General features: G+C 60.7%; 47 protein-coding genes and 1 pseudogene (1 of these 48 running past the window's edge). 35 read left to right on the plus strand and 13 right to left on the minus strand.

Going from position 1 to position 57,671, the window contains the following annotated elements; genetic code table 11:
- Window positions 1-346, plus strand: a pseudogene (locus AC6CHO_RS16195) (HNH endonuclease); the annotation flags it as partial.
- A gap of 97 nt (window positions 347-443) precedes the next feature.
- Here AC6CHO_RS16195 and AC6CHO_RS16200 read toward each other — a convergent pair.
- Entirely contained in the window at window positions 444-1,325 is an 882-nt protein-coding gene (locus AC6CHO_RS16200; RefSeq protein WP_444661844.1) for an SPFH domain-containing protein, read from the minus strand.
- Window positions 1,326-1,458: 133 nt separating this feature from the next.
- Between AC6CHO_RS16200 and AC6CHO_RS16205 the strand changes: the two genes are divergently transcribed.
- Window positions 1,459-2,448 (plus strand): aldo/keto reductase, encoded by a 990-nt coding sequence (locus AC6CHO_RS16205; RefSeq protein WP_498216481.1) that lies wholly within the window; start codon window positions 1,459-1,461, stop codon window positions 2,446-2,448.
- Between the two features lie 22 nt (window positions 2,449-2,470).
- Here AC6CHO_RS16205 and nirB read toward each other — a convergent pair whose 3' ends face one another.
- Window positions 2,471-5,074: a nitrite reductase large subunit NirB gene (gene nirB, locus AC6CHO_RS16210; protein WP_498216483.1), complete on the minus strand. Its 2,604-nt coding sequence runs from the start codon at window positions 5,072-5,074 to the stop codon at window positions 2,471-2,473.
- A 359-nt stretch (window positions 5,075-5,433) separates the two neighbouring features.
- Between nirB and nirD the strand changes: the two genes are divergently transcribed.
- Complete coding sequence (nirD, locus tag AC6CHO_RS16215; RefSeq protein WP_498216485.1) at window positions 5,434-5,811, plus strand: nitrite reductase small subunit NirD; 378 nt, start codon at window positions 5,434-5,436, stop codon at window positions 5,809-5,811.
- Window positions 5,812-6,000: 189 nt separating this feature from the next.
- On the opposite strand, the gene AC6CHO_RS16220 is transcribed toward nirD, so the two are convergent.
- Genes AC6CHO_RS16220 through AC6CHO_RS16230 form a run of 3 tightly spaced genes read right to left on the minus strand, consistent with a single transcriptional unit; the run spans window position 6,001 to window position 10,962 of the window.
- Window positions 6,001-7,467 (minus strand): FAD-dependent oxidoreductase, encoded by a 1,467-nt coding sequence (locus AC6CHO_RS16220; RefSeq protein WP_498216487.1) that lies wholly within the window; start codon window positions 7,465-7,467, stop codon window positions 6,001-6,003.
- Entirely contained in the window at window positions 7,464-9,578 is a 2,115-nt protein-coding gene (locus AC6CHO_RS16225) for a molybdopterin oxidoreductase family protein (RefSeq protein WP_498216488.1), read from the minus strand. The genes AC6CHO_RS16220 and AC6CHO_RS16225 overlap by 4 nt, the downstream gene beginning before the upstream one ends.
- A gap of 1 nt (window position 9,579) precedes the next feature.
- On the minus strand, window positions 9,580-10,962 hold the full coding sequence (locus AC6CHO_RS16230; protein WP_498216490.1) for an MFS transporter: 1,383 nt from the start codon (window positions 10,960-10,962) through the stop codon (window positions 9,580-9,582).
- A 367-nt stretch (window positions 10,963-11,329) separates the two neighbouring features.
- Between AC6CHO_RS16230 and AC6CHO_RS16235 the strand changes: the two genes are divergently transcribed.
- The 6 genes from AC6CHO_RS16235 to AC6CHO_RS16260 all read left to right on the plus strand — a co-directional run bounded on the left by AC6CHO_RS16235 (window position 11,330) and on the right by AC6CHO_RS16260 (window position 19,084).
- Window positions 11,330-11,815, plus strand: coding sequence for a nucleoside deaminase (locus AC6CHO_RS16235; RefSeq protein ID WP_498216492.1), 486 nt, complete (start codon window positions 11,330-11,332; stop codon window positions 11,813-11,815).
- A gap of 9 nt (window positions 11,816-11,824) precedes the next feature.
- Window positions 11,825-13,309: an NCS2 family permease gene (locus tag AC6CHO_RS16240; RefSeq protein WP_498216493.1), complete on the plus strand. Its 1,485-nt coding sequence runs from the start codon at window positions 11,825-11,827 to the stop codon at window positions 13,307-13,309.
- A 178-nt stretch (window positions 13,310-13,487) separates the two neighbouring features.
- Window positions 13,488-14,984, plus strand: a complete 1,497-nt coding sequence (locus AC6CHO_RS16245) for a xanthine dehydrogenase small subunit (protein WP_498216495.1) — start codon at window positions 13,488-13,490, stop codon at window positions 14,982-14,984.
- Window positions 14,981-17,308 carry a xanthine dehydrogenase molybdopterin binding subunit gene (gene xdhB, locus AC6CHO_RS16250; protein ID WP_498216497.1) on the plus strand — a complete coding sequence of 776 codons (2,328 nt, stop codon included), beginning with the start codon at window positions 14,981-14,983 and terminating at the stop codon, window positions 17,306-17,308. Before AC6CHO_RS16245 ends, xdhB begins: the two co-directional genes overlap by 4 nt.
- 2 nt (window positions 17,309-17,310) lie before the next feature.
- Window positions 17,311-18,138, plus strand: a complete 828-nt coding sequence (gene xdhC / locus AC6CHO_RS16255) for a xanthine dehydrogenase accessory protein XdhC (RefSeq protein ID WP_498216499.1) — start codon at window positions 17,311-17,313, stop codon at window positions 18,136-18,138.
- A gap of 745 nt (window positions 18,139-18,883) precedes the next feature.
- Complete coding sequence (locus AC6CHO_RS16260) at window positions 18,884-19,084, plus strand: hypothetical protein (protein ID WP_498216501.1); 201 nt, start codon at window positions 18,884-18,886, stop codon at window positions 19,082-19,084.
- A gap of 195 nt (window positions 19,085-19,279) precedes the next feature.
- On the opposite strand, the gene AC6CHO_RS16265 is transcribed toward AC6CHO_RS16260, so the two are convergent.
- On the minus strand, window positions 19,280-20,533 hold the full coding sequence (locus tag AC6CHO_RS16265) for an MFS transporter (protein WP_498216502.1): 1,254 nt from the start codon (window positions 20,531-20,533) through the stop codon (window positions 19,280-19,282).
- Window positions 20,534-20,687: 154 nt separating this feature from the next.
- Here AC6CHO_RS16265 and AC6CHO_RS16270 point away from each other — a divergent pair, with 154 nt between their 5' ends.
- A complete protein-coding gene (locus tag AC6CHO_RS16270; protein ID WP_498216563.1) occupies window positions 20,688-21,518 on the plus strand; it encodes a helix-turn-helix transcriptional regulator in 831 nt (276 codons plus the stop codon).
- Here the strand turns inward: AC6CHO_RS16270 and mmuM are convergent.
- Window positions 21,515-22,471 (minus strand): homocysteine S-methyltransferase, encoded by a 957-nt coding sequence (mmuM, locus tag AC6CHO_RS16275; RefSeq protein ID WP_498216504.1) that lies wholly within the window; start codon window positions 22,469-22,471, stop codon window positions 21,515-21,517. The genes AC6CHO_RS16270 and mmuM overlap by 4 nt on opposite strands.
- A 129-nt stretch (window positions 22,472-22,600) precedes the next feature.
- Here mmuM and AC6CHO_RS16280 point away from each other — a divergent pair, with 129 nt between their 5' ends.
- The 6 genes from AC6CHO_RS16280 to AC6CHO_RS16305 all read left to right on the plus strand — a co-directional run bounded on the left by AC6CHO_RS16280 (window position 22,601) and on the right by AC6CHO_RS16305 (window position 28,579).
- Window positions 22,601-24,037 (plus strand): amino acid permease, encoded by a 1,437-nt coding sequence (locus tag AC6CHO_RS16280; RefSeq protein ID WP_498216505.1) that lies wholly within the window; start codon window positions 22,601-22,603, stop codon window positions 24,035-24,037.
- Between the two features lie 91 nt (window positions 24,038-24,128).
- Window positions 24,129-24,830 carry a hypothetical protein gene (locus AC6CHO_RS16285; RefSeq protein ID WP_498216564.1) on the plus strand — a complete coding sequence of 234 codons (702 nt, stop codon included), beginning with the start codon at window positions 24,129-24,131 and terminating at the stop codon, window positions 24,828-24,830.
- A gap of 177 nt (window positions 24,831-25,007) precedes the next feature.
- The gene (locus AC6CHO_RS16290; protein WP_498216507.1) at window positions 25,008-25,382 is read left to right on the plus strand and encodes a MerR family transcriptional regulator; all 375 of its coding nucleotides are present in this window, start codon (window positions 25,008-25,010) and stop codon (window positions 25,380-25,382) included.
- A 64-nt stretch (window positions 25,383-25,446) separates the two neighbouring features.
- Window positions 25,447-26,646 (plus strand): MFS transporter, encoded by a 1,200-nt coding sequence (locus AC6CHO_RS16295; RefSeq protein WP_498216508.1) that lies wholly within the window; start codon window positions 25,447-25,449, stop codon window positions 26,644-26,646.
- 98 nt (window positions 26,647-26,744) lie between these two features.
- Window positions 26,745-28,079 (plus strand): NtaA/DmoA family FMN-dependent monooxygenase, encoded by a 1,335-nt coding sequence (locus AC6CHO_RS16300; RefSeq protein WP_498216510.1) that lies wholly within the window; start codon window positions 26,745-26,747, stop codon window positions 28,077-28,079.
- Window positions 28,076-28,579 (plus strand): flavin reductase family protein, encoded by a 504-nt coding sequence (locus tag AC6CHO_RS16305; RefSeq protein WP_498216512.1) that lies wholly within the window; start codon window positions 28,076-28,078, stop codon window positions 28,577-28,579. The genes AC6CHO_RS16300 and AC6CHO_RS16305 overlap by 4 nt, the downstream gene beginning before the upstream one ends.
- Here AC6CHO_RS16305 and AC6CHO_RS16310 read toward each other — a convergent pair.
- On the minus strand, window positions 28,576-29,892 hold the full coding sequence (locus tag AC6CHO_RS16310) for a helix-turn-helix transcriptional regulator (RefSeq protein ID WP_498216513.1): 1,317 nt from the start codon (window positions 29,890-29,892) through the stop codon (window positions 28,576-28,578). The two genes, AC6CHO_RS16305 and AC6CHO_RS16310, sit on opposite strands and share 4 nt — an antisense overlap.
- A gap of 161 nt (window positions 29,893-30,053) precedes the next feature.
- Here AC6CHO_RS16310 and hxlB point away from each other — a divergent pair, with 161 nt between their 5' ends.
- Both hxlB and hxlA read left to right on the plus strand, forming a co-directional pair.
- Entirely contained in the window at window positions 30,054-30,650 is a 597-nt protein-coding gene (hxlB, locus tag AC6CHO_RS16315) for a 6-phospho-3-hexuloisomerase (protein ID WP_498216515.1), read from the plus strand.
- A 61-nt stretch (window positions 30,651-30,711) separates the two neighbouring features.
- Complete coding sequence (hxlA, locus tag AC6CHO_RS16320) at window positions 30,712-31,344, plus strand: 3-hexulose-6-phosphate synthase (protein ID WP_060702711.1); 633 nt, start codon at window positions 30,712-30,714, stop codon at window positions 31,342-31,344.
- Between the two features lie 73 nt (window positions 31,345-31,417).
- Here hxlA and AC6CHO_RS16325 read toward each other — a convergent pair whose 3' ends face one another.
- Both AC6CHO_RS16325 and AC6CHO_RS16330 read right to left on the minus strand, forming a co-directional pair.
- Window positions 31,418-35,872 carry a type VII secretion EssC family protein gene (locus AC6CHO_RS16325; protein WP_498216516.1) on the minus strand — a complete coding sequence of 1,485 codons (4,455 nt, stop codon included), beginning with the start codon at window positions 35,870-35,872 and terminating at the stop codon, window positions 31,418-31,420.
- Complete coding sequence (locus AC6CHO_RS16330) at window positions 35,869-36,912, minus strand: RDD family protein (protein ID WP_498216517.1); 1,044 nt, start codon at window positions 36,910-36,912, stop codon at window positions 35,869-35,871. The genes AC6CHO_RS16325 and AC6CHO_RS16330 overlap by 4 nt, the downstream gene beginning before the upstream one ends.
- A 146-nt stretch (window positions 36,913-37,058) precedes the next feature.
- On the opposite strand from AC6CHO_RS16330, the gene AC6CHO_RS16335 reads away from it, so the two are divergent.
- The 7 genes from AC6CHO_RS16335 (at window position 37,059) to AC6CHO_RS16365 (ending at window position 41,773) form a co-directional block, all read left to right on the plus strand.
- On the plus strand, window positions 37,059-37,346 hold the full coding sequence (locus tag AC6CHO_RS16335; protein ID WP_060702708.1) for a WXG100 family type VII secretion target: 288 nt from the start codon (window positions 37,059-37,061) through the stop codon (window positions 37,344-37,346).
- A gap of 134 nt (window positions 37,347-37,480) precedes the next feature.
- The gene (locus AC6CHO_RS16340) at window positions 37,481-37,801 is read left to right on the plus strand and encodes a hypothetical protein (RefSeq protein ID WP_060702707.1); all 321 of its coding nucleotides are present in this window, start codon (window positions 37,481-37,483) and stop codon (window positions 37,799-37,801) included.
- Between the two features lie 19 nt (window positions 37,802-37,820).
- Complete coding sequence (locus AC6CHO_RS16345; RefSeq protein ID WP_498216519.1) at window positions 37,821-39,206, plus strand: hypothetical protein; 1,386 nt, start codon at window positions 37,821-37,823, stop codon at window positions 39,204-39,206.
- Between the two features lie 64 nt (window positions 39,207-39,270).
- Window positions 39,271-39,897, plus strand: a complete 627-nt coding sequence (locus tag AC6CHO_RS16350; protein WP_498216520.1) for a hypothetical protein — start codon at window positions 39,271-39,273, stop codon at window positions 39,895-39,897.
- Window positions 39,879-40,496, plus strand: a complete 618-nt coding sequence (locus AC6CHO_RS16355) for a hypothetical protein (RefSeq protein ID WP_498216522.1) — start codon at window positions 39,879-39,881, stop codon at window positions 40,494-40,496. Before AC6CHO_RS16350 ends, AC6CHO_RS16355 begins: the two co-directional genes overlap by 19 nt.
- Window positions 40,497-40,534: 38 nt before the next feature.
- The gene (locus tag AC6CHO_RS16360; RefSeq protein ID WP_498216524.1) at window positions 40,535-41,113 is read left to right on the plus strand and encodes a hypothetical protein; all 579 of its coding nucleotides are present in this window, start codon (window positions 40,535-40,537) and stop codon (window positions 41,111-41,113) included.
- Between the two features lie 252 nt (window positions 41,114-41,365).
- A complete protein-coding gene (locus AC6CHO_RS16365) occupies window positions 41,366-41,773 on the plus strand; it encodes a hypothetical protein (protein ID WP_498216526.1) in 408 nt (135 codons plus the stop codon).
- Between the two features lie 341 nt (window positions 41,774-42,114).
- Here AC6CHO_RS16365 and purB read toward each other — a convergent pair whose 3' ends face one another.
- Window positions 42,115-43,524: an adenylosuccinate lyase gene (gene purB / locus AC6CHO_RS16370; protein WP_498216528.1), complete on the minus strand. Its 1,410-nt coding sequence runs from the start codon at window positions 43,522-43,524 to the stop codon at window positions 42,115-42,117.
- Between the two features lie 139 nt (window positions 43,525-43,663).
- Here purB and AC6CHO_RS16375 point away from each other — a divergent pair, with 139 nt between their 5' ends.
- Window positions 43,664-43,936 carry a hypothetical protein gene (locus AC6CHO_RS16375; protein WP_146276423.1) on the plus strand — a complete coding sequence of 91 codons (273 nt, stop codon included), beginning with the start codon at window positions 43,664-43,666 and terminating at the stop codon, window positions 43,934-43,936.
- 2 nt (window positions 43,937-43,938) lie between these two features.
- Window positions 43,939-45,294 (plus strand): hypothetical protein, encoded by a 1,356-nt coding sequence (locus AC6CHO_RS16380; RefSeq protein WP_498216530.1) that lies wholly within the window; start codon window positions 43,939-43,941, stop codon window positions 45,292-45,294.
- 80 nt (window positions 45,295-45,374) lie between these two features.
- Here AC6CHO_RS16380 and AC6CHO_RS16385 read toward each other — a convergent pair whose 3' ends face one another.
- Window positions 45,375-45,761, minus strand: a complete 387-nt coding sequence (locus tag AC6CHO_RS16385) for a phage holin family protein (RefSeq protein WP_060702699.1) — start codon at window positions 45,759-45,761, stop codon at window positions 45,375-45,377.
- An 81-nt stretch (window positions 45,762-45,842) separates the two neighbouring features.
- On the opposite strand from AC6CHO_RS16385, the gene AC6CHO_RS16390 reads away from it, so the two are divergent.
- The 8 genes from AC6CHO_RS16390 to AC6CHO_RS16425 all read left to right on the plus strand — a co-directional run bounded on the left by AC6CHO_RS16390 (window position 45,843) and on the right by AC6CHO_RS16425 (window position 56,274).
- Window positions 45,843-46,958: a histidinol-phosphate transaminase gene (locus AC6CHO_RS16390; RefSeq protein ID WP_498216532.1), complete on the plus strand. Its 1,116-nt coding sequence runs from the start codon at window positions 45,843-45,845 to the stop codon at window positions 46,956-46,958.
- A 121-nt stretch (window positions 46,959-47,079) separates the two neighbouring features.
- Window positions 47,080-48,222, plus strand: a complete 1,143-nt coding sequence (pdhA, locus tag AC6CHO_RS16395) for a pyruvate dehydrogenase (acetyl-transferring) E1 component subunit alpha (protein WP_195181012.1) — start codon at window positions 47,080-47,082, stop codon at window positions 48,220-48,222.
- Window positions 48,223-49,200 (plus strand): alpha-ketoacid dehydrogenase subunit beta, encoded by a 978-nt coding sequence (locus AC6CHO_RS16400; protein WP_498216534.1) that lies wholly within the window; start codon window positions 48,223-48,225, stop codon window positions 49,198-49,200.
- Between the two features lie 21 nt (window positions 49,201-49,221).
- Window positions 49,222-50,637 carry a dihydrolipoamide acetyltransferase family protein gene (locus tag AC6CHO_RS16405; RefSeq protein ID WP_498216536.1) on the plus strand — a complete coding sequence of 472 codons (1,416 nt, stop codon included), beginning with the start codon at window positions 49,222-49,224 and terminating at the stop codon, window positions 50,635-50,637.
- A 134-nt stretch (window positions 50,638-50,771) separates the two neighbouring features.
- Window positions 50,772-51,212, plus strand: coding sequence for a carboxymuconolactone decarboxylase family protein (locus AC6CHO_RS16410; RefSeq protein ID WP_498216538.1), 441 nt, complete (start codon window positions 50,772-50,774; stop codon window positions 51,210-51,212).
- 29 nt (window positions 51,213-51,241) lie between these two features.
- Entirely contained in the window at window positions 51,242-52,138 is an 897-nt protein-coding gene (locus AC6CHO_RS16415; RefSeq protein WP_498216540.1) for a sigma factor-like helix-turn-helix DNA-binding protein, read from the plus strand.
- A 57-nt stretch (window positions 52,139-52,195) separates the two neighbouring features.
- A complete protein-coding gene (locus AC6CHO_RS16420; protein WP_498216542.1) occupies window positions 52,196-53,698 on the plus strand; it encodes a hypothetical protein in 1,503 nt (500 codons plus the stop codon).
- On the plus strand, window positions 53,698-56,274 hold the full coding sequence (locus AC6CHO_RS16425) for a hypothetical protein (protein ID WP_498216544.1): 2,577 nt from the start codon (window positions 53,698-53,700) through the stop codon (window positions 56,272-56,274). Before AC6CHO_RS16420 ends, AC6CHO_RS16425 begins: the two co-directional genes overlap by 1 nt.
- Before the next feature lie 31 nt (window positions 56,275-56,305).
- On the opposite strand, the gene AC6CHO_RS16430 is transcribed toward AC6CHO_RS16425, so the two are convergent.
- Window positions 56,306-57,671, minus strand: partial view of a S9 family peptidase gene (locus AC6CHO_RS16430; protein WP_498216546.1) — the 3' portion only. 701 nt of this gene lie beyond the right edge of the window; only the last 1,366 of its 2,067 coding nucleotides appear in the window; the start codon falls outside the window, past its right edge; it ends in the stop codon at window positions 56,306-56,308.

The raw sequence follows: 57,671 nt of genomic DNA on the forward strand, positions 1-57,671 counted from the left end.
GTTCTGCGACGGGATGATCGAGGAAATCGACCACGTCACCCAGGCCTGCCTCGGAGGGCCTACCTGCGTGGTCAACGCCGATGGGCGGTGCAAGTTCTGCAACCAGGCGAAGGAAACCCCCGGATGGCAGGAATTCGTCATCTCCTGCGGGCCGCACCGGATGAAAATCTGCACCAGCATGGGACCGACGTATCATTCCACCGCGCCCCCGGCGACAGGTTTCGCGCATCAGCCCTACCCGCAGTGCATGAGCGAAGCTGACTGGGTGCGCTCCTTCGAGGACTGGCTCAACCAGCCGCCTGGCACCGGGAGTGGTCCGCCGGATATCGGGGATATCCCTGCCTGAAGGCGGGCAGCTGCCCGTACGGGGAGCGAAGCGTGAGCTGGAGACAGCAATCGCCCCAGTCCAAATGAACTAGGGCGATTTGTGCCTGGCGGTAAAGCTACTTGTTGTTCTTGTCGCCAGTCATGGTAATTGGCTGAACTCCAGAATTCGGGAAACATCCAATTGGGCTCTGGTTTGATTCCGCCACAATGTCCAAGCACTTGGACGTCAACGTTTCCGGCGTCAGGGAACGTTCCAGGATCTTGTTGGCTTCCGCTTCAGCGGTGCTGGTCTGCTTGCGCTGTTCAGCCACGCGCGTCTTGGCCGCTTCGGCTTGAAGCTCATTGATGCGATTCTGCGTCGGTTCATCAAAGTTGATGATTGGCAGTGTGACAGAACGGATTTCGATCTGGGTTTTCACCTTGCCCTGCATCTTTTCCTGCACTGCCTTGGCCAGCCCCTCCAGATCTTGGCCGCCCTTCGATGGCTCGGTGTAGGCCAAAGGGTCATAGGTAGCCATGACTTCATTCAACGTGGCACGGAAATTTCGATCCACCAGGTTCGACTGGATGCCCTCGAAGGTTCGGTAGTCCAGGAACACGTCCATGGCATCATCGGTCTTCAGCTGCCACTGGATCGAAGCGTCAACATTGGCACGGCCGTTGTTTCCCAAGCGAACCGGAATGCCGCTGTCGCCAGAATAGACGTCGTTCTGCACGGAGCCATCCAGTTTCTCTACCTTTTCCCATGGCCATTTCAGGTGGAAGCCGTTGCTCACCACGGATGTCGGCTTGCCCAGCGCGACTTTCACGCCAACGGTGCGGGGCTGGACGATGGTGGTGGACATGATGCCAAGAACGACCAGCGAGACGGCAAAAACGCCAATGCCGGTGGCACGCGTTGCGGAACGGTTCTTGTTCTCAGGTTTCATCGTTTTGCCGGCCAGCATGATGACCAGGCCGATGAGCGCGCAGAACAGCGCAAAAATGGTGGGAAACATGATCTCCTCGATGTTGTGATGACAGTGAATATTCTATCGAATGGATCATAAGGGATTTGGTTGAAACGCCGATTGGGCAGGAACGTCTCGTCTTCCATGCGTGAAATGGAGGTGACGCACTACACTCGAAACCATGCAACAACGAGAACTTGGACGTACGCAACGCAATGTTTCTGTCATCGGTTTGGGAACCTGGCAACTTGGCGCCGACTGGGGGTCGGTAGAAGAGTTAGATGCCTTGGCCGTGCTCGATGCAGCCTATGAATCGGGCGTGAACTTCTTCGATACCGCCGACGTGTATGGAGATGGCCGCAGCGAACAACTGATCGGCACATGGCTGAAGAATAATCCTGATGCCAACATCACCGTAGCCACCAAGATGGGGCGCCGCGTTGACCAGCTGCCGGAAAACTACAATCTCGGCGCATTCCGCGCATGGAATGACCGGTCGCGCGCCAATCTCGGGGTGGATACGCTGGATCTGGTTCAGCTCCATTGCCCGCCAACCCCGGTGTACACCACCGAGGCCACCTACGATGCGCTGGATGCCATGGTGGACGAAGGGCGCATGGCCAATTACGGCGTCTCGGTGGAAACCGCAGAGGAAGCATTGGCAGCCATTGCCCGGCCAAATATTGCCACCGTGCAGATCATCATCAATGCCTTCCGGCACAAGCCGCTGGAACTCGTTCTTCCAGCAGCGCGCAAGGCGGGCGTTGGAATCATTGCGCGCGTCCCGCTGGCCAGCGGTCTGCTGGCCAACCGCTACAACCTGCAAACCGAGTTCGCAAAGGACGACCACCGCAATTACAACCGCGACGGCTCTGCGTTCGACGTGGGGGAGACCTTCTCCGGTGTCGACTACGCAACCGGAGTCCAGGCCGCCGGGCAGTTTGCGCAGTTTGCCTCTGCAGAAGCTCCCGGTGCCACCAGCGCGCAGGTAGCGCTGGCTTGGCTGGCCGCGCAAGAGGGAATCAGCACCATCATTCCTGGCGCGCGCAACCCGGAACAGGCGCGAGCCAACGCGGCGGCCGGGTCGCTGGAGATCAGCGAGGGCTTCAAGAAGTCCGTGCGCGATCTCTATGATTCCTCGCTGCGCGCACAAATCCACCCGCGCTGGTAGTAGCGCGGGTGGATCAGGCCGACTAGTGCTGCGGCGCTCCGACCGGGATGCTGGCACCTAGTGCCACCGGCTCGGCGGGGCGCCGCTGGCCGCGTTCGGACACATACTCCAGGGCAGTATCCGGTTCGGCAGTGTTCACGAAGGAGCGGAAGCGCTTGAGCTTGACCGGGTCAGCCAAGGTGGCAGCCCATTCATCCTCGTAGTTGGCCACGTGGGATTCCATGGCTGATTCCAGCGCTTCGGCCAAGCCCAGTGAATCCTCCACGACCACCTGCTTGGCATGATCCAGGCCGCCCTCCAGATCCTGCAGCCAGTGCGCGGTGCGCTGGAGTTTGTCCGCGGTGCGGATGTAGTACATCAGGTAGCGGTCGATGTACTTGAACAGCGTCTCATCGTCCAGTCCGCCAGCCAGCAGCTGGGCATGGGCCGGGTTGGCGCCGCCGTTGCCGCCGACATAGAGGTTCCAGCCTTCGGAGGTGGCGATCACGCCAATGTCCTTGGCGCGGGCCTCAGCGCATTCGCGGGCACACCCCGAAACGCCCATCTTGAGCTTGTGCGGTGCACGCAGGCCGCGGTAGCGCAGCTCCATCTCGATGCCCAGGGCGGTGGAATCGAGCACGCCGTAACGGCACCACGAGGAACCGACGCAGGTTTTTACATTGCGCAGCGACTTGCCGTAGGCCTGGCCCGATTCGAATCCGGCGTCCACCAGTTCACGCCAGATATCCGGCAGCTGCTCCAGCCGGGCGCCGAACATGTCGATGCGCAGGCCACCGGTGAGCTTAGTGTACAGTCCGTACTTCTGGGCCACGGCGGCGATCACGCCAAGCTTCTCCGGGGTGATTTCGCCACCTGGAATACGCGGAACCACCGAGTAGGTGCCGTCCTTCTGCATATTGGCCAGCACGCGGTCGTTGGTGTCCTGGGCTCCGGCCAGCCCGGCATCCATCGGGTGGACCGCGGTCTGCGAGGAGAGGATGTTGGCGATCACCGGCTTGCAGATATCGCAGCCCGATCCGGTGCCAAAACGCTCCATGACCTCGCTGTAGGTGTGCAGGTCGGCCACTTGGATGGCTTCGTAGAGCTCGGGGCGGGAGAAGGAGATGTGCTCGCACAGGGCGGTGGAAACTTCGGCCCCGTCCTTTTTCATCTGGGATTCCATCAGCTTCTTGAGCATCGGCACGCAGGAACCGCACTGGGTTCCGGCGCGGGTGCAGCTCTTGAGGCCCGAAACTGTGGTGACCGGGTCCTTGCCCTCGCAGCTGCCGCAACCCGAAACAGCATCGCGGATGGAACCGGCGGAGACATTGTTGCAAGAGCACAGCACCGCGTCATCGGGCAATTCGCTCTCTGGCGCTTCGCCGCCCAGTGCGCTGAGATAGGCGCCGGGCTCGCCGGGAAGCTCGCGGCCGAGCATCGGGCGCAGCGACTGATAGGGGGTGGCGTCGCCGACAAAGATGCCGCCGAGCAGGATCTTCGCGTCGGCGGAGACCACCAGCTTCTGGTACAGGCCGCGGGGCGCGTCGGCGTAGACCACTTCCAGGGCGCCGTCGGTGCGGGCAAAGGCATCACCGAAGCTGGCCACGTCCACGCCGGAGAGCTTGAGCTTGGTGGCGGTATCGAAACCGGCGAATTCAGCCTCTCCGCCGGCGAGCTGTTCGGCGACGATCTCGGCCATGGTGTTCGCCGGGGCGACCAGGCCAATGCACAGGCCCTCGAAGTTCGCGACCTCGCCCACGGCCCAGATGTGCTCGATGTCGGTGGCGCACTTCGCGTTGATGACCACGCCGCCGCGCGGGCCCATGGAGAAGCGGGCAGCTTCGCTGCCCGAGTCTTCCAGGGCCTGGTTGTAGTTGCGGATCAGCTCATCGCGCGGGCGCACGCCGATGGAAACCACGACCATGTCGGCCTCGATCACCCGATCGTCGGCCATCAGCACGCCGGTGACGGTTGAGCCCTCGGCGAGCACTTCCTTGGGGAAAACTCCGCCGTGCACGGTGAAGCCGGTCTGCTCGATCAACCGGCCCATGGCCTGTCCTGCTCCCTCGTCCAGCTGGGTGCCCATCAGCCATTTCCCGCCGTCGATCACCACAGCCTGCGCGCCCAGCGCCTGGGCGCCGGCTGCTGCTTCCAGACCGAGCAGGCCGCCACCGATGGTGGCAACCACCGGGGTGCGGCCCAGGGTGGTTTTCAGTTCCTCGACCTTCTCGGCGATGGACCAGACATCTTCCAGGGTGCGGTAGACGAAGGTGTGCTCGTTGCCCGGGATGGGCAGCGTGGCGGCGTTGGAGCCGGTGGCAAGCACCAGTTCGTCGTAGTCGAAGCTGCGTCCATCGGCGGTAGTGACGGTGCGCTGTTCGCTGTTGATGCGTACGGCCTGGGCGCCGGTTTCCAGGGTGACGTGCTCGGCTTCCCAGAGGGTTGCATCGCCCAGGGTCAGGTCCACGTCGCGATCAGTCAATGCCTTGGACAGGGCGACGCGATCGTAGGGCAGGTGGGCTTCTTCGGTCAGTACCGTGATGTGAAGGTTCTGCGGCGCGCGGCTGGCCAGCGATTCGGTGAATCGGTGTGCTGCGGGACCGCCGCCGATGACCAGGACGCGGCGTTCGGTGTGTGTAGTACCCATGTTCAGATTCGACTTTCGCTGGGAAACGGGGAGTTTCAGGCTGTTGACACCACTGTAGGAAGCCGTTTTTGCCGTGCAATTTCCCTTGTGTTTCGGCCGATGTAAATCTCTTCCCCAGCCTTGCAGCGGGCGGTTAGAGCAATGAAACATGGTGGACTTATTGCCCGCGGGAAGCTGGTGCCCGCGCTGCTGCGGGGGCGGAAAATTGCCGGAAATTCCGGTGCATATGCGGTCTCACGCTCGTTGGGTTTGCTGTTAGCCAGGGTTTACCGTCTAGCAATCGCTCACGGCCCTGGGCGAAACACGCGGATCCTAAGCTCGGTATATCAGCGAACACCAACCACCAAAGGAACCTGTTCATGAGCACGCAATTCGCCGAAGAGGCCCTCGAAGATACCCTGAGTTTTGCGCCGGTATGCCGTAGCGAAGAACTTGAGCCAGGCTGGGGCGAAGCCCTGCTGCTCGAAGGCGCCCAGCTGGCGCTGTTCCGCACCGACGCCGACACCTTTTATGCCACCTCGCATCACTGCCCAACCAGCAGCGCCAAGGTGATGGCCCGCGGCATCCTGGGTGACACCGTGGTGGAGGGCCAAGCGGTGGCCACCGTGGCCTGCCCGCTGCACAAGGAGGTCTACCGGCTGGATACCGGTGCCTGCCTGAACGCCGATTCGCCGGCGTTGCCAGTGCACAAGATGATGGAAGTTGAAGGCCAGCTGTGGATGGAGCAGATTAAATGAGCAGCGCAGAAAGCAGCGCAGAATACGACGTCAAGGTAGAACACAGCGCCTGGCAGGGCTGGTTCGAAGTCCACGATCAGGGCGGGATGCTTGCAGCCTGAGACCAGCACCAATCAACTGCATCACCAGCAACTGAATCACATGAAACAACGCAGGGACGAGATATCTCGTCCCTGCGTTGTCTAGTGCCTAGGCCAGGGCGGGAGCCTTGTTCAGCAGTTCCTCGATCTTGGACTTGCAGCTACCGCAGCCGGTGCCGGCGCGGCAGGATTCGCCGACCTGCGCCACGGTGGTGCAGCCTTCGGCCACCGAATGCGCGACCTGGCCGTAGGTGGCGCCGGAGCAGCGGCACAGCTGATCGTCATCGCTCGGGATCGCCGAGCTGGGATCCACGGCCGGATCGTCCAGGCGCAAGAGCGTGGAACGATCCTGCGGCAACGCGCTGCCGCGCTCGTAGGCGAGGACCAGCTCCGCGCTGGATTGCGGCAGGCCGATGGACAGGAAACCGGTGACCGCGCCATCGAGGGTGACCACCTTCAGATAGCGGCCGGCGGAGGGGTCTGCAAAAACAGTGGCCTGCAGTTCCGGGTTGTCCCAGAAGCCGGCGCTGATATCGCCGGCGGCGGCCACCTCGATCCCCTGGCCCTTGAGCATCAGCACATCGGAGGCGGAAAAATCGGGGGCCGGGATTTCGGCCTCGGAGGTCAGGTGCTGGGCCAGCCAGCTGGCCTGGGCCCAGCCCGGGGCGAGCAGGCCGACCGGGGGCGCTCCGTCCACTTCGGCGCAATCGCCCAGGGCGTAGATGCGCTGTTCGGTATCTGCGCACAGGTAGCTATTGGTGCGGATGCCGCGGCCCACGGCCAGCCCGCAGCCCTCGGCCAGTTCGGTGCGGGCGCGCACGCCGGTGGATATCAGCAGTGCGCCACCGGGAATTTCGCCGTGGGTGGAGGTGGCCAGGGCGGTGAAGCCGTGCTCGTCCTTGACGACGCCGGTGGCCTTGACCTCGGAGATCACCTCAACACCGGCCTGGAGAAGGCAGCGGGTGAGCAGCGCGCCGCCGTCGGAATCCACCACGCGGCCCAGCGGAGCAGGACCGTGGTGCACGAGCGTGGGGTGGCCGCCAGCTGCGGCAATGGCCAGGGCCGCTTCGATGCCCAGGATGCCGCCACCGAGGATCAGGATCCGCCGGCCATCGGCCAGCGACTGCTGCAATTGCTGCGCATCGTCCACCGTGCGCAGGGCAAAAACGCGCTCGGGGAGCGCGGTGTCGGCGTGCGGATCGAAGTTCAGGCCGTTCAGGCTCGGGATCATGGCGCGGGCGCCGGTGGCAAAAACCAGCCGGTCGTAGTGCACCGCTTCCTTGCCGCGAATCAGCACCCGGCGCCGGGCGCGGTCCACGCCGGTGGCCTGCGCGCCAAGCACGAGCCGGACCCCGGCGTCGGCCAGGCGCTGTTCGTCGACCATGAGCAGGTGCTCGAACTGCGCGGCGCCGATGGCCAGTTCGGCCAGCAGCACGCGGTTGTAGGCCAGGTGCTCTTCGGCGCTGATCACGGTCAGCTGGCAGCGGCCGGCGGCCACCGCGGGCAGCAGGCCCTCGACCAGCGAGGCGGCTACCGGGCCGAATCCGATGATGGCAATCTGTTCGGGATGCTTCAATTTTCCCCCTTGATCGGGTTCAGGCTCACCTGGGCATGCTTGAATTCGGGCATCGAGCTGAGCGGATCCACCCGCGGGTCGGTCAGCAGGTTGGCGGTGCCGGTGCCCGGGAAGTGGAAGGGCAGGAACACGGTGTCCAGGCGCATATCTGTGCTCAGCTTGGCGCGGGCGATCGTGGTGCCGCGCTGGTTGGAAACCTCGACCCGCTGGCCGTCGCTGATCTGGTGGGCCAGCGCCGTGCTCGGGTGGATTTCCAGTGCCGCTTCCGGGGCCGTGGCGGCCAGCTCATCCACCCGGCGGGTCTGCGCGCCGGACTGGTAGTGCTCCAGCAACCGGCCGGTGACCAGCGAAATCTGCTGGGCCGGCAAGGTGGCCGGTGCGTGGACGGCAACGATTTTCGCCTTGCCGTCGGGGTGGGCGAAGTTTTCGAGGAAGAGCCGCGGGGTGCCATTGCGGGTCCCGGGCTCGGTGCTGATCGCGCTGCCTTCGGGGCAGGGCCAGTAGATGGCGGCACCCTGGTCAACGTCCTGCCAGTTCACCCCGGAGTAGTCGGCGATCCCGCCGGCCGAGGCGCGCTTGAGCTCCGCGAAGACCTCGGCGGCGCGGGGGGAGAAGGTGCCCGGGGCATCGAGCCGATCGGCCAGCTGGGAGAGGATCCACAATTCGCTTTTGGCCTGGCCGGGTGCTGCCACCGCGGCGCGCCGGCGCAGGATCCGGCCTTCCAGATTGGTCATGGTCCCTTCCTCCTCGGCCCACTGCAAGACCGGGAGAACCAGGTCCGCTTCGGCGGCGGTTTCGGAGAGGAAAAAATCGCAGACCACCAGGAAGTCCAGGCGGCGCAGCGCGCTGAAAATCTGGGTGGCATCCGGCGCGGAAATCACCGGATTGGCGCCGTGGACCATGAGCATGCGCGGCCCGCCCTCGGTGCCCAGGGCGTGGAGCAGCTCCATGGCGGGGATACCGGGGCCGGGAATGATGCCAGGATCCACGCCCCAGACTTTGGCGACGTGCGCGCGGTGTGCGGGGTCGGCGATCTTGCGGTAGCCGGGCAGCTGGTCGCATTTTTGGCCGTGCTCGCGCCCGCCCTGGCCATTGCCCTGGCCGGTGATGGTGCCATAGCCTCCGGCCAGGGTGCCGGGCAGGCCCAAAAGCAGGGCGAGGTTGATGGCGGCGGTGACGGTATCGGTGCCGTTGGCGTGCTGTTCGATGCCGCGGCCGGTGAGGATGTAGACCGGGTGGCCGCCGTTTTTCGCCGCGCGGGCCGCGGCGGCCAGCGCGCGGGCGGTGCGGCGGATCGCCTCGGCGGGCACGCCGGTGACTTTTGCGGTGCGCTCTGGCCACCAGGCGGCTACCGAGGAACGCAGCGCTTCAAGTCCGGTGGTGCGCGCTTGGAGGTAGCCGGTGTCGGCCAGGGATTCGGCGAGCACCACATGGGCCAGCCCGAGCAGCAGCTGCAGATCGGTGGCCGGGGTGGGCTGCAGGTGCCAGCCGGCCCCCTCGGCGCTGAGCTTGGCGGTGGCCGAGCGGCGCGGGTCAACTACGATCAGCCCGCCGCGTTCCCGCACGGTTTCCAGGTGCCGGACAAAGGGCGGCATGGTGTCAGCGACGTTGGAGCCGAGCATCAGGATCATCGAGGCGGTATCCAGGTCGGCCAGCGGGAAGGGCAGGCCGCGATCCAGCCCGAAGGCCCTGTTGCTGCTGGCCGCTGCCGAGGACATGCAAAAACGCCCGTTGTAGTCGATCCGCGAGGTGCCCAGGGCCAGCCGGGCGAACTTGCCCAGCTGGTAGGCCTTTTCGTTGGTCAGCGAGCCGGAGCCGAACATCGCGACCGCATCGGCCCCGGACTCGGCACGGATGCTGCGGGCCTTCTCGGCCACCAGATCCAGCGCGTCATCCCAGCTGACCGGGGCAAAACTGCCGTCGGCTTGGCGCAGCATCGGGGAGGCCAGGCGCTGCGGGTGCTCGAGGAGCTTGGCGGCGCTGAAGCCCTTGCGGCACAGGGCCCCGCCGTTGGTTTCGAAGTCCCGGCCGCTCAGGGTGGTTCCCGAGCTGGCCGGTTGAAGGGTGATGCCGCACTGCAGGGCGCAGTAGGGACAGTGGGTGGCGGTCATTCTAGACTCCATGCTGGGCGAATCGGGTCCCGGAGCGTGCGTAGTTGTACCAGGTCATCAGCATCAGTGCGAGGTAGGCGCCGATGAACACGATGAAGGCCGGGGTGTAGGATCCCGCGCCGGACATGGACAAGCCCAATGCCTGCGGGATCAGGAAGCCGCCGTAGGCGCCGATCGCGGAGATCAGCCCCAGGGCCGCGGCGGACTTGCGTGATGCTTCGGCCCCCTGCGAGCCCACGCCCAGGGCGAAGACCGCCGGGATCATGCGGTAGGTGGAACCATTGCCGATGCCGGTGGCCGCGAACAGCAGCAGGAACAGCAGCAGGAAGAGCCAGAAGCTGGCCAGCGGCAGGGTCAGGACCACCAGTGCGGTGATCAGCGCCATGGTGGCCAGGGCGAGCACGGTGATTCTTGCGCCGCCGTGGCGATCGGCCATCTTGCCGCCGTAGGGGCGGGAGAGCGAGCCGACCAGGGGGCCGAGGAAGGCCAGCGTGATGGTGGCGGTGCCCAGCGGCAGGTGGGAGAAGGAAGGGAACGTGTCAACGATCAGCTTGGGGAAGACCGCGGCGAATCCGATGAAGGAGCCGAAGGTTCCCACGTACAGGCAGGCGATGATCCACAGGTGCTTTTCGCGCAGGCAGGCGATCGCCCCGCGGACATCGGACTTGGCCGAAGACAGGTTGTGCATGTAGCGCCATGCGCCCCAGGCCGAAACCAGGATCAATGGGATCCAGATGATCCCGGCCAGCGGCAGCTGCAGGGCGCCGGCGGCGAAGACCGTGATGGCGATCGGAACCAGCAGCTGGGCCACCGCGGCGCCGAGGTTTCCGCCGGCAGCGTTCAGCCCCAGGGCCCAGCCCTTGCGGGAGGCCGGGTAGAAGTGGGTGATGTTGGCCATCGAGGATGCGAAGTTGCCGCCGCCAAATCCGGTCAAGGCCGCAAGCAGCAGCATCACGCCGAAGGGGGTGCTGGTGCTGGACAGCGCCAGCGAGAGGCCGGCGGCCGGGATGAGCAGGAGCAGGGCCGAGACGATGGTCCAGTTGCGTCCGCCGAAGCGGGCGACCATGAAGGTGTAGGGGATGCGCAGGGTGGCGCCGACCAGGCTTGGCATGGAGATCAGCCAGAAGAGCTGGGAGGTGCTGTAGCTGAAGCCAGCGGCCGGGAGGTAGACGACCACGATGGCAAAAAGCTGCCAGACGCTGAAGCCGAGGAATTCGGCGAAGATCGACCATTTGAGGTTGCGCCCGGCGGTGTCTTGCCCGACGCTGTTCCAGAACTTCGGGTCCTCGGGGGTCCAGTTGTTGATCCAGCGTCCGGGGCTGATATCCAGGGAGGATGCGGTGTCGGTGCGCAGTTGCGCTGCTGGGTCTACTTGTGAGCTCACGGCATTTGTTCCCTTCGCAGATGACTGATGCTTAGAGCATGGCAAAGCGGTATTTCGCGAAGGTGCAGTGGTTGTTGCACCGAAGGGAATTTAAACTCACGGGCTCCGTTTCGGTGCCGATAGAGGTTTGTAATCCGTTGGAAACCGGGAAAATACCGCATATTCATAATGCGAAAAAACAATCTCAAAAATATATTGCGTGGTCTGGATCACGCTGATAATCTCATACGTGTCTATGGCGGGCACCCATCCAAGGGTCGCTATCTACCGGGCGTGCAACTGATCAATTCAGCAGCCGAGTACGGCCGGGTCATGGCGGGCAACCGGATGATGCGCCGTGCTTGTCTAAAGCATGAGGAGACACGCGATGAGCGTTAATACCACTGGCCAAGACTATCTTTCGATGGCCATCGAGATTGCCACCCAGAATGTCCACAACGCCGGAGGCCCCTTTGGCGCCATCGTCGTCACCCCGGATGGGCAGATCTTCGAGGGGGTCAACCGGGTCACCGCAAGCAACGACCCCTCGGCCCACGCCGAAGTCGTCGCCATCCGCACCGCCGCCGCGGCCTTGGAAAACTTCGATCTGTCCGGCTGCGTGCTCTACACCAGCTGCGAACCGTGCCCCATGTGCCTGGCCACCTCGCTCTGGGCCCGCATCTCCAAGGTCTGCTACGCCGCCGACCGCCACGATGCCGCCAAGGCGGGGTTCGACGACGCGGTGTTCTACGAATACTTCGAAGCGGATTCCGACCGGGCACTGATGCCGGTGCAGCACTTCCACAACGACGCGGTCGAACATCTCAAGCCTTTTGCGGCCTGGGACGCCCTGGAAACCCGTACCGACTACTAGGCGCCGGCCATGACAACGCTCAGCGAACAGCACGACGTTGCCAACTCCGCGCCATCACCGGGCGGAGCAAGGAAACTGCTGGACTCCCTGTTCAGCATCAGTCAGCGCGGGTCCACCCTGGGCCGCGAGGTGCGCGGCGGACTGGTCACCTTCTTCACGATGGCCTATATCGTCATTCTGAACCCGCTGATCATCGGCGGCTTCGGCACCGGCGCGGCACCGGTTGACGTGGCCGGCCATTGGCTGCCCGCCGCCCAGGTCGGGGCGATGACCTCGCTGACCGCGGCGGTGATGACCATCCTCTTCGGCCTCATCGCCAACCTTCCCTTCGCCCTGGCCGCAGGACTGGGAATGAACTCCTTCCTGGCCGTCTCGGTGGTCCAGGAAGTCACCTGGCCCGAGGCCATGGGCTTGGTGGTGATCAACGGCGTGCTGATCGTGCTCTTTGGCATGAGCGGCATCCGCACCGCCATCTTCCGCGCCATCCCGAAGGACCTGAAGGCCGCCATCACGGTGGGCATCGGCCTGTTCATCACCTTCATCGGCTTTGTGGACTCCGGCTTTGTGACCCGCACCCCGGCCGGCCCGCCGGTGCAGCTGGGGGAGAGCGGATCGATCGTTTCGATACCGACCATGATCTTCGTGGTGGGCTTGCTGATCATGGGCGCGCTGGTGGCCCGCGGGGTCCAAGGCGGGATCCTGATCGGCATTGTCGCCTCCACGGTGCTGGCGGTGATCGCCGAGCAGGTGTTCAAGATCGGGCCGGGCGGCGAGTCGAACCCGCACGGCTGGCACCTGAACATGCCGGTGCTGCAGGGACAGATCGTGTCGCTGCCGGATTTGTCGCTGGCCGGGGATTTTGACCTGTTCGGCTCGTTCAGCAGGATCGGGGTGCTGGCGGCCACCATGCTGGTCTTCACCCTGGTCTTCACGAACTTCTTCGACGCCATGGGCACCATGACCGGGCTGGCCAAAAATGCCGGGCTGGCCAGCAAGGACGGAACTTTCCCGCGGCTGAAGGCGGCCTTTGTGATCGAGGGCCTGGGGGCCGTGGCCGGCGGTGCCGGATCCAGCTCCTCCAACACCGTCTATGTGGATTCGGCGGCGGGCATCGGCGAAGGCGCGCGCACCGGGCTGGCTTCGGTCATCACCGGCCTGCTGTTCCTGGGCTCGATGTTCTTCACCCCGCTGACCTCGGTGGTGCCGATGGAAGTGGCCGCGGCGGCCCTGGTACTGGTGGGCACCATGATGTGCTCGCAGATCCGCGAGATCAATTTCAAGCGGTTCTCCTCGGCCATGCCCGCTTTCCTCACCCTGATCACCATGCCGTTGACCTATTCGATCGCCAACGGCATCGGCGCGGGCTTCATCGCCTGGGTTGTGGTCAATACCGCGGCCGGACGCCACAAGAAGGTGCATCCGCTGATGTGGATCGTGGCCTTGGGCTTCCTGGTCTACTTCGCCAGGGGACCGCTGACGCTCCTGCTGGGTTGATGTGATCGGGGTTATATTTGAGTTCCACAAGGGTTTGAAGGAGAAACTTCCCATGGCTGAAAGCATCGCCTGGTCCAGGGGACAGATCGCGCACGGACACTAGGCGCGGTCTCTCCCGCACAGTATCCCAATCATTCATGGTGCACCCGGAAATCAGGGTGCAGGAGGTGTCAACGGCATGAGTGCCGAAAATTCCCTGAAAACCGGTTGCCGAATCACAGTCAACAGCAACGAGCTGGACTTTGCCGGTCCGCCGCATTCCAACGCGCTGGACTTTCTGCGCAACCAGGGCCTGGTGGGCAGCAAGGAAGGCTGCGCCGAAGGCGAGTGCGGGGCCTGCGCAATTCTGCTGGCCCGCACCGATGCCCAGGGCAGCCGCTGGACCTCGGTCAACGCCTGCCTGGTTCCCGCCGCTGCGCTCGATGGGCAGGAGGTGATCACCGCCGAAGGGCTGGGCACGGTGGACCAGCTGCATTCGGTCCAGCAGGAGATGGCCGATCGCGGTGGCTCGCAATGCGGGTATTGCACCCCGGGCTTCATCTGCTCCATGGCCGCCGAGTACTACCGGCCGGAGCGCTCGGCCCAGGGCGCGACCGGGGATCCGGCACAGCACGAGTGCGGGCCGAACGGTTTTGACCTGCACGCGCTGTCCGGCAACCTGTGCCGCTGCACCGGCTATCGCCCGATTCGCGATGCCGCCTACGCGCTGGGCGAGCCCGAAGCCGGCGATCCGCTGGCCGCACGGCAGGAAGGCAGCGCCCCGGCGCCGGTGGCCACCGACCTTTTTGCCGCCGATACTCCCAGCGGGCAGCTCGGGCGCTTCCGCCGGCCGGCCACACTGGCCGAAACCCTGCAGATCCTGGCCGATGAGCCGGCGGCCACCGTGGTGGCCGGCAGCACCGACTGGGGTGTCGAGGTCAATATCAAAGGCGCTCGCGCTCGCAGTGTCCTGGCCATCGACCGGCTCGAGGAATTGCGCCAGATCCGTTGGGAGAAGGACTACTTGGAGCTCGGCGCGGGCTTGTCGCTCAGCGAGCTGGAACGGAACCTCGCCGGAAAGGTGCCGCTGCTGGGCCAGCTTTTCGGGCAGTTTGCCTCACGGCTGATCCGGAACTCCGCCACCCTGGGCGGAAACCTTGGCACCGGGTCGCCGATCGGCGATACCCCGCCGGCGCTGCTGGCCCTGGACGCGCAATTGGTCCTGGCCAGCGCCCAAGGCCAACGCGTGGTGGACTTGTCGCAGTATTTCACCGGGTACCGGCAGACCATCCGGGCTGCCGGGGAGCTGATTACCGCGGTGCGCATCCCCTTGCCGCTGGCTGCCCTTATCAGCTTCCAGAAGATTTCCAAGCGGCGCTTTGACGATATTTCCTCGGTGGCCGTGGGCTATGCAGTGGATGTGGAAGACGGCGTGATCAGCGCGGCGCGCATCGGCCTGGGCGGCGTGGCGGCGACGCCGCTGCGGGCACGGGCCACCGAGGCCATGCTGGAAGGCAAGCCGTGGACTATCGAGACCATTCGCGAGGCGGCGGCCGTGATGGCCGGTGAAGGAACCCCCGTGGATGACCACCGAGCCAGCGCCAAGTACCGCACCGCCATGCTTGCTTCCTCCCTTGAGCGCTTCTACGCGCAGCAACTAGCGGTGCCAGCTCAAAGCAAGGAGGTGCAGCCATGAGCCAGCTGTCCCAACGTCCCGAAGCAGCCATTGCCGGCCAGCGCCACCGCCACGAATCGGCGGCCGCGCATGTCACCGGCACCGCGCTATACACCGAGGATCTGGCCCACCGGCTGGCCGGAGTGCTGCACGCCTATCCGGTGCAATCCACTCTCGCCCACGCAAGAATCCTGGGCCTCGATGCCAGTGGAGCGCTAGTGATTCCCGGCGTGGTGCAGGTGATCACCGCGGCCGATATTCCCGGGGTCAACGACCAGGGCGCCAAGCATGACGAACCGCTGCTTCCGGAGGACGAGGTCATGTTCTACGGCCAGCCGGTGGCGTGGGTGCTCGGCGAAGATCTTGAGGCAGCCAAGGCCGGAGCTAGGGCGGTTTCGGTGGATTATGAGCCGTTGGAATCCTTGATCACGGTGCAGGATGCCATCAAGGTAAGCAGCTTCCACGGCATCCAGCCGGTCATCCAGAAAGGCGACTGGGAAGCAGGCTTCGAGCAGGCCACCCACGTCTTCGAGGGCGACTTCGACTTTGCCGGGCAGGAGCACTTCTACCTGGAAACGCAGAACTCGCTGGCGCTGATCGATGAGAACGGGCAGCTTCTGATCCACTGCTCCACACAGCATCCCACCGAAACCCAGGACATCGTTTCGCATGTGCTTGGCGTGCCGGCTCATGAAATCTCGGTGCAGGTATTGCGCATGGGCGGCGGTTTTGGCGGCAAGGAAATGCAGCCCCACGGCTATGCGGCCATAGCGGCCCTGGGCGCCAAGCTGACCGGGCATCCGGTGCGCGTGCGCCTGGATCGCACCCTGGACATGACGATGACCGGCAAGCGCCACGGCTTTTATGCCACCTGGAAGATCGGCTTCGACGCACAGGGCCGGATCCTTGCCCTGGACGCCCAGCTGACCGCAGATGGCGGTTGGAGCCTGGATTTGTCCGAGCCGGTGCTGACCCGGGCCATGTGCCATATCGATAATTCCTACTGGATTCCCAACATCCGGGTGTCCGGCCGCGTGGCCAAATGCCATAAGACATCGCAGACCGCGTTCCGCGGATTTGGCGGGCCACAGGGCATGCTGGTGATCGAAGATATCCTCGGCCGGGTTGCTCCGCAATTGGGCATCAATGCCAGTCAATTGCGCCGGCTCAACTTCTACACCGAAGGCCAGGACACCCCGTACTACCAGCCGGTGCGCCATCCGGAACGGATCGAAGCTGCCTGGCAGCAGGTGCTCGACGGGGCCGACGTGGCCCGGCGCGAAGCGGAGATCGCCGAGTTCAACGCCACTAGCCGCTACAGCAAGCGGGCGCTGGCGATTACTCCGGTGAAGTTCGGAATCTCCTTCAACCTCACCGCCTTCAACCAGGGCGGCGCACTGGTGCTGGTGTACAAGGACGGCTCGGTGCTGGTCAACCACGGCGGCACCGAAATGGGCCAGGGCCTGCATACCAAGATGCTGCAGGTGGCCGCGACCAGCCTGGGCGTCCCGCTCTCGAGTGTGCGCATTGCCCCCACGCGAACCGACAAGGTGCCCAATACCTCGGCGACCGCGGCAAGTTCGGGCAGTGATCTGAATGGTGGCGCGGTCAAGGATGCATGCGAGCAGATCCAGGGCAGGTTGGCCCAGGTTGCCGCCGGAAAACTGGGGGTCCCCGCCGCGGATATCCGTTTTGCCCACGGCAAGATCACCGGGCTGGGAAAGACCGAAGTGCTTGAGTTCAACGACGTGGTGCGCGAAGCCTACATGCAGCGCATCCAATTGTCGGCGGCCGGGTACTACCGGACCGAGGGGCTGCATTGGGATTTGTCGCGCATGACCGGCAGCCCGTTCAAGTACTTTGCCTATGGGGTGGCCGCCAGCGAGGTGGAGGTCAGCAGTTTTGACGGCTCCTATGTGCTGCGCCGGGTGGACATCGTCCATGATGTGGGCGACTCGCTCTCGCCGCTGATTGACCTGGGACAGATCGAAGGCGGTTTTGTCCAGGGCACCGGCTGGCTGACCTTGGAGGACCTGCGGTGGGATACCTCCGATGGCCCGGGACGAGGACGCGTGGCCACCCAGGCGGCCAGCACCTACAAGATCCCGAGCTTCTCCGAGATGCCCGAAGTCTTCAACGTGGCCTTGTTGGACAAGGCCCACGAAGAGGGCGCGGTGTACGGATCAAAGGCGGTAGGAGAGCCGCCGTTGATGCTGGCGTTCTCAGTCCGCGAGGCCTTGCGCCAGGCAGTCGCAGCTTTTGGCCCGGCAGGTTCATCAGTCCAGTTGGCATCGCCGGCAACGCCGGAAGCGGTGTTCTGGGCTATCGACTCGGTGCGTGGGTAATCATGGAATCGTGGATTGACGCCGTCAGCGCACTGCGCAGCCAGCGGCGTGCCGCGGTGCTGCTGACCGTCACCGCGGTGCGCGGGCATGCTCCACGTGAAGCCGGTGCCAAGATGGTGATTTCCGAGCATGAAACCTTTGGGACGGTGGGCGGTGGCAACCTGGAAATGGCTGCCATCACCCGTGCCCGCCAGCTGATCGGCCAGGGGAGCACCGCCCCGGAAACCATGGAGTTGCGGCTTAATGACAAGGCACCGGCCACCTATGGCCGGCAGTGCTGTGGCGGGGAGGTCAAGCTCTTGCTTGAACCGTTGCCGGTCCCGGAAACGGTGGCTATTTTTGGGTTGGGGCATGTGGGCATGGAATTGGCCCGCATCCTCTCCCGCCACCCCATCGACTTGTATCTCACCGATTCGCGCCCCGAAGCCATCGAGGCTGCGGCGCTCTTGCAACCCAGCGTCGCTACGATCCAAGCCCAGGTCGCGGTCATGGGCGAGCAGGTGCTCGGCACCCTTCCCGAAGGCAGCCACGTGCTGATCATGACCCATGATCACGCCGAGGATTTCCACCTGAGCGACGCGGCGCTGCGCCACCGGTCGCTGGGCACCATCGGGTTGATCGGCTCCAAGGCCAAGTGGGCCCGCTTCCGCAAGAACCTAGGCGAGAGTGGTCACGAGCCAGAACAGATTTCTCGGATCCAATGCCCGATCGGAATTCCGGAAATTACCGGCAAACAGCCTGCAGAAATTGCCGTGAGTGTTGCTGCGCAATTGTTGCAGCTGCTTTCTGCGCAAAATAGGCATTCCGTCCGTGAACAGATTGTAAGTTAGGGGTGTGTTCTTAGTGTGTTAGAGGCATTGTTGGACCATTTCGACACTAACCCGAAATCAAGCACACGTGCGCACCGCTCGCATGGATATCCATCAGGTTTTGCGTGCATTGAACGATTCGCTGGGACCGACTCTGGTAGCAGCTCTCGCCCGCATGAAGGATCGAAAACAACCGTCGCGCTGGGCCAATCCCGATGGTCCGGTTCCAGGTCCACAAAGTCAGCAACGTCTGATCTTGGCGCATTCTGAATGGATTAGAGTGAGCGCTCAAGAAGGGGAGCACGTAGCCCGGTCCTTTTCATTGGTGGCAATCCAGTACTTGGTGAAGATACACCGATTACCGCAATCCGTGAGGATCGTGGTGGTGAACTAGGTGGTGCCGTCGATGTGTTTCTTGAAGTTTCCGGAAGTTGGTAGACAGCGGGATTTGTCAGATAACCGGTTTGAAGCTCATTCAGGCTACCTGGCAGATAGCCTCTAGAATTCAACACAATGATTTTCCGTCGAGTTCAGCACCGCGTCGTGTCGACGGAGAAGACCGAACTCGCTGAAACCGGTTCGATATACCGGGAGAAAAGGTCTACTTCTCAGATCGGGCGTTGTGCGCTTATCAAGAGGTTTTGTCTCTGTTCAAAAGAGACATCTTGGGTCTATTGACCCGATATCCAAAGACGCCCATTCGCTGGGTCTGACTCTCGACGAATTCTACGAACCGGTTGGATCCGAGTGGGATGAGCAGGACTTCATGAACTTCGGTACTTTGCGGAGAAAGTGGCGCGATGCGCGCAGACTGGATATCGTGTTACTTCCCCAAAACGGATGGCGGGTCGACATTGAAGATGCTGAAAGTATCTCAGATCTTGAGGGGTTTATTCCCGGGGCACTGGCAGCTTTCGGCATTTCCACTCTAGATACTCGCAACTGCGATCTCAAGATCGACTGGTAACCACTGCCATGGCTAAGCATGTTGTAGACGCAGAACTGTTCGATGGGAGCTTTCCTTTAGGCGTCGTATTTGGTCCGCGACATGGCTCCGGCACGAACTTTGCCCTATGGAAGCGAGCCACGGTTGATCGTCCCCTTGACCTTTCTTGCGCTATTCCGTCGGAGGTTGATGTTTTCGCCTCACGGACAATCAGCTTCAGGGACCCGGATTTAGAAACCGCCGCTCGACTCTTTGGACAGACCGTCTTTTAAAGCAATGACCCCTAGCCTGAGAGAAGTTGGCGCTTTTGGCGGCATCCGATTCGGTCTTCGGTGCTTTGGATTGTGTCGCTGCCACCAGATAGACCACTACACCGATGACGGTCATCCCTGCAGCGCCAAGATTCACGGCGGTGAAGCTGCCGGTGGTATCCAAGACCCAGCCGCCAAGAAGCGACCCCATCATAATTCCCGCTCCCAACGCGGCAGTATTTGCTGTGCCAACCAACGGGGAACTTGGCCCAGCAAAGCGCAATACGAAGGTCTGCAACGGGGTGAGCAGTCCGAACCCGCAGGCGCCAAGTAAGAACAACGCCGGAATCACAATAGCCTTGGAGGATGCACCGAAGGCCAGGACCACCAGTACCGCCGTGAGCATCAGCAGCAGAACCAGCGTGGTGCGTACCAAGGCACGGTCAGCGGCTTTACCAGAGAGCGTATTGCCCACCACCAGTCCGGTACCGTAGATACCCAGCAGCCAGATGACCTGTCCCTGATCAAATCCAGAAACCTTGGTCAGCATCGGCTCTATGAAGGTGAATGAAGCGAACAGCCCGCCGAACCCCACCGCCGTAGCACTCAATGCGACCCACAGGCGAGGATTATCAAAGGGACGCAAGCTCTGGCGATAATTGGCTGGTTGGAAATTGTGCTCGTCCGCTAGCAATATCATCAAACCAACAAAGCTGATCAGGGCGATGGCCGTGACCACTAAGAATGCCGCACGCCAACCGAAGTTCTGACCGATGAGTGTTCCCAACGGCATGCCTAGGAGCATGGCCAAGGTCAGGCCGGTGAAGACCAGTCCGATGGCTCGCGCCTGCTTTTTTGCAGGAACCAAACCACTTGCTGCCACCGAGGCGACACCAAAAAATGCCGTATGCGACCAGGCAGTGGCAAAGCGACTGCCAAGCAGGAAGCCGAAGTTTGGGCTCAGCGAGGCGAGCAGATTGCCTACTGTGAAGATGGCCATCAAAATCAGCAGGACGCGTTTTGTTGGCAGGCGAAGTAGCGCCAGTGCGAGTATCGGTCCACACATCTGACCGAAGGCGTAGGCGGTGGTCACCACACCGGCTTGAGGCACTGAGATGCCAAATTCGTCTGCTAGCGAGGAGAGCAACCCATTGGTCAAAAATTCGGTGGTGCCGATGGCAAAGGAGCCAAGAGCTAGAGCGAGCAAAGCCAAAGGCATGAGAAGACGAGCCCTTTCAAAATTAAGTATCTGATTTCCATACTGTTCGCTTTGTTGTTGGCCAACCAGACACGTGTTCTTCGTAGTACTAGCAGGGTTACCCTGACCTTGGTTGGATACCAGAGGCGAGAGCTAGAATGGCCGCGTGGCGCACATGAATGAACTTGGCACTTTTCTCCAACATCGACGATCCGCTGTTTCTCCGGCAGCACACGGTATTTCTGTGCGCTCAGGGCGCCGAGTGGCGGGATTGCGTCGAGAAGAAATTGCTCATCTGGCTGGTGTGAGCGTTGCGTACTACACACGTCTGGAGCAGGGGACCAGTACCAACGCTTCAGAGCAGGTCATGGACGCTCTGGCTAGAGTCTTGATGCTCAACGAGGATGAGCATGCGCACCTGTTGGATTTGAACCGTGCCCGTCCCACAGCCAAGTTACGTCGGCCTAAAGCCGAAAGTGCGCCGACGGGGATGCTGGATCTACTCGCCGCGATGCCTCAGGTTCCCGCATTGTTATTGGGACGTCGCAACGACATTCTGGCGTGGAATCCGCTCGGTCACCGACTGCTTGGCAGTCACTTGGATTTTGACGCACCACTTGATCCGGGGTCGCGCCCTTCAACCACGCGGATGTTATTTCTTGACCCAGCCACTCGTGCCCAAGGATCAGATTGGGAACACTACGCGGGAACCCACGTAGCCTTTTTGCGGATGCTCAGTGGCAGATATCCCGAAGACCGAGAATTAGCTGAGCTCATTGGTGAACTGATGATGCGAAGCAGTGAATTCGCAGAGTTTTGGGCCAGCGCTAAAGTGCGAGAATGCACCTATGGGCAACGCACGGTAAATCACTGGCAGGTAGGAACGATCGAGCTGACCTATCAGGTGCTCAGCCAACCAGCGTTCCCCGACTACCGGATTGAGTTTTATACGACCGAAGCCGACAGCCTAAGCCGGGCCGCCCTCGAACGGCTCGCTGAACTTTAGCTACGTACTGCTTCCTGCCGCACTCGTGAGATCTGCTCCGGGCTAACCTGGCAGCAACCACCGATCAGGCGCGCGCCGGCAGCGATTAGTTCAGGAACGGCACCAGGAAGGTCATTACCGGCGTTGCCTGGGATCCAGGCCCGAGCTTCGCGATCCCAGATCTCACCACTGTTCGGGTACGCAGACAGCGGCATGTCAGTTTCTTCGCCCAAGATTTTCAGAGCGGCCACGGCCACTGATACCGGGCAGCAATTCACGCCAACCCCAGCCCAAACGCCGGAAGTCTGAACAAAACGTGCAACATCCCGCAAATCTGTGCCATCACCAAGTACAACCTGTTGGCCGTCTTCGCCAAGACGAACGTTGACGCTCAGTAGGGCGGGAAGCTCTAGTTCCTGAGCCAAGACGGTCAGCGCCTGAACTTCGGTCAGGCTAGGTACGGTTTCAAAAATGATCAGGTCTGCGCCGGCGTCCGCCAAGATCTGCACGCGCTCGCGGTGCCAAGCAACGAGCTCGGTTGAATCCAAATCGTAGGCACCATCGTATTCGGTGCCAGCACCCGGTCCCGCACCGTAAGGGCCAACCGATGCCGCTACCCAGCGGGCAGGGGTTTGAGCCGTGGCATCTGCACTGGCAGCTTCCCGAGCAAGACGCACGCTGGTGCGCAACATCTGTTCCATCTGGTCTGCGGAGCCGACGCGGGAGAGGCCATCAAAGCTGACTTGGTAGGAACAGGTGGTCGCAACCTGCGCCCCGGCGGCGAAAAAGTCTTGGTGCGCGGCGCGAACCTCATCGGGGCGGTCCATGAGGATTTGTGCAGACCATAGCTCGCCGGTGACGTCGTTACCGCGATCAGCGAGGTGGGTTCCGAGCCCGCCATCAAGAATGATCGCAGTGGAGTCTATAGCGCGTAGAGCGTCACGGAAATTGCTGGGGCTAGTGGTGGTATGCACTTCTAGAGGGTACACCGGGTCCTTGCACATGACCCAGAATAACGCCGTGTGACCGTACATGACACGTGCTCCTGAACCCGGGTACTTTTCCCGATATTCTGAAGCGCATTGTTTTCCCCAAGGAGTCAAATGACGAGCAGTAGCAACCGCGTCGAAGAGACCGAAATAGCCGAGTCCGGATTGCGTCGGACCATGACTTCCCGCCACCTGGTAATGATTGCCCTAGGCGGTGTGATCGGTTCAGGCCTGTTCGTTTCTTCTGGTTACACGATTTCTCAGGCGGGACCGTTGGGCGCTGTCTTGGCCTACGCCGTAGGCGCCCTAGTGGCCTACATGGTGATGAGCGGATTGGGCGAACTCTCCGCCAAACACTCGGTGGCCGGCGGTTTCCACGCTCATGCCATTCGTGATCTGGGTCCTGCATGGGGTTTTGCGACGGCGTGGCTGTACTGGTTGTGCTGGGCAGTGGCGCTTGCTAGCGAGTTCACGGCAGCCGGACTACTGATGCAACGATGGTTCCCGTCGGTATCGGTCTGGGTGTTCTCACTGATATTTGCAGCGCTACTTTTCGTCCTGAACGCGATTTCCTCGCGGGTCTTTGGTGAAACCGAATTCTGGTTTGCGCTGATCAAGGTGGCCGCGGTGTTGTTGGTGATTATTGTCGGTGCCGCCACCATCTTTGGCATCAATCCTGCCAGTGATGCCGGGGTTATCGGGCTGTCCAACTTTAGAACTGAAGATGGTCTGTTCCCGACCGGGATTACCGGTGTTCTGGTCACCATCCTTTCGGTGTTTTACGCATTTAGTGGCACCGAGCTGATCGGTGTTGCTGCCGGTGAGGCTAAGAACCCAGAACTGAGTATTCCTCGGGCCATTCGTACCGCGGTGGTTCGCCTGACCGTGTTCTTCATTGGCGCCATCGTGGTGATTGCTGCGATTATTCCGTTCGCTGAAGCCGGAGCAGATGAGAGCCCGTTCGTCACCGTTCTGGACGCCGCTGGCTTACCGGCCGGTGCGGATCTGATGAACTTCGTGATCATTACCGCGCTGCTATCGGCTGGTAATTCTGGACTGTATTCCTGTGCTCGAATGCTGCACTCCATGGGTGTGGCTGGCCAGGCCCCGAGGGTACTGTCCAAGACCAATAGCCGAGGCATTCCGATGCTGGCCTTGTGCTTGTCGATGCTTGGCGGTTTGGTCTCGCTGTTCTCCAGCTTCATCGCAGCGGAAACACTGTTCCTGGCACTGGTCTCTGTTGCCGGTTTTGCTGTGGTGGCAGTGTGGATCGTTATTTGTGCGTCTCATCTCTCCTTCCGACGCCACTATGTCGCGGTGCATGGAAGCACGGATTCCCTGCCTTACCGGGCACCGCTATTCCCGATCCTGCCAATCATTGCTTTGGCGCTGTTGACGGCTTCATTAGTCGGTGTCGCCTTTGACCCGGTGCAACGTCCGGCCTTGTGGTTTGGCATTCCATTCACCTTCGCTTGCTTGGGGTATTACCGTTGGCGTCATGGTGCTGGGGTCTTTTCCCCGCAGCGTGAATCGCAAAACATCAGCAGCTAAGGAACTTAGAGTGGGTGCGCCTCGTTGAATTAGGTAGACACCGGTGCGCACTGTGCCGTTACGATCAATTCGAGGAGTGATAGTCGTGTCCATGTTCAACAAGCTGATCCGCAAGGGCAAAGCGATGGCCGGCGAGTACGTTCGTGAGCAACTGAACCAGCGCCCCTCTAATGGGCAACGGCGCAGTGGCTACGGAAACCAGAACAACTCTACCCAGAACTATTCGAACCAGAACTATTCGAACGCTAGGGTCTCGCGTGAGGACCAAGCGGCGATAGAGAAATACAAGTACATGCTACGCACCGCTCCACCGCAGGATATGGAACGAGCTCACGCGGAAGCGTTCTCGCGTTTAACTCCAGCACAGCGCGCACTACTGCAAGCTGAGCTCTTCGAGCAGCTACCGGCAACCGAGCGCCCGGTCAGCGATCAGCCTCAGGACCTGGCCCGGGCTGCAACCCGCGCTGAGGTTTCCCGTCCGGGGTTCATGGAGAAGATTCTGAGATCCGGTTCAGGCTCGGGCCGAAACCGGATGGCTGGTGGTTTAGCAGCTGGCGCCGGTGGTTTGGGGGTCGGCCTTCTCGGCGGTGTAGCCGGTGCATTCATTGGCACCGCAATTGCCGGTCCACTACTTGAAGGATTCTCCGGCATCGGTGAAGAATTCGGTTCGATCGCCGACGGGTTTGGCGATAGTGTCTCAGGCGTCGGAGATCAGATCTCCGCAGCTGGCGAGAGTGGTTTTGGTGACTTCCTCGGTGGATCCGGCGGGGACTTCGGCGACTTCGAATTCTAATTAGGTCAACAACAAAATGCTGGTAATCACGCACAAAGCGTGACTGCCAGCATTTTTCGTGGGGAATACTGCGCAACGAGAGTCAGATGTATCGAGTGGGAGGATCGAGATGACAAGTGGCGCTATGGTGAACCTTTCCAGTAGTGTTAAGGTTCGAACTTTGGAAAAGGGGGAGCTGTGCGCATCGGAGAACTGTCAGAACGATCAGGTGTGCCTACGCGGATGCTCCGGTACTACGAAGAGCAAGGTCTGTTAACCCCAAGCAGGCAAGATAATGGTTATCGGTATTACGGGGAACCTCATGTTGAACGCGTGGAAAAGATCCGCGGCCTCATTGAAGCGGGTATTCCCACTCGCATTATCAGCGACATCCTGCCTTGTCTGGATAGGCAACGGGAAATTGTTGTTGTTGATCCCGACCCAGGGTTACGCGAAGTGCTTCTAAGGGAGCGCGATCGTATGACTAAACAAATTGAGATCCTGACCCAAAACCGAGATTCCATCACTCGTTATGTTCAAGCCATGGACAGCACGGAAATCCTCGCCAGTTAAGCGGGTCACAGTTGGCAAAAATCGCTTGACCTTCTCATAAGTGTGAAGGTTGGAAGATTGGTCTATGAATTCTTCATTGACCAATCTAACTGCGACGCAAGACAAGTCGAAGCTACCGCTAGGAAGCTTGCTCGCGCTAGCAGGCGCCGGTTTCCTTACCGCAATGCTTGAAACGCTACCAGCAGGAATCCTGCCAACTCTCAGCGCGGACCTTGGCGTAAGCGAAGCTGCTGCCGGGCAAACAATCACCGTATACGCTATCGGTTCGATCGCCGGAGCCATTCCCATTATTAGTGCCACCATGGGCTGGCCACGCAAGCGGCTGCTAGTCCTGGCACTATCGGGCTTTGTGATCACCAGCTTGCTGGTGGCAGTCTCACCGTTTTACGTATTCACTTTGGTAGTACGCTTCCTCACCGGCATCAGTGCCGGAGTCTTGTGGGGTAGCTTGGCGGCCTATGCTGGCCGGCTTGTAACTCCCCAACAGCGTGGTCGCGGCGTCACCATCGCCATGGCTGGAACACCAATTGCCTTGGCCCTAGGCACACCGGCCGGAGTGAGCTGCGCAAATGCCATCGGCTGGCGACTGACTTTTGTGCTGATGGCGGTACTCAGCGCGGCCGTGCTCGCCTGGGTGTTAGCGATCGTTCCGAACTTCCCGGGCCAAGAAAAGGCTCTGCGCACTTCTGCGCTCAAAACTTTTGCCTTGCCTGGGATGGCTCCGATCATCATCACTTCGGTTCTCTACATTACCGCCCACATTTTGATCTACACCTACGTGGCTGCATTCCTGGCACCACTAGGTATGTCCAGTAGTGTCGGCATGGCTCTGCTGGTTTTTGGACTTGCCGCGTTGGTCGGGCTGTGGGTCACCGGGCTAATGATCGATCGTCACCTTCGTCGACTGATGATCGGCAGTGTGTTGCTCTTTGCCTTGAGCATGCTGGTGCTGGCAACCCTGTCGCAAACCCCGGTACTGGTGTTTGTAGCCGTCGCAGCGTGGGGCATCGCTTTTGGCGGATCGGGCAGCATTCAGCAAACGGCACTGACCAACGCAGCGAGTAGTGCCGTGGATACGGCGCAAGCCGTCCTGGTTACCGGATGGAATCTTGGGATTGCCGCCGGTGGTGTACTCGGCGGAATCGCGCTATCTGGCGGCGGACCCTCCGCCCTACCATGGGTCACTCTGGTGCTGATCGTACCGGTATTTGTTGTGGTCGTCGTGGCTCGGCGTCACGCATTCCCCGCCTCAAACATCAAGTAACCACACAAAGTTTCGCGTTGCTGCTCGGGCGTTTGGTGGCCGGGCCGCAACGGAACTGAAATTCACAGGGTCTGAACGAGCCCGGAGCAGGAAACACAATGACTAAGCCACAGATGCTTTTGGGCATGACACTGAGTAACGGATACGGAACACAGGGCACCGCTTGGCGGGCGCCCGGTGTGGATCCGAATAACTACATCAGCTTTGACGCTCATGTTCGTTATGCCCAGGCCGCCGAACGCGGGAAGTTCGCTTTTCTCTTTCTTCCGGACTTCCTAGGACTGCAGACAGATGTGGAACGCGATGCGCCGGCGATCACCTTAGAACCTATGTTGACGCTAGCTGCGATTGCCCGCGAGACCCAGCGGATCGGGCTGGTCGCCACCGGGTCGACAACCTTTAATGAGCCCTATAATCTGGCTCGCCTTTACAAGACGCTGGACGTGATGAGCCACGGCCGCGCTGGGTGGAATGCTGTCACCACCAGCGACCCCGTGTCCGCCGCCAACTTTGGCCAAAATGTGGCACCACGTCCGCAACGCTATGAACGTGCCCACGAAACCATTCAAATTGTTCAAGGTCTTTGGGGCAGCTGGGGTCAAGATGCCTGGATCAAGGACACCGTCACCGGTCGCTTTGCAGATGCATCGAAGATCCAGCCAATCAATATGCGGGGGAAGCAGGTAGCTTCCCGCGGACCCCTGGCTATCCCGCCTTCGGAACAAGGCCAACCGGTTGTTTTCTCTGCCGGTGGCGGGCAGAACGGAATTAAACTCGCAGGGCTTTACGCTCACGCTGTCATAGGTGCCACGTACACGATCGACGATGCTCGTCGGCAGCGCAATGCTTATCGAGATGCGGCAGCCAGAGCGGGGCGCAACCCAGATGAGATTAAGTTCTTTGCCGGGGTGCAACCGGCGATCGGCCCAACTAAGCGTGCCGCCTTGGATCGGCGTGTAGCGCTCGGCGATCTCACCACACCCTCACGCGTTCCTTATCTGGGTAGCATGCTGGGGCTGGAACTGGACGTGAGCCAAATTGACGAACCACTGCGTCCAGGACAGCTCGCCGTCGCGCAGGCTAGCGGATTTGATCCGCGTTCACAGAAAGCTTTGGAGGTTGCCCGCGAGGGTTGGACCATCAGGGACATTCTTGCTCACGGCGTCATCGACTATCATCCAACCCCGGTGGGTCCGGCCTCGGTGACTGCTGATCACATGCAGGAATGGTTTGAGGCTGGTGCTTGCGACGGTTTCTGGATCAACATTGATGTTCATGAAGACGGCATCGATACCTTTGTTGACGAGGTAGTTCCGTTACTCCAAGATCGCGGCCTGTATCACCATGATTATGAGGGTTCCACTCTCAGAGAGCACTTGGGAGCTCCAGCGCAATATGGGCTCGATCCTCGACCCAACGGTGCCAATGAATGAGCGCGACATCAAATTTTGATGAGATAGGTTTTCGTAGGGCGCTCGGTCGATACGCGTCCGGCATTACGGTGATTAGTTCCCTGGACGCAAGCGGCCCCATCGGTTTTACCTGTCAGTCCTTTTATAGCGTTTCCATTGACCCACCACTAATTTCCTTCAGCGTAATGAAGAGTTCTAGTAGCTATCCAAAAATTCGTGACACCGGCAAGTTCTCAGTGAATATCTTGTCCGAGGAGCAGAAGTGGGTGGCCAATCAATTTGCGCGCAGTGGCCATGATAAATTCGCGAATGTTCCATGGAAAGCTACGACCCAAAACAATCCGGTGATTCAGGGAACGCTTGGTTGGCTCGACTGCAGTATCTGGGCTGAGCACGACGCGGGAGACCACGTGATTGTCATCGGTCAGGTCCACGAGATCCACAGTGAGCAAACCGGTTCTCAAGCGCCACTGATTTATTTTGAGGCTCAGTACCGAACGCTAAATCCCAGTGCGAGCTAGGGTGAAACCACGATGCCCGCGTTGTGCGCTAGGGTGGCGGCCTCAACGCGGGAGCGCACTCCTAGTTTCTTGAACACATTGCGCGTATGGAACTTCACCGTGTTCTCACTGATACCCAAGCTTGTCGCAATCGCGCGGTTCGATTGACCTGCAGCCAATAGTTGCAGAACCTCGAATTCTCGGGCAGCTAGCTTCCACTGTGCCAGATCGGCTGGCGTTTGCTCAGGAGCATCGAGCGGGAGCGCGATTGATACATCGGTGCCCCAATCGGGGATGGCTTCCAGTTGCATCTTTCCTGCGAGGGCTTGCACCTGACGGTTGAGTCGCGCAAGGGTGGCGGACGCGTGGTCTAAGGCACCGCGTCCGTCATCACGCACGTTAATCAGTAAGTTTTCACCATCGCAGTCCCACTGGGCGCGGATCCTGGTGATCTGTTTTTGCTCCATCATCTCTAGCGCTAACCCGCGCATAATTGAGCGTGCCGCGTGCGCGACTTCGCCAGGCAGAGCCCTGCCATTGGCCGGTGGCTCAACAAACTGCAATTCAACGCCGCCCGATTCGCTCAACGGACGTAAGTCCTCGCGCAAACGGGTGAAAGCACTGCCTACTGGTTCCTCGACCAAACCATTAACGCGGTCATCAAGTGAGCGCAATCCAACCAGGGTTTTGGCCGCCAAATCGGTAGTTTTGTCTCGTGCCAACGCATCAGTGATCGCAGTGCTGCGAAGGGTCGCCAACATCAATTCCAAACTGGTTGAATACTGGTCCACCAATTCGGTAGTGACCCGAGTGCGTTCGGTAGACATGGCTCGAGATTCACGAAGGTAGGAGGGGGAAGCGTCGGCAACTTTCTCGCGGATTCGAGCTGCCGTTAGATTCCAAAGGTAGCCGAGCAGATCACGGTCATTACCGGGATCGACCAAATCTGGCGTCAGGACTGGATTAATGAGTACCAGGATGGCATTGCTCGGTGGATACCGTAAAGCAAGAATTTCGCGCTGCTCACCGCCAATTATGAACCGATCTTGCCACCGATTCTGCTGTCGGTTTGAGCTGCGTATCTGATCTAATTCATCGATGGTCACCCGTGAGGTGATGGCTTCGGGACCCGACTTCTTTTGCGGCCTTCCTGTACATTCCTCGGTGAAAATCAGCAGCGCGGAACAACGTAGCGACGGAAGTAATGCGGCGTGTAGACGTTCCGCAATTTCCAGTAGCGGCGCGCTCGATAGCTGGGCGATGGAATCTAGTAGCGTCCAGACTCGTTCCGGGGCGATCTGTTCGCCGGAATCGGCTTTAGAAGATGGGGCCATAGCTTCGAGTGTAGGTCAAGCAATCCGAAACCCCCTACCCGTATGGGTAGGCAAAGACCGTCAAAAAATGGAGTATTGCCCACCCCTAGTTTTGGCGAAGATGGAATAGAAGCAGTCGGGTTTTTAAGCGATACCCGAGTCAGATAATCGAGGGGAGCGCCATGAACACTACGCAAACCACTTCACGGCGGCAGATTAGCGAAGCAAATATCTTAGCCGCACAAGAGTTGATTCAACGTGAGATCACCGAGGTCCTAGAAGCGGTAGATCAGGCTCAAGTGGCGGAGGTTGCACGGCTGGTTCGCACAGGGCAACGTGTCTTTGTCACCGGTGCTGGACGTAGCGGATTAGCACTAAGCATGGCAGCAATGCGGTTGATGCATCTAGGAATGAGTGTGCACGTGGTGGGCGATACCACCAGGCCAGCTATCACGGCATCTGACATCTTGCTGGTGGCTTCCGGTTCGGGAACTACTGCAGGGGTAGTACGCAATGCGCAGAGCGCGGCGCAGCTAGGCGCAACTATCGCAGCGGTAACTACTGACTCGCTGTCACCTTTGGCACTGTTGGCCAACGCGGTGATTGAAGTACCCGCAGCGCGCAAGACCGATCATGGTTCGGCAGTGTCAGCTCAGTACTCCGGAAGTCTGTTTGAGCAGGCTCTATTCCTAGTGACCGAGTCTTTGTTCCACAGCCTGTGGGACACTGTCGAGGCATCTTCAGAAGAACTCTGGTTGCGGCACGCAAATCTCGAATAGTCATCCACTACTGCTTCAGAACCCAAAATTTTTGACCTAAAACCGATTGAAAGGCACCACCATGAAAATTCAAGTTGCCATCGACTTGCTGACCACGCAGGACGCCTTGGAGCTGGCTGCCAAGGTTGCACCCTACGTCGATATCATCGAGCTGGGGACGCCGCTGATCAAGGCCGAGGGCCTCTCGGCGATCGCCGCGATCAAGAGCGCCCACCCGGACAAGATCGTCTTTGCCGATATGAAGACCATGGACGCCGGCGAGCTGGAAGCGGACATTGCCTTCGCTGCCGGAGCCGACTTGGTCTCCGTGCTGGGCAGTGCCGATGACTCCACCGTGGCAGGTGCGGTGAAAGCAGCGAAGGAACGCAACAAGGGAATTGTTGTCGACCTGATCGGCATCCCGGACAAGGCCAAGCGGGCCAGGGAAGTCATTGCCCTGGGGGCGCAATTCGTGGAGTTCCACGCTGGGCTCGATGAGCAGGCGCAGCCTGGCTACGACCTTAACGGCCTGCTCAACGCCGGAATCGTTGCCGAAGTCCCATTCTCTGTGGCTGGCGGGGTCAGCATCAAGACGATTGGCGATGTCCAGAAGGCCGGGGCACAGGTGGCGGTAGCTGGCGGAGCCATTTACAGTGCCGCGGATCCTGCTTTCGCAGCGCGCGAACTGCGCGAAGCCTTGGTCCAAGCCGCATAAGGGGCATTTGCCAAAAGAAAAGGTGGATTCGCATGGTTGCGAATCCACCTTTCTTTGCGCCCAGGCCGCTGGCCTACTGCTCCACGAGCGGCAGATGGACCAGCGTCCGCTGGCCGTTTTGGACCATGAAGCCTCGGCCCGGCGGGAACTCGTGGCGCTTGACCCGCGGGAAGGGCACCTTGAACAGCGAGTCCCCGTCGTAGGCGTCGGGCTTGAGCGCGATGCCGTGCCGGCTGGACTTCAGTTCGCCGAGCAAGCCGAAGCTGGAGGAGAACTGGTTGATGTCGCCGTCGGCCACCAGGAAATGGTCGGAGCGGTTGATGGCCTTGAGCAGCTCCTTGAGCGGACGCTCGGCATCCGAGTCGCCGAACTCGCTGAAGTTCTCGATCACAAAGACCATCTTGCCGGGCATGGACTCATCGGCGACCATGTCCACCATGTCCTTGGCGAACTGGCGGGCTTCCGCCGGGCCCGAAGCCGTGCCGTTCCACATCCGCCAGGTGCGCAGCTCGGCGCGCCGCCCGCCGATGTGGAAGAACTGGGTGGCCGGGTTGGCCCGCTCCAGGGCGGTGACCATGGCGCGCAGCGCGGTGGTCTTGCCGCTCTGCGGAGGGCCGGCGATGACAAAGGATCCGATCGGCTCGAAACCGCACGGGCCCAGTGTCGCATCCGAGAGGCCGATGACCGGTTGCCCCTGGAACGAGTCCGGAAGCAGTTCGGCGGAGAACTCCTGGGGCAGGGCTTCGACGCCGGCGGCCTGCGGGGCCCCGGAAGCGCGCAGCTCCTGCGCCCAGCTGGTGGTCAAAGCCGTTTGCTCGGCCACGTTGGCGGTGCCGCCGAGCACGGCGATCTGCGCCTCGTGGCCCTTGACGATGGCGCGTCCCGGGACGCTGCGTTCGCTGAGCACATCCTTGGCCACCCCCAGCACGTTGTAGGCCTGCTCGTCGGCCATGCGCAGCACCACGCGCTGGGTGATGTTCGCGCTGATCGCGGTGGGGACCGCGCCGAAGCGGTCTGCGGTGGTGACCACGTGTACGCCCAGCGGGCGGCCTTCGCCCACGATCCGCATGAACACCTGGTAGAACTCGCCGCGGCCGTGTCCCAGTTCCCAGTCGCTGCGGAACTGGCCGAAGCCGTCGATCAGCAGGAAGATGCGCGGCTCGGAAATGTTGCCGGTGACCTGGCGGTATTCGCTCAAGTTCGCGGCGTTCGCAGCCGCATAGCGGGCCGAGCGCTCATCGAGGTGCTCGGAGAGGATGCGGAAGACGCGCTGGATGCGCTCCACGTCATCGCCGCCGATCACCGCGCCGACCTGTGGCAGCGGATCCAGCGAGCGCAACGAGCTGGTGCCGAATTCCAGGGCGTACACCGCGGCGGTGCCGGCCGAAGGGTTGGCGCCGGCCGCGAGCGCGATGCTGCGCAGGGCCGCGGACTTGCCGGCGCCGGAGGTGCCGTAGATCAGCAGGTGGCCGTCGGTATCCGGTTCGAACCAGGCGGTCTGCTGGGCCTGGTGCTCGGGGATGTCGGCCAGGGCCAGCGGGATCTTGCTGTCCGAATCCGGGGCCAGCTCGCGCAGGTCCACGGTGGCCGCCAGGTCATCGAGCCATGGCCGACGCGGGGCCGGAATGCCGGCGCCATGGGAGGCGGCGATGAAGCTGGAGACCAGGCGCTTCTGGTCGTTCGGCCCGCTATTCTCCTCGATATGCTCGCTTGCGGATTCGGGCTGCTCCCAGACGCGGGCACCACCAAAGCGCAGGTCCTCCACTCGCACCTCGGCGGTTTCGGGCTCATCGGTGGTCCAGCCGCCGGCATAGCCGGACTGGAAGGGAACCAGCCGGCCGGGACCGGTCTTGGCGATGCCGCGTCCGGGCAGCGAGGGGTCGAAGCCCGCGGCGATCGGGTCTTCCACCACGTCGTTGGAGTCCGCGGCGTCGGCCATGCGCAGGGCCACGCGCAGGTTGGTGTTGGCGCGCAGGTTGTCCTTGATGACACCAGCCGGGCGCTGGGTGGCCAGGATCAGGTGGATGCCCAGGGAACGGCCGCGCTGGGCGATGTCCACTACGCCGTCCACGAACTCGGGCACCTCGCCGGCCAGGGCGGCGAACTCGTCCACCACCAGCACCAGGGCCGGCGGGGTTTCCGGGTCCTGGCGCTTTTCCAGTTCCAGAAGGTCCTTGGCCTTCTTGCGGTGGAAGAGCTTCTCGCGGTGGTGCAGCTCGGCGCGCAGGCTCATCAGTGCGCGGCGGACCAGGTGCGGGGAGAGGTCGGTGACCAGCCCGACGCAGTGCGGCAGCTCCACGCAGTCGGCGAAGGCCGAACCGCCCTTGTAGTCCACGAACAGGAAGGTGACCCGGTCCGGGCTGTACTCGGCGGCCATGGCCAGCACCCAGGCCTGCAGGAACTCGGACTTGCCCGAGCCGGTGGTTCCGCCCACCAGGGCGTGCGGCCCCTGGGTCCGCAGATCCAGGCTCATCGCATCCGGGGTGCCCTGGCCGATGTAGGCGCGCAGCGTTCCGGCGCGCTTGAGCCGCGGCCGGGAACCGGCGGCGTCGCGGTCGATCACCGAGTTGTTCTGCTTCCAGCGCTCGAGCACCGCCTCGGGGGACTCGGCCAGCTCGGTGCCCAGAACCCGCAGCAGGGACACCGAGTCGGGGATATCCGAGGAGTCGGGGATCAGCGAGCTGGAGTCCACGACCGGAGCCAGCCGGCGGGCGAAGTGCTCGGCATGCTCGCGCGAGACTCCTTCCACGGTGACCCGTCCCGCTTCCTCGCCGGCCCGGACCCACCCGACCCGTGCAGCGTCCAATCCATCGGTGACATCGAGGAATGTGCGGCAGGCCGCGGGCAGGGATTCGACGGTGGGGGCCACAAAAATCGTGTAGATGCCCACGGCCGGGCCGCGCTCGATAATCTGCGAGAGCCGGGCGCGGTCCACCGGGGCGTCATTGCTGACAAAGAGCACCAGCGAGAGGTCCTTGGCTGGCGGAACCTTGGAATTCTGCTCGCCGACCTCCTTGCCCATTTCCATCGAGGAATCATTGGTGGCCAGCGGGCCCAGGCGGTAGGAGGAGGGGTCGTTGCGCCGGGCGATCAGCTCTTCGAGGGCGTTGAGCAGCACCGTGCCCGAGGGCTGGGTGTCGGCCATCGCGATATTGGCCAGCGGGGAGCGCGGGCCGGTGGTGTGCGGCAGCCACTTGAACCATTCCAGGTCCTCGGTCCAGGCCGGGTCGATGATCGCCGCGGTGCACAGGTCATTGGGCGCATGCAGGCCGAAGAGCTGCACGGCCAGGGCGCGCAGGGCATCGGCGGCCTCGATGCGCGGCCCGGCGATGCCGATGGCCCCGGCGGCGGGCAGCAGCTCGATGATCGGGACATCGTCGATCATCCGGTATTTCTCGGTGAGCTGCTCCACGCGTTCCACATAATCCTGCAGCCCGGACCGGTCGGAGAGCTCGGCGACGGTGGTGCGGCTGCGCGCGGAGCCGGAGCCCAGTCTCAGGGAGAGGTAATTCCAATGCTCGGGGCGCCGGGTCCACAGCAGCGGGCCGAGCGACTCGGCCTGCTCGAACACCGTGGCGGTGGCCGGGGCCTCGCTGCGCCGGTGCGCCCGCTCGGCTTCCTCCCCGTCCAGCAGGGCATCTTCGAGCTGCTCGAATTGCCGCTCGAAGGTCTCGATCTCCAGCCGCAGCTTGTTGTTGTTCTGGGTGCGCTGGCCGATCAGGTTGCCCAGCATCATCAGCGGGGAAATCAGGACCACGATCAGCGACAGCACGCGCTGGGTCAGCGAGAAGATGGTCAGGCCCATGATCATCGGCGCGAAGATCATCGGCCAGGGGAAGAGCTTGGGACTGGCTTCCTGCGGAATCGCGGGGCGGGGCAGCTCCTGGCCCGGATGGCGGATTTCCACGCGGGGGGAGCGGTTGAAGATGATCGAGCCGCCCTTTTCGTGCACCGGGGACTGCCCGGTGGTATGCCGGGGCAGCAGCTCGAAGTACACATCGGTGGCGCCGAGGGTAATGAGCTGCCCGGGGATCACGGCCACCCGCTGCACCAGCCCGCCATCGACCAGGATGCCATTGGCGGAGTTCAGATCCACGAGCTCGATCTTGCTTCCCACCTCGATGCGGGCATGCCGGGTGGAGACCAGCCGGTCGTTGAGCACCACGGTGGATTTTTCCGAGCGCCCCACCGTTGAGGTGCCCGCGGGCAGCGCAAACGCCATGCCCGCATCCGGCCCGTTGGCGATGCGCAGCACCGCGGCGGCCGAACCGCCCGAGACGAAGGCATCGGTGGTCGGCACGACCTCGATGGCGAATCCGGAGCCGAGCTCGGCCTCGGCCAGCAGGGTCTGCGGGTCCAGCTGCACCGGCGCGGTGCCGGCGGCCGTTGCCAGCAAGGTGGGGCGCTCCGGGGACTGTTCGCCAGCCAGGGCCCGCGCCGCGTCGCCCACCGTGGCGGTGGCGTCGCAGGTCATCACGATATCGACGGTGCTGTGGTCCTGGCGCCTGAGCGTGGCCTTGATTTTCACTGGTCGGTCTCCTGGAAAGTGATGCGGAAGGATCGGCTGCCAACGTGGACGATGTCGCCGTCGTTGAGGTTCACCCGGGTCCGGGACGAGATGTTATAGGGGGCGCCGGAAGCCACGGTGATCTGGGTTCCGTTGCCGGAGTCCAGATCCATGACCCACACGCTCATCCCGTCGCAGCCGAAGGCCAGATGGGTTTTGGACAGCAGGCGCTGGGGATCCTTCAACGCGATCAGCAGCTCGTTGCCGGCACTGCCCTGGGCTTGCGGAGCCCGGCCGATGAGCCCGGATTCGGGCACCGGGATATATGAGCCGTCATCAAATGCGAAGGCCGCGCGCCGGATGACTCCGCCGAAATTCTCCGGCGCCGCATGCCAATCGCTGTTCTGCGCGCCGATGATGCCCGCAGTGGACCGTGGACGGGAGGGCAGCGAAAGCTCGTCCAGCTCGGCGCCGCCATCCACCGTGCCCAGCGATGGCAGATGCTCGGAGACATCGCGTTCGGGCCGGGCGAGCAGATACTCTGCCCGGGCCAGCGCCCGAGGATTGGTGGGGTCCAGCCCATTGCGGACGTCCACCACGAAGGTTTGGGCGATCTTGTCCAGCCAGCTGCGGCCGTGTTCCTTGTCGAACAGGCAGGAGAGCAGCAGCAGTGCCGGGCCGATGACCGGGAGCAGATGGCTGAGCAGGAAGACCAAGGCCGCGGCCAGGACGCGGGCGAAACCAGGGGCCTGGAACGTGCCCAAGTGCGCCGAGCGCAGGCGCATGGCTGATTTGCCTGGGGAGCTGCCCTTGCGGCTGTTCATCGAGATCAGCACTATTGCATAAATCAGCATGAGCAGGGCGCTGACTGCGCTCAGTGCCATGGGGACCGTTGAGAAGGCGCCGCTGACACGGAAGATCACCAAGCCGATGCCTGCAGGCAGCAACGCGGCCAACGCCACGGCGTAGTCAATCAGGTAGGACCAGATGCGCAAGCGAGCATCGGCCGGCCGCATTCCGAGTATGCGGGATTTGGCGAGGGTTGCTGCGACGACGTCCATAGGATCTTTCTACTTCAATGGGATATTGGTCCGCCACGGGGACTTCTCCCCATTGTATTAAAGCCATTTGCCACATTAGCGTAGATTCCGTTACCTGCCATTGCGGTCCGAACAACGGGCTTGCTGAATTCTTGAGGAGAATAGTTATGACTGATTTCAAGGCCAATTACGGTGAAATGGAAGCCATGGCGTCGAAGCTGGATACCGGCCGCGATGACCTGGATGGCATTCTGGATCAGCTGCACTCCGGCATTGACAAGCTGCTGGGCGAGGATTTCACCACTGAGCATGCTTCGGGCCAGTTCGGCGAGGGCTACAAGGAATTGGACCAGGGCCTGAAGAAGGCCTTCGAGGGCATCAACGACATGGCGACGGCGCTGCGCGACATGATGTCGCAGATCCAGGACACCGACCGCGGAATGGCCGGACAGTAGGCCCATTTTCTTTCGGGCTAATGTGGCCGCCTTTGAATGTTGCGGGCGGCCACATTTTTCTTGCACCGAGTGATCATTGAACACTGAACTGACCTGCAGCCTTTTCGCAGGATACCTAAGGAGTCGTTTGAACCATGGCCGAAGAAATCTATTTGGCTCGTCTGGAAGAAATCGTCACTGAGCTGGGCAATAGCATTAAAGATTTCGAGAATGCTTCTGACTTTGCCAAGGGAATGGCCGATTCCGTTGGAGACCCCATGGGCAAGGGCGATCTGAAAGACAGAGTCAAGGATTTCGAGGACAACTGGAACAACACCCGAGGTGACCTCATCAAGAATCTTGACGGAGTGCATACCGGCTTGAAGGACATCAAGGACGGATTCGAAGAGTGGGACGTGGAAACTAAAAAGGCTTTCTTGAATTCACGCGCCTCCGACGCTCCTAAAGAAGCCTAGTAGACAGAGAGTTGACGATATGACCTTGGAATCGCCAAAGGGCACACCCCTGCAGCTCATCGCTGGTAGTCCCGACGACCTGCTCCGGAGCGCCAACGACTTGATCACTTCGGGCGAAGAGATGGAACGCACTGCGAACAGGCTGGAAGACATCAGCAATGGAACATCGGATCTGAAGTCTGACGCCATCGTCAAGCTGCGCGAGAATGCCGGAGACGTGTTTCCCGAATTGCGCAAGGCGGCCATCAGATACGACGGAACCGGCCAGGCCCTGAAGAAGTATTCGTATGCATTGGACCGCGTCCAAGGTGCGCTCCAGATGTGCACCGCTGAGGGCGGAGTGGATTCATACACGACGCTCAGCGGGCTGATCACGGATATCGAGGATGCACATCAAACCGTGCAAACCAAGAAAAACGAGGAAGACACTGCCGAGGGAGCGGTGGACGATGCTGACGGGTTCCTTGGCTTCAGCGAAGGCACCGACGAGGAAAAAGCGGAAGCCAAGAGCGACCTGACGAACGCCACAAACGCTCGCGAAGAAGCCGAAGACGAATTGCGCAAACTTTGGGGCAAATTCGATGGGCGTGTTTCGTATTGGGAAGATGCCTACGACGAGGCTGTGGGCGAAATCGAGGATGCCTTCAAAGCAGCGGACAACGATGATAAATTCCTCTCCACGCTAGGTACGATCCTCGGCTGGGTTGCCGTAGGCGTGGGCATCGCAGCGTTATTCATTACCTCTCCGGTGTGGGGACCGATTGCTTCGGCTATAGCGGTGATCGCAGCGGTAGCCGTGCTGGCCATCGAAGTCATCAAAATGGTCCAAGGCGACGGGGATTGGACCAGCCTGCTAATTGCGGTCGTCGGAATCATCCCCTTCGGACGCCTTGCCGGAAAGGCCATATCCGGTTTCAGCAAGGCCTTCCCAAATGGGATCAAGTTGGGAGCCAAGGCTGGGCCGCGGAGCATTTTCAAGGCCTTCACCAAGACGCGTTCCAGTACTGGGCGAGGCATTGTCAGGTCCTCCATCAAAAAGGCGACCAAGCGCCCGAAGAAAACGACAATTCGCGGGAACCGTTATACAAAGTCAAAGATCCGGCGCAGTAACCGCAAGATCGAGAACAAGTACCAACAGACTGTATCCGGGAAGACCAAGGGATACATGGATGGATTCAAAAAAGAGTTCAAAGGCGACTGGAAGACGTACGTGAAGTATGTCTCGGAGGGCGGTGCAACAAAGCACCGGGCGATGGCTGAGTACATTCTGAAGCACCCAGACGACATGGGCCCCCAGGCCAAGATCTGGGCGGAAAAGATTGTGAAGCATGGGAAATGGGAAGATCGCGGAAGCGTCGTGGTAACCGCGCCTCCTGGCATCTGGGACCTGACTCGCGAGAAGTAGCTTCAGCGGAGGGCAATCCGTAAAGTGAACACCCGAGCCATATTTTGTTATTGCGGGAGAAACGATGAGCGCAACAGAATCAACATCGATGTCGCGTCCCCGGGGCATTGGATACAGCCTGCTGTATCCGGCGGGCTGGCGTGAATTCAATACCAGTGTGGAACACGAACAGGCATTGACAAAGCTGGTGACGGCCGAGCCTAAAGCCCTTGGGCGCGCAGACCTGGTATTGATGTTTCGAAAGCAAATGCACCAGATGTTTGAGTACTTGCGCCGCCGTGGATCACTAGGCTTCGCAATGCCGGTCGAGAAACTCGCCACGGGGGCAATGCCTGCTTCCGTGATCATGACCCCGCTTAAGGTGGGCTCCACCGGTACTTTGCTGGATGCTGTGCGAAAGGCCGCAGGCAGCAACCAGATCGAAATCGAGGATGCTGACGGAGCAGACTGGTATCTATGGTCTTCTACGGAGCGTTCCGTCGATGCGCCAGACCTCAAGAACAATGGCTTGAATTTGGTTGTTCCACGTCCTCTGCCCGATGGGAGCATCGATCCGGATCCAAAAGCCGGACTGTGGATGCTTTATTCATACCTCCACGTTGATGCGGAGAATGGCGATGAATTTGCCGAAGGATTAAGGTCGCTAGGCTTGTCAATACTGGGAACTTTCAAGTGGGTGCCAATGCAATGACGACATATGAGATTGAACCGGACCTGGAATTATGGATTCCAGTACCCCGCTCGTTTCCCGAAGATAGTTGGGACACCGCGGAGCAATGGGCGCAAGACCTTGCGGAATTAGCCATCCCGGAAGACCCTGATCTGCGGCAGGTCTATCAGCAAATGGCCTTGGATGTGGCGAACAACCAGGTAGCAGAAGCCGAACATACGCTTTGGTATTCACCTGAAGACGGACACGCAATGGGCACAGCTCACCTGATGGTGTTGGACGACGACCCTGAAAAGAGCTTGGCGGAATTGGCGATGCCGGGCTATGAGTCAGCAACGCCTATTCAAAGCAGCGAATACCAATCGGATTCGGTTGGCCAGATTCTTCAGTTGACTGCGGTCATAGCGATGGAAGTGCCGTCAGAAGACGATGGCTCTGCGGTTATGCCCGCTGTAGGACATGTGAGGACTGCCGCGCGTTCGCACGGACTGCTTTTCCTGCTTGAAGCTTACGATGCGGAACTGTCCACATTAGGTTTCATGATGGACCCGATGATTGACTTTTTCGAAGCCGTTACCTTCGTCGACGATGAACTCGATAGCGAAATGGATGAGAATTGAATACTGCCAGAGACAGGCTCCCTAAACACAAAGAGTTTGTGACTTCCTCCCTGCATCTATATCCCAGGATAGACAAGTCGTTTAGCCTGTTGCTGCTGGGAGCGATTCTTTGTTTCCTGGGGATCTACCTGATCGCAAATGACTTGCCATCGACATCAAGTTACCTAGCCCAGATTATTTTGCAAGGAATTCCTACAGTAGTCGGCGCCATACTCGTCATTTTCGGCATCGTCGGACTTGTCACCGCTCTAAAAGGAGTGGCGCGCAAGGGCAACGAAGCGATCGACCTGAAAGTCAAAGCCAGCGGCATAACGGTTCGTGGCGGCCACAAAATCAGTTGGGATTCGGTTACCTCGGTGACCGGTATCGAGCATGTCAATAATGCGAAGGTCCAGGTCCTCTGGGATCGAGCTGATCTGAACCGGTCGTTGGACATTTACGTTAACGGACCAATAGACGGGCCAGTAGAAAAGTCCAAGGATGGAAACCCATGCGTTCGAGTTTCGCTTCGCCATTACCCTGCCGTTGAGTATCGAACCCTTTACGAGGAGATGCTGGACCAATTCGAAAGACGCGGCATACCCCTCGCATTCAAGGCACAGCCGACGCAGTTCTAAATCCCGCGTTCGCCGCTCTTTGAACAAGCTCCTGGCTGAACGGAAGCTCATGGAGCGACGGTGTAATTTGCAGGGCATCATTCATGCTTCTCATAGTCTCGGGTCATTCGAATAGTTGGGAGAAACCTCGGACTAGCGTTCCTGCCGGGAGCCCACAAAGCCAATGGGACGGGTTTGGCCATCACGCAAGAAACCGCGATGCACTATTTGAGCCTGTTGTCTTTGCGGGCGGCGAGGGCTGAGAGAAATTAGATGAGCAAGCCAAATCCTGATCCGCACTTGTCCATTGGGTTCGTGACGCAACCGCCCCACCACCTGCCGAGGCTGCGGAAAAGCCTGGTCCTTCTAGCTATCGGAGCAGTACTTGCCTATCTCGGTTACTACTTGATCAGCAACGACCTCCCCGAATCCTCCTCCCGCCGAGCTCAAATCGGCCTGCAAGGTATTCCAGCTGCATTCGGCGGAGCGTTCCTGATTTTTGGAGCTATCGGCACGGCGACTGCCTTGGCCGGCCTCAAGCGCACTGGAGCTGAAGCTATCGACATGATCGTCGAGAAATCCGGACTTGTGGTGCGCGGAGAACGGCGGATCCCGTGGGAGTCCATTGAATCGGTCACCAGCATCCAATATAAAAATGAGGCGAAGGTCAAGCTCCTGTGAGACCCGTCCCAGCTTCATCGTTCGCTGCTGCTGAAAGTCGAGGGCGACGCAGGCCTGCCCGGACGGCAAACTGCGGATGGCGGTCATGAGGTCAAGATCGCTTTGGTGCGATACCCCGAGGCAGACTATTCGAAGTACTTCAAAATGGCCATGGGCCAATTTCCACTCCATGGCATCGCCGTGGAACACAAGACGAAGTGGATGCAAACGTGATGGCTGCGTGACACGCGGTGCATGGGAAAAGACACGCGGTGCATAGGAAAAGACACGCGGTGCATAGGAAAAGCCCGGCGCATCTTGGAGACCTCCAAGATGCGCCGGGCTTTTCCCGTGGCGTGAGGCTACTTCTTCAGGTGGTCAACCAGCTGGGAAGCAATGCCGTTGTAGGTGCCCGGGGTCAGCGACTGCAGGCGCTGCTCGGCGTCAGCGGACAGGCCCAGCTCGCCGACGAATTCCTTCAGGCGAGCTGCGTCTACGCGCTGTCCGCGGGTCAGGTCCTTCAGACGCTCGTAGGGGGTGTCCATGCCTTCGACGCCGGCAATGGCCTCGGCGCGCATGACCATCTGGATGGCCTCGGCGAGGACCTCCCAGTTGTGGTCCAGATCGTCAGCCAGCATTGCCTCGGCCACGGACAGGCGGTCCAGGCCCTTGGCAACGTTGGAGATCGCCAGCACCGAGTGGCCGATGGCGGTGCCGATGTTGCGCTGCGAAGAGGAATCGGTCAAATCGCGCTGCCAGCGGCTGGTCACCAGGGTGGATCCCAGGGTGTCGAGCAGGCCGTTGGAGATCTCCAGGTTGGCTTCCGCGTTCTCGAAGCGGATCGGGTTCACCTTGTGCGGCATGGTCGAGGAACCGGTGGCACCTGCCACGGGGATCTGTGCGAAGTAGCCGATGGAGATGTAGCTCCAGACATCGGTGCACAGGTTGTGCAGGATGCGGTTGAAGCGGGCGATGTCTGCGTAGACTTCGGCCTGCCAGTCGTGGGATTCGATCTGGGTGGTCAGCGGGTTCCACGTCAGGCCCAGGTGCTCGACGAAGCTCTTGGAGATCTGCTGCCAGTCGGCGCTTGGCACCGAAGCGTAGTGGGCTGCGTAGGTGCCGGTAGCGCCGTTGATCTTGCCCAGGTATTCGGTCTTCTCGATGCGGTCCAGCTGGCGGGTCAGACGCCATGCCAGCACTGCCAGTTCCTTGCCCAGGGTGGTTGGGGTAGCTGGCTGGCCGTGGGTGCGCGAGAGCATCGGGACTTCGCGGGAATCTTCAGCCATCTTGGCCAGCTGTGCGACAAGGTCGCGGGCTGCTGGAAGCCAAACGCTGGTCACGCCGCCCTGGACGCCCAGAGCGTAGGAGAGGTTGTTGATGTCTTCCGAGGTGCAGCCGAAGTGGACCAGCGGCTTGAGGTTGCCAATGCCGATAGCTTCGAGGCGGTTGGCGATGTAGTACTCCACTGCCTTCACATCGTGAACGGTCACCGCTTCGATCTCTGCCAGTTCCTTCACGGAATCAGCATTGAAGTCGGTGACGATCTTGCGCAGCGCAGCCTTCTGCTCATCGGAGAGCGGCGAGGTGCCTGGAAGAACGGAGTTGTCGGTCAAATGGATCAGCCATTCAACTTCAACGTGAACGCGATCGCGGTTCAAGGCCGCTTCGGAAAGGTAGTCAACCAGCGGTGCCACGGCGCTGCGGTAGCGTCCGTCGAGGGCAGTCAGTGCCAGTGGTTCATTAGCAAGGGAAGTGCGCGCAATCTCAGCCATACCCATATTCTTCCATTCCTTGCCCGCCTTCACATCTTTTACTTCATGCAGGTTTCCACATCGAGGGCCATTCCCGCTCTGCTTCGTGGCGTCCGCGGCCATGATGGGCAACAGAATTCGAATGACGAGGAGCAGGAAAATGATGTTCTCAGCGACGTTGGACTCGATGGCTTTTCAGTTGGATGATGCCCAGAAAACCACCCGTTTTGCCATTACGCAGCTTGATTCCATTGGTTCGTTGACTTGGAAATCTGCGGCGGGCCGGGCCTTTTATGACCGGGTCTTGGAGCTAAGCACCTGGTTGGAGCAGCTGAACCGGGAGCTGGCGGAAGCCGAGTCGTATGTGGGTGCCGCAACCCGGGAAATCCAAGAACTGGAGTTGCAGATCTTGCAGCAGAAATTGGCATCCTGACCATGGGATATGACGTCAATTACAACCAGCTCGATTACGCGCAAGCGCATGAAATCTGCCAGCAGGTAACTCGAGAACTTGCCGGGGTTCGCGAGCAAGTTCTGGCCGCGCTGCGCATCGCGGCCAGATGCCAAAATGAACTGGCCGCGGTCGGCATGGCTGCCGGCACGATGGTGCGAAGCCCCAGCTTGGATGCGCTGGATCTGCAACTGCGCGTTGGAATGATGCAGGCAGGTTCCTTGGCTATCGAGAGCCAAGAGCTGACCGAGGCCATGGGGCAGGCCGGGCAGAATTACGAGTCCGCCGAGAACCGGGTAGAACACCAGATTCTTGCTTCTACCTTCGTGCAAAAAGTTGGCGAGGTCATTCAAGATATCCGGAACAACAAAATGCGTCCTCCCACCGTTCATATGGAGACCATTCTGCGCTTGCTGATGATCAGCCGCCCTGACCTGGCGCTGGGGTGGGACAAGAGCTTTGGGGATCAGGTTGAACACCAGACCAAGGAACTCGCCGAGTTCATCCGCTACTTCAGTTCACACCGGGATACCGACATAGTCATTACGGAGCAGGACCCTGTGCAATTAGTGCAAGTGAGCGGAGGGATGGAAAGCTACTTCGAATTGCACAGCATGCTCGAAGGCCAGGGTCCCGAAGAAAACGGGAAATTCATGGTGGTGGAGGCCGACGAGAATACCTATGTGGTGATCCTTCCAGGAACTCAAGAAAGGGATGGAATCAAGAATGGCTTTGATGAGTGGGGAATTGTCGACGGATTAGGTCGTGAATCGGAGAACTACGTAGGAGTCATCGATGAGGCCATCGAAGCCAGCGGCGCCAGGGAAGGAGATGAGATCATCCTTTCTGGCTACTCGCAGGGCGGGATTCACGTGGCCCAACTGATGAGGAACAAATTCTTGAATCGCAAGTACAAGATGAACAAGATGATCACGCTGGGATCGCCGATTGGAAATATCGACATTCCCGATCATGTACGCAGCCTGTCGATCGAGGATTCGAGGGATATGGTCCCCGGAACCGATGGAACACCGAATAAGAATCGGGGCCGGAACCATTTCACGACGATCTTTGATGGACCGAAGGAGACGATCAAGCCGCAGCTCGAGGAGCATTCTTTGTTCGGCACACCGCATCAGCTCAAGAACTACGGCGATCACCTGCGCGAATTGGATGAAAAGCCGAAACCTGAAATCCAAGAGCAGCTCCGGCAGTTTCACCTGCCACGGGCGCCATTGAAAGCCAGGAAATTCAAGATAGAACGCGTTCGGCGTCCAAAGGCTAAGCGGGACCAGCAAGAAACGGTGCAAAAGCTCAAGACTATGGCTCCGCCTCACTGACTCTTTCCGAACACAAAAAAGGAGTGTGGTTTCCGATATGGAAACCGCACTCCTTTGGCTCAAGGGGCGTACCGCCGTTGCTAGTCCCTGTCGCTCTTGACGAACAGTCCCAGGACCGCCGAGACAATGGCAATGATGATGGTGCCTGCAATGGCATCCCACCAGAAATTTTCAATAAGCAGCTCGATGGGAGTGAAGCTGGTCAGCCACGATGTCAGCAGGAGCATCAGCGCGTTGATCACGATGGTGAACAAGCCCAGCGTCAGGCAGGTGATCGGCAAGGAGAAGAACTTGACGATGGGACGGACCAGGGCGTTGACCAAGCCGAAGATGACTGCAACAACCAGATACGCGACTGCGGTGTTGACTGCTCCGTCACCGACAGCGTGAATCTGCAGGCCGGGAACGATCCAGACAGCGGCCGCGAGGGCCAAAGCATTGATGATGACTCGAATGAGGAAGCTCATGCTTTAACTCTGTCATAAAAAGCTGAGACAGGTATGTGGATCGGATGTAATCAGGCCCCAGATGGAGGATACGCTTTAGCTATGACTGAGAATCCGGTGACCCAGGACCAGGTGCAGCCACGCCCCGTCGTTGCACGTTTGCCAAAATACGCTGCGGGTAAGCCGCCAGCATCTGTAGAAGGCATGGCCGCCTTCAAATTGTCATCGAACGAGATCCCGTTTGGCCCACTGGATACCGTGCAACAGGCAGTGATTGAGCAAAGCAGCTTGAATCGCTATCCAGATCCGTTGTCGACCAAGCTGCGCGAGGCCCTTTCCGAGTATCTGGACGTTCCCGCCGAGGATATCGTCACGGGTGCCGGGTCGCTCGGCGCCTTGACCCAGATTCTGAGCACCTTCGCAGGGCAGAACGAAGACGGCATCCAAGACGAAGTGATCTACGCCTGGAGATCTTTCGAAGCTTACCCGATCCTCGTTCAGTCTGCTGGCGCGCTTCCCGTGGAGATTCCGCTGCTGGAAGATGGACGCCACGATCTTGAAGCGATGATTGCCGCCGTCAACGAAAACACGTCGATCATTTTGCTGTGCACGCCGAATAACCCGACCGGCCCCATCCTGACCCAGGCCGAAGTTGATGACTTCTTGGCACGAGTACCCAAAAATGTTCTGGTGGTCCTGGACGAGGCGTATATCGAGTTCGTGCGCGATGAGAAGTCGGTGGATGGGCTTCATACCTATAACGAACATGAGAACGTCGTGTTGCTCCGCACCTTCTCCAAGGCTCACGGCCTGGCGAACCTCCGCGTTGGGTACTCGGTGGCCCACCCGGAAATCACCAACAATCTTCGTGTGATGGCCACGCCTTTTGCCGTATCCAGTGTTGCCGAGGACGCGGCGGTCGCATCGCTGTCGCAGATTGACCGGGTGCTCGAACGCGTTGATTCCTTGGTTCAAGAGCGTGAGCGCGTGGTGGCAGCGCTGAAGGAACAGGGCTGGAAGATTCCTTCAACCCAAGCGAACTTCGTCTGGTTGCCTTTGGGGGAGAAGACTGCAGAATTCGTTGAGCGGGCGAATGCGGTGGCGCTTTCGGTACGTGGTTTTGCCAATGAAGGCGTGCGGGTATCGATTGGTGAAGTGGAAGCGAACGATCGATTCATCGAGCTGTGTAAGGAATCACTGTATTTGGCGCATAGCTGATTGGTGCTGTTGTCTCGCGTTTTAGCAGCCAATGGCTATAGGCTTAGGAGTTAGACAAGCCGTATATGTCCCATGCGGAATGTATTCCGTGTGGGGCATATTTAAGATCAAAGGAAGATATATGACGCGTGCTGCGACTGAGGCGACGGAGACGGATCTGATTCAGATCTTGACCCCGGACGGCCAGCGTCACTCCCACGAAACGTACGATGCGTATCTGGGTGACGTTGACGATCAAATGCTCCGCGGTTTCTACCGCGACATGGCATTGACCCGCCGGTTCGACCAGGAAGCCACAGCGCTGCAGCGTCAGGGCCAGTTGTGCCTCTGGGTTCCACTGCGTGGCCAGGAAGCGGCGCAGATCGGCTCGGGCCGTGCTACCCGTCCGAACGACTACATCTTTCCTACCTATCGAGAGCACGGAGTCGCCCTGACTCGCGACGTGTCTTTCTCGGAGATGCTTCGCCTCTTCCGCGGCATTTCCGGTGGAGGTTGGGACCCTCGGGAAAACAACTTCCACATGTACACCATGGTTCTTGCCGCGCAGATGCCTCATGCGGCCGGATACGCCATGGCCTTGAACATGGAACAGCAGGGCTGGGACGAAGAACGCCGCGCAGCCGAGGGCAACGCCGTCGTGGCCTACTTCGGTGACGGCTCATCGACGGAAGGCGAAACCCACGAGTCGATGGTGTTCGCCAGTTCCTTCGACGCGCCAGTGGTGTATTTCTGCCAGAACAACCAGTGGGCCATCTCGGTTCCTTTTGAAGTGCAGTCCAAGGTTCCACTGGTAAACCGCGCGGCCGGCTACGGCATGCCCGGCGTCCGCGTAGACGGCAATGACGTCTTGGCAGTGCTCGCTGTGACCCGCTGGGCCCTGGAGCACGCCCGCAGCGGCAAGGGACCGGTGCTCATTGAAGCTGTGACCTACCGCCTGGGCGCGCACACCACCGCGGATGATCCCACCAAGTACCGCATGAGCGAAGAAGAGAAGCAGTGGGCGCCGAAGGATCCGCTGATCCGCCTGGAAACCTACCTGCGCGACAACAACCTGGTTGATGACGCATTCTTTGAACAGCTCGCTGAAGATGCCGACGCGATGGCCGCCAAGGTCCGCGAGGACGCCATGGCATTCCCTGTCCCGCCATTGGCGAAGTCCTTTGAGCAGGTGTACGCGGAAGCGCACCCGCTGATCAAGGAAGAACTGGCGTGGCACCTGGAATATGAAGCCGGATTCGCAGATGCGGCCGAGGGAGAGCAGTAAATGACCACCACAATGACCCTGGCCAAGGCCATCACGACTGGCCTGGACAAGATCCTGGAATCCGATGACAAAGCCTTGCTCATGGGCGAAGACATCGGACGCCTCGGTGGCGTTTACCGCATCACCGATGGGCTGATCGACAAGTACGGAACCCACCGAGTCATCGACTCGCCATTGGGAGAGGCCGGCATCGTCGGCACCGCCGTGGGCATGGCCCTGCGCGGCTTCAACCCGCTGGTGGAGATCCAGTTTGATGGATTCGTCTTCCCGGCCTTCAGCCAGATCACCACCCAGCTGGCCAAAATGCATGCCCGCTCGGAAGGACGCCTGACCGCCCCGGTAGTCATCCGCATCCCCTACGGCGGCGGCATCGGCTCCATTGAGCACCACTCCGAATCCCCGGAAGCGCTCTTTGCCCACACTGCAGGTCTGCGCATTATCACCCCGTCCAACGCCCATGACGCCTATTGGATGATCCAGCAGGCAGCAGCCTGCCAGGACCCGGTGATCTTCTTCGAGCCAAAGCGCCGCTACTGGCTCAAGGGCGAGGTGGATACCGAAACGCCGGCCTTGGACGCCTTCAAAGCACAGGTGGTTCGCCCAGGTACCGATGCGACCATCGTGGCCTACGGGCCCCTGGTTCCAATTGCCCTGGCCACCGCAGATGCGGCGTTGGAAGATGGCCGAAGCATCGAGGTGATCGACTTGCGGTCGATTTCCCCAATCGACTTCGACACCATCACCGAATCGGTGCAGAAGACCGGACGGCTGATCGTCACCCACGAAGCCCCGACCTTCGGTGGCATCGGTGGCGAAATCGCAGCCCGGATCACGGAGCGCGCCTTCCTTTCCCTGGAAGCACCGGTGCTGCGCGTCGGAGGATTCCACATGCCCTACCCGATATCCAAGGTCGAGTCGCAGTACCTGCCTGACATCGACAAGTTGCTCGAAGCCCTCGACCGGTCATTCGCTTACTAAAGCGGGACCCAAGGAGTAGAAATGACAGTTTTTAACCTCCCCGATGTGGGCGAAGGCCTGACCGAAGCAGATATCGCCTCGTGGAAAGTCAAAGTGGGCGATACCGTCGAGGTCAACCAGATCTTTGTCGAGATCGAAACCGCAAAGTCGCTCGTTGAGCTGCCGTGCCCTTTCGCCGGTGTCGTCACCGAACTGCATGCCGCCGAAGGCGACACCGTCCTGGTGGATCACCCGCTGATCAGCATCGACCAGGACGGCAACGCCGCACCTCCAACCGGTGTGCCTGAACCGGTGGAAGCACTGAACACTGCAACCCCGCAGGCTTCGGAAGAACCTGGCCCGCTGGTCGGCTCCGGGCCCACCGCGGACTCGTCGGTACGCCGCCAGCGCACCAGCCGTCCGACCCCATCCACAGCCGGCACCCGCGCCGCAACGGTGCGCACTTCCGGCTCGGCGCTGGCAGACACCATTACCCGACGCGCCCAGTCGCTGGGCAGCGTCGTACGCGAAGAAGTGGACCGCCGCAAGCCTGCGGTGGCGAGCTTTGTCGACCGCGTGCTGGCCAAGCCCCCGGTGCGTCGCCTGGCCAAGGAACTGGGCATCGATATCAATGATGTTGTCGGCACCGGTACCCAAGGCGAGATCACTCGCGAAGACGTGAACAGCTACCAGGCCCAGCGCGAGGCCGAGCATGCGGCAGCGCCAACCTACTGGGCGCACGGCCAGCTGTCCGACGCCCGGGTCGAGCGCACTCCAGTGCGCGGCGTCCGCAAGGCCACGGCCAAGGCCATGGTCGATTCGGCCTTCACCGCACCACATGTCTCGATCTTCGTTGACGTGGATGCCAGCCGCACCATGGAATACGTGCAGCGCCTGAAGAAGTCCCGCGACTTCGAAGGCATCAAGGTTTCGCCGCTGCTGGTGCTGGCTCGTGCAGTCATCTGGGCCGCGGCACGAAACCCATCGGTGAACGCCAGCTGGGTGGAAACGCCAAACGGCGCCGAAATCCACCAGAAGCGATTCATGAACCTAGGCATCGCCGCGGCCACCCCGCGTGGCCTGCTGGTCCCGAATATCAAGGATGCCCAGAACCTGAACATGAAGGAACTGGCCGTTGCCCTGAACGAGTTGGCCACCACAGCCCGTGCTGGCAAGACTCGTCCGGAGGACATGCGCGACGGCTCGCTGAGCATCACCAACATCGGCGCGCTGGGCATTGATACCGGAACCCCGATCATCAACCCAGGCGAGGTGGCCATCGTTGCCTTCGGCACCATCCGCCAAAAGCCATGGGTTGTAGACGGGGAAGTGGTTCCTCGCTGGATCACCACGCTGGGCGGGTCCTTCGACCACCGCGTAGTCGATGGCGACCTTTCGGCCCGCTTCATGGCTGACGTTGCTTCCATCCTGCAGGAACCGGCAATGCTGCTCGACTAGCAAACCGCACTGACGCCCCGGGGAAAAACTTTGAAAAGTTTTTCCCCGGGGCGTCACAGTTAAAGCTCCTGAAACGACGTATCTATTGACGGCATAAAAATTGCCGTGAACGCCGAAACAACGGGAGCAATGCCATGCGCATGAACTTGAGCAAGACCCACAAGAAGGGCTACGCAGCTGTCTTGGGACTGGAATCCTATGCCAGTTCCGCGGTGCCCAAGGAACTCTATGAACTGGTCAAGCTCCGTGCATCAATCCTCAACGGCTGTTCTTTCTGCACGGACATGCACTCGCATGATGCGATGAACATGGGCATTCCTGCAGCCAAGCTCTTCGCCGTGGCCGCGTACAACGATTCGCCACTATTCAACGATGCAGAGCGTGCCGCCCTGCGATTGACCGACGAGGTCACTCGACTGGATGCAGCGCACGGCGTGAGCGACGAGGTATTCAACGACGCGGCCGAAGAATTCAGCGAGGAAGAAATCGGAAATCTGATCTTGGCCATTTCAACGATCAACGTCTGGAACCGAATCGCCATCACCACTCAGCTCGAACCACCAGTACGCGGTTAATGGCAAGACCTGCTGATACGATCGGGCGCGTGGAACAACGCGAAGCCCGCATGGCGCTGGAGCAATGGCAAGAGGCCAAGCCCCGGCTGACGATGCTGGCCTACAACATGCTCGGCGTGTGGGCTCAAGCAGAAGACGTGGTTGCCGCAGTCGGTGAACAGGTCTTCAAGCTTGAGCCCCATCAGGTCGCCGCGGTGGAGAACTGGCCAGGGTTCCTGACCACGCTGACGACCCGCCGATCCATTGATGTGCTGCGTTCGGCCCAGCATCAGCGCACCGACTATGTCGGCTGCTGGCTTCCCGAGCCGATCGACCAGAATGCGCTGCCCGAAGAGGCCGCGATCAACGATTCGATGCTGCGGCTCGGCGTCCTGTTTCTGCTCGAGGAGCTCTCCGCACAGTCCCGGGCTGCCTATGTACTTCACCATGCCCTGGGATATGCCGCGGCCGAAATCGCCCCGGTCTTGGAAACCTCGCCGGCAGCAGTGAGGCAATTGCTCAGCCGCGCCGCCAAGAAGCTCGGCCAAGCCCAAGCCCCGCAACTTGAAGTCTCCCGTGTCGCGTCGCTGCTGACCGAGATCGTACAAGCCATCCATCGTGCCGACATCAACGGGCTGGTCAGGTTGCTGGCCCAGGACGCGGTGCTCTACTCCGACGGCGGCGGGAAGGTGCGTGCAGCGCTTAATCCGGTCTATGGCGCGCAAAAGATCGCTCGATTCATGATTGGGGTGGAACGAAAGAACCCTGGGCGCCGGATCTTCACCAGCCACATCAATGGCGAGCCGGCTTTGCTGTTCGCCATGGAGGGCAGGGAAGACGTGTTGGCCATTGATGTTGTCTCGGGATCCATCCAGCGCATCATGCAAGTTTCGAACCCCGATAAACTAGGCAGGGTCGGGAGCAACTGGACTGAATTGCAAACCTAGGATTACCCTCGGCGAACCGCAATAGTTAGTCAACGCCCTGTTGATACAGTAGATTTCATGACTCGCATCAGCCGTGGAAGACCACTTCGCTACACTGTTTTGCTGGCCAGTGCGGTGGCCATGGCGGGCGCCCTGGGCATTGGCGCGGTCAGCGCTCCGGCACAGGGGGCCGGCTGGGCAGCTTCCTCTGATTCCGCTGAACCGGTATATCCGTCATCGTCGCCCAGCAACGAGTCAGAGAACGAAGACACCATTCTGATTCCCTCGGTCACTTCCCAAGAAGGCAAGTTCTACCTGGCAGTGACGGATGCAGCGATCGATGCAATCGATTCAGAACAAATCATGGGTGCGGTCCGTGAAGCAGTGGATGGGCAAAACGCCAAGATTCTTCTCGGCGTAGATAAAAAGCCCAATAACCTCAAAGGCGCGAGCCAACTCGTCCGTGGCATGCTGATGTTCGGGGACAGCGACGCACTCAGCGATGACTGGCTGGAGAACGGCAAAACCAAAGGCTACGTGGGCGAGGGCTGGATTGCGGTGGGCGTGATGCTTCCGGAATCGGCTGACGGGGACGTCGAGGTTTTTGTTGATCCCGGGCGCAACGTCAGGGAAACCGAACCAGGCAGCAAAGACAAGATCCTAGAAGCTGGCAAGGCGGAATTCGAAGCTGGCGACTACACCGCTGGAATCAGCGCTGTCGCGATGTCAACCACTGAAAACCTTCGTGCCCCGCTGGATCAGAAGATCGCCCTGTCGATCGCCCTCGGAGTGCTGGCACTCATCGTTGGCGTGCTCGTGTTCTTCGGATTGCGCAACAAGCGCCGCAAATTGCTGCAAGCTGCTGCCCAAAAGCGAACCAAACAGGCCGAACGCTGGGAATCCGCTATTCAGCAGGATCTTAATGCGCTTCGGCGTATTCCGGCCACACCCCTTGACGTGCAGGCAGGTAATCGCAGTGCCCTGGCCTTGCACGAAATCCAGGTGCAACGAGAGCAAGCCCTTGCCGACTATGGTTCAACGACAGCCGGCCTCGTCGACACCAGCGCTGGTGCTGGAATTTCTGAAGCCCAGGCACAGCAACTTGAGCAGCAGTCCGAACACCTTACCCTGTTGCGCCGGGCAGTTGAGCTAGCTCGCAGCCTGCAAGGACCGGCCAGCAGCTCTGTGAAGTCGTGGAACCAGATCATCGAACAGCACCGAGGCGGGCTAGAGCTGCTGGTGCGGTTCCTCGATGGCGACGGGGCCGCCCAACTGGAAATTGCCCCACAAGTTCGCACCGCAATTGTCACACACACCGATGCACTCGACCAGCTCCACGAACGAGCAAAGTCCAAGCCCGGCCCGCAACAGGCCGCCGACTTGCTGGACGACCTATGGGTGCTGCGCGACGAACTGGATTCACTGGTGGATGCTGCCTTGGCCCAAGCCGATGCGGCACGCGTGAAGGCCGACGCAAACCTGGTTGAGCAGATGCGCTCCTTCCTGCCCAGCGCGGCAGCCGCAAGCAATGATCCGATTTCGGTGCTCAGGACCTTCTGGCAGGAAGGAGGGAAGCACTGATGGCCGCACGATTGATGCACGATTCGATGGGCCGAAGCTTGCGCCGCCCCTATCATTGGACGGCTTTTGCAGCGATTTTTCTTGCTCTGGTGACCACCCTGCTGGGGGTACGCGCCGGGTTCGCAGTGCACGCCGCCAGCGTGCCGCTGCCCTATGAAGTCACCGTCCAGATCAAGGGAAAACAAGATTTCAATATCACCCAGGAGCAGGTCAATGCGGAACTGGCTGCGTACCCGGTACGTTCTTCGCAACCGCTGACCCTGATACTGGTGGACCGTTGGCTGACCGGAGACGAAAAGCTGCGCGGCGAGATCCCGGATAACCAGATCATCATCTCTTCCAAGCTGGACAACCTTGAAACCAAGGACATGGATGTCGAGGAACGCTTTAGCGGAGTAGCGCTGGCCAGGAATCTTGCGGGCGGCGATGATGCGCATACCGACTTGAGCTACGACATCGGGAAGGCCTTCACCAAGAATGTTTCTGTAGGCCATGGATCCAAGGCAGTGGTCGCCGCCGCGCACACCGCGTCGGTGGTGCTGGATAAATCGGCGACGAGCTCGGTCATTTTCTGGTTCTCCGTAGTCGGACTCAGTGCCATGCTCACGGCGACTTTCCTTGTTCCTGCATTGCGTTTCCGTTCCCGGTGGGAATCGAGGCACCGCCGCCTGGCTGTGGCCCAGCGCAAGCTGGCCCGCGTGGTGCTGGACTTGGAAGCATTGGAGGCCACATATTCCGCCACTGAACCCTCGAGGCGTCCCGAAGGTTTCAGCGCAGCATGGACGCAGCTGCAGAAGCTGTCGCTGAATGCCGCCCGCGATGAGGACCCATTGGTCGGTGCACTTTTTGACCGCGAGCAATGCCTGGGCAAGGAAACCGGCGAGAAGCTTGCGGCCTTTGAAGCCACCACGCGCAAGCTGACCGGCTTGGCTGATAGTCTCATGGGTGCCGGTTCGGTGCATGCGCGCCTGGCCGGTACCGGTTCCACTTTCGACAAGCTGAGCAGCCCGATCAACGATGCGGCGACAGCGCTGTTGATTCGCCTCGAAGACGCGCCGGGAAGGATGGTTGCCGGCGCGGATCTGGCAGCACTTCGCGAAGCGTTGGGAAATCTTCTAGATGCAGCCCAGGGCGATATTGAGCAGATCGATGCCGTGCAGGCGTGGTCTGCCGCTGAAGAAAAGCTTTCAGGCATTGCCCAGCGGCTGATCCGTCAGCTGCGCCGCTACCCCCATGGGAAGAGGCCGCCTATCCCGGAAGTGGGCGCGGAGCACAACCAGCTGCGCTCGACCCTGGGCTTGGCACCCGTCTCGCAACATGGCGCCCTGCATCAGCTGCATGTCGCCAACAGCGTGGCTCGTTCAATTCTCGGCGATACGCTCAGCACGGACCAAAGCCAGAAAACGCAAACCAAGCGCATTTCGTGGCTCGTTGCGTTGCTGAACAAATTCGCTACCGCACGCCCGGGCGGCAAGGATGAACCGGGCAAGCTCGGCCGAGCCAAGATCATCGGACTGCTCGCGGTACTGCTGTGCGCCAGCCTCATTGCCGCCGGAATCATCGTGTCCTCGGTGACCAAAAAACCGCAGGCAACCTACGATGGGTCGGGCCAAGGCATGGTCTTGGAATTCGATGACAAGCCCGGTTTGGTTGACGAGGCCGAGATCCGCCGGTATATGGAAGAAGACTTCGAGGTAGAACAGCACCTGCTGGTAGCCGTTCGCGACGCGGAATCCTATCTGGACCTGCATAACAGGGAAGGCTCGGAATATCGCGAGTCGACGCCTCAAAGCGTGCGGCAGGCCATTTGGAGGATCAAGAACGAATACAAGGATCGGATGGATCCAGTCAGCCAGGAACTGCCCGAAAACCTGACAATCATCCCGTTGCTGATCACCGATGAAGGCAAGGGGATCATGCCCGGCCTGATATCAGGTGCTGTCATCAGCGGGACTGCTTCGTGGGGATCAACTAGCGGTTGGGAGTACGGAAGCATCTATGAATCCCGGTACCCGTCGATGGAAGTGGCCCATGCGGCCGAGGACTTCGCGACGGTGCTCAAGCGCGCTGGATACGAAGAACCTGACTACAACACGGCTCTGTTGTTCTGGATCCTCACGTTCATGTTCTTCTTCACGGTGCTCAACCTGATCCAACTGGTTCAGTACCTATTGGGTGCCACCACGCGCTTCAACCGATTCTCCCGCGGTTCGCGCTCGCTTCAGCAGGCACGGCGGCGGTTGGAGCGCTTGGCCCTGGGCCTGGACGATTCGCAGATCAACGCCGTTGCTGTTTTGGGTGCCTCGGAGTCGGGGCACGCTGATGAAGCGGGGCAGCGTCTCTTCGAACGCGCGCTGATGATGGCTTGGCGCGAAGCCGAGGAGCTGTCCACCGTGAGCCTGTCCGAGCGTCTTGGCTCGGGTTATGCCGCACGGGCTGATCATTTGCAACGCCTGGTCGCCTTGCTCGGTGAACGCGATGCGGACGTGGCCAAGCGTGCCCACGACCTGGTTCTGGCCAGCCGCGGGGCCGGCGGGGATGCGCCGCGGCCGGTGGTATTGCCGGGGCAGCAGTAAGCGCCACCCCGGCAGCCGGTGCATGCCGTGGCTAGCCTAGGAGCTCAGGCAGTTCGCCGGGCGCGTTGCCCAGGACCTTCTGGGACAGGAATTCGGTCACGACTTCGTACCAGATCTTGGCGTGCTGCGGGGCGAGGATCCAGTGGTTCTCATCCGGGAAGTACAGGAACTGGTGCTCGGTGCTGCCGTCTTCCTTTTGCGGCAAACCGGAATCTGCCAGCAACTCGTACCACAAGCGCAGTCCTTCGCCGATGGGCACGCGGTAATCCTTGTCGCCGTGGATGACCAGGATCGGCGTGACAATATTGCCCACCGAATGATGAGGCGAATTCTGCTCGCGCATTTCCGGGCTCATCTCGCGGGTCCAGTAGAAGGCCGCATCGGTGGTTTTGCCGAAGCCTTCCAGAGCCCACAGGCTGGCGTGGGTGACGATGGCCTTGAAGCGGTCGGTGTGCCCCGCCACCCAGTTGGCCATGTAGCCGCCGAAGGAACCACCCATCGCGGCCGTGCGGGTTTCGTCGATGTCTTCGCGGGCCTCGGCCTCATCGGTAATAGCCATCAGATCCGTAAATGGTTCTTGCCCCCAGCGTCCCCAGCCGCGCTGGATGAACTCCTGGCCGTAGCCGGTAGACAGGGCAGGGTCGGGCAGCAGCACGGCGTAGCCTTGGGCGACCAACAGCCAGGGGCTCCAGCGCCAGCTCCATGCATTCCACGAACCCAGCGGTCCGCCGTGGATCCACAGCAACAGCGGTGCCTTGTTTTGCGCAGAGGCAGATTCCGGCAGAGCCAGCCACGCGCGGACGGTGGAACCATCCTCAGCAGTGGTGCTGACCTCGCTCAAGGTGCCGGGAAGTTCGGGGCGCTCGGCCGGGGAGAGCAGCTGGGTCAGATCTGCGAAGTCGCCGGCTTCAAGCTCGTGCACGTGGGTCAGGTCCACCGCCACCGGCTCGGCAGGGTACAAGTAGCTGGACCGCAGCGCGTAGGCGGTGCGGGAATCACGACTGACGGCCACATCCGTGAAGCTGCCCTCATCGGTCAGCCGGGTGATCTTGTCGTTGTACAGGCTCAGATGGAAGATGGGGCTATGCCCGTTGTCATCGGCGATCAGCAGCAGTGAACGCCCATTGGGAACCCATTGGATGTCATTGGCCCAGCGGTCCCAACCGGCAGCAATCTGGTGGGTGGATCCATCGGCCAAGTGCATCAGCCACAGTTCAAAGACCGGTGCAGTATCCGCTGTTGAGCGGTGCCAGCGAGCGTAGACCAGCTCCTTGGAATCTGGGCTGATCTTGCCCAGCGTGTACTCAAAAGCGTCATCTGGGGCCAGGAGCAGATCCTGGGCACCGCTGTGCATGTCGATGCGCATGAGGCCCGGGGCCAGGGAGGCCCGTCCTTCA

The sequence above is a fragment of the Glutamicibacter sp. GQ173 genome (assembly GCF_059759215.1).

Coding starts and splice junctions, on each gene's coding strand:
- AC6CHO_RS16200 (WP_444661844.1), bottom strand. CDS start 1,325: ATGTTTCCCACCATTTTTGCGCTGTTCTGCGCGCTCATCGGCCTGGTC.
- AC6CHO_RS16205 (WP_498216481.1), top strand. CDS start 1,459: ATGCAACAACGAGAACTTGGACGTACGCAACGCAATGTTTCTGTCATC.
- nirB (WP_498216483.1), bottom strand. CDS start 5,074: ATGGGTACTACACACACCGAACGCCGCGTCCTGGTCATCGGCGGCGGT.
- nirD (WP_498216485.1), top strand. CDS start 5,434: ATGAGCACGCAATTCGCCGAAGAGGCCCTCGAAGATACCCTGAGTTTT.
- AC6CHO_RS16225 (WP_498216488.1), bottom strand. CDS start 9,578: ATGACCGCCACCCACTGTCCCTACTGCGCCCTGCAGTGCGGCATCACC.
- AC6CHO_RS16235 (WP_498216492.1), top strand. CDS start 11,330: ATGAGCGTTAATACCACTGGCCAAGACTATCTTTCGATGGCCATCGAG.
- AC6CHO_RS16240 (WP_498216493.1), top strand. CDS start 11,825: ATGACAACGCTCAGCGAACAGCACGACGTTGCCAACTCCGCGCCATCA.
- AC6CHO_RS16245 (WP_498216495.1), top strand. CDS start 13,488: ATGAGTGCCGAAAATTCCCTGAAAACCGGTTGCCGAATCACAGTCAAC.
- xdhB (WP_498216497.1), top strand. CDS start 14,981: ATGAGCCAGCTGTCCCAACGTCCCGAAGCAGCCATTGCCGGCCAGCGC.
- xdhC (WP_498216499.1), top strand. CDS start 17,311: ATGGAATCGTGGATTGACGCCGTCAGCGCACTGCGCAGCCAGCGGCGT.
- AC6CHO_RS16260 (WP_498216501.1), top strand. CDS start 18,884: ATGAACTTCGGTACTTTGCGGAGAAAGTGGCGCGATGCGCGCAGACTG.
- AC6CHO_RS16265 (WP_498216502.1), bottom strand. CDS start 20,533: ATGCCTTTGGCTTTGCTCGCTCTAGCTCTTGGCTCCTTTGCCATCGGC.
- AC6CHO_RS16270 (WP_498216563.1), top strand. CDS start 20,688: ATGAATGAACTTGGCACTTTTCTCCAACATCGACGATCCGCTGTTTCT.
- AC6CHO_RS16280 (WP_498216505.1), top strand. CDS start 22,601: ATGACGAGCAGTAGCAACCGCGTCGAAGAGACCGAAATAGCCGAGTCC.
- AC6CHO_RS16285 (WP_498216564.1), top strand. CDS start 24,129: ATGTTCAACAAGCTGATCCGCAAGGGCAAAGCGATGGCCGGCGAGTAC.
- AC6CHO_RS16295 (WP_498216508.1), top strand. CDS start 25,447: ATGAATTCTTCATTGACCAATCTAACTGCGACGCAAGACAAGTCGAAG.
- AC6CHO_RS16300 (WP_498216510.1), top strand. CDS start 26,745: ATGACTAAGCCACAGATGCTTTTGGGCATGACACTGAGTAACGGATAC.
- AC6CHO_RS16305 (WP_498216512.1), top strand. CDS start 28,076: ATGAGCGCGACATCAAATTTTGATGAGATAGGTTTTCGTAGGGCGCTC.
- AC6CHO_RS16310 (WP_498216513.1), bottom strand. CDS start 29,892: ATGGCCCCATCTTCTAAAGCCGATTCCGGCGAACAGATCGCCCCGGAA.
- hxlB (WP_498216515.1), top strand. CDS start 30,054: ATGAACACTACGCAAACCACTTCACGGCGGCAGATTAGCGAAGCAAAT.
- hxlA (WP_060702711.1), top strand. CDS start 30,712: ATGAAAATTCAAGTTGCCATCGACTTGCTGACCACGCAGGACGCCTTG.
- AC6CHO_RS16330 (WP_498216517.1), bottom strand. CDS start 36,912: ATGGACGTCGTCGCAGCAACCCTCGCCAAATCCCGCATACTCGGAATG.
- AC6CHO_RS16335 (WP_060702708.1), top strand. CDS start 37,059: ATGACTGATTTCAAGGCCAATTACGGTGAAATGGAAGCCATGGCGTCG.
- AC6CHO_RS16340 (WP_060702707.1), top strand. CDS start 37,481: ATGGCCGAAGAAATCTATTTGGCTCGTCTGGAAGAAATCGTCACTGAG.
- AC6CHO_RS16345 (WP_498216519.1), top strand. CDS start 37,821: ATGACCTTGGAATCGCCAAAGGGCACACCCCTGCAGCTCATCGCTGGT.
- AC6CHO_RS16350 (WP_498216520.1), top strand. CDS start 39,271: ATGAGCGCAACAGAATCAACATCGATGTCGCGTCCCCGGGGCATTGGA.
- AC6CHO_RS16365 (WP_498216526.1), top strand. CDS start 41,366: ATGAGCAAGCCAAATCCTGATCCGCACTTGTCCATTGGGTTCGTGACG.
- purB (WP_498216528.1), bottom strand. CDS start 43,524: ATGGCTGAGATTGCGCGCACTTCCCTTGCTAATGAACCACTGGCACTG.
- AC6CHO_RS16375 (WP_146276423.1), top strand. CDS start 43,664: ATGATGTTCTCAGCGACGTTGGACTCGATGGCTTTTCAGTTGGATGAT.
- AC6CHO_RS16380 (WP_498216530.1), top strand. CDS start 43,939: ATGGGATATGACGTCAATTACAACCAGCTCGATTACGCGCAAGCGCAT.
- AC6CHO_RS16385 (WP_060702699.1), bottom strand. CDS start 45,761: ATGAGCTTCCTCATTCGAGTCATCATCAATGCTTTGGCCCTCGCGGCC.
- AC6CHO_RS16390 (WP_498216532.1), top strand. CDS start 45,843: ATGACTGAGAATCCGGTGACCCAGGACCAGGTGCAGCCACGCCCCGTC.
- pdhA (WP_195181012.1), top strand. CDS start 47,080: ATGACGCGTGCTGCGACTGAGGCGACGGAGACGGATCTGATTCAGATC.
- AC6CHO_RS16400 (WP_498216534.1), top strand. CDS start 48,223: ATGACCACCACAATGACCCTGGCCAAGGCCATCACGACTGGCCTGGAC.
- AC6CHO_RS16405 (WP_498216536.1), top strand. CDS start 49,222: ATGACAGTTTTTAACCTCCCCGATGTGGGCGAAGGCCTGACCGAAGCA.
- AC6CHO_RS16410 (WP_498216538.1), top strand. CDS start 50,772: ATGCGCATGAACTTGAGCAAGACCCACAAGAAGGGCTACGCAGCTGTC.
- AC6CHO_RS16420 (WP_498216542.1), top strand. CDS start 52,196: ATGACTCGCATCAGCCGTGGAAGACCACTTCGCTACACTGTTTTGCTG.
- AC6CHO_RS16425 (WP_498216544.1), top strand. CDS start 53,698: ATGGCCGCACGATTGATGCACGATTCGATGGGCCGAAGCTTGCGCCGC.